Source organism: Acetobacterium bakii (assembly GCF_001263355.1).
GTDB classification, from domain to species: domain Bacteria; phylum Bacillota; class Clostridia; order Eubacteriales; family Eubacteriaceae; genus Acetobacterium; species Acetobacterium bakii.
Window position 1 is genome coordinate 1 of the sequence record NZ_LGYO01000001.1, and the last position, 57,671, is coordinate 57,671.

A 57,671-nucleotide genomic window follows, 5' to 3' on the forward strand; every position below is an offset into this window, starting at 1 on the left:
AAAACTGACATCAAAGCGAGCATTGTTCGATTCTTTTGAATTTCGCTATTGTTAAAATAATGCAATCTAATGCAAGGAGCAGCACCCATGGCTAAGAAAAAAAGTATATTTGTGTGTCAGAACTGCGGACATGAGTCGCCTAAATGGATGGGAAAATGTTCGGAATGTGGCGAATGGAATACCATGGTGGAGGAAGTTGACTTTTCGAAAGCGGCGGGCAAAGAAAATACCCGGGAACGAGGCGTTTATTCGAAACCGAAACCTTTGTCTGAGATCAGCTATATCGGCGATAAGCGTTATCCGACTATGAATGAAGAGCTGGATCGGGTTCTGGGCGGCGGCATTGTTCCCGGCGGGATGATTCTGCTGGGCGGGGATCCGGGAATCGGGAAATCCACGCTGCTGCTGCAAACCACCGAAGCTCTGGGCAATCAGGGCCATAAGATATTGTATATTTCCGGGGAAGAATCCGAACAGCAATTAAAAATGCGGGGAGAGCGGATGCAGGTCAAGTCCGAAAACATCTACTTTCTTTCGGAAATTAATATTCCTTATATTTTAGGTATTATTCTGGAAGAACGGCCGGATATTGTGATCATCGATTCCATCCAAACCATGTACAGCCCGGATATTACGTCTGCACCGGGAAGTGTGAGCCAGATTCGGGAAAATACCGGGGCGCTGATGCAGATTGCCAAAAAAGACAATATTTCCATGATTCTGGTTGGTCATGTGACCAAGGACGGCAGCATTGCTGGACCTCGGGTACTCGAACATATGGTGGATACGGTGCTGTACTTTGAAGGTGAAAAATATCACACCTACCGCATCCTGCGGGGGGTCAAGAACCGTTTTGGCTCCACCAATGAAATCGGCATCTTTGAAATGACTGAAAATGGTCTCCAAACCGTGGTGAACCCATCGGAAATGATGCTGGACAGCCGCCCGCAAAATACCTGTGGATCGGTTGTGGTGCCCTGCATGGAAGGGACGCGCCCATTACTCATCGAGCTTCAGGGTCTGGTTTCCGCGTCGGGTTTTGGAAATCCACGGCGGATGTCCACGGGCATGGATTACAACCGGATGGTTCTGCTTATGGCGATTATGGAAAAACGTCTGGGGATCCAGATGCAAACCGTCGATGCATACATTAATGTCGTCGGCGGCATTAAAATTGATGAACCGGCGTTGGATCTTGGAGTTGTGGCGGTGCTTTATTCGAGCCTTAGGGATTTTCAGATTCCCGGGGATTTAATGATCCTGGGCGAGGTTGGTCTGACCGGCGAGGTCCGCAATATCCAGCACATCGACAAACGTCTGATGGAAGGTTTGAAGCTGGGCTTTAAACGCTGTATTATTCCCAAAGGAAACCAGAAAGGCATCAGCCTTAAAGGCATGGAGATTATACCGGTGGATAATATCAGGTCGGCTCTGGATATTCTTAATTAGAGAAGAACTTGATGTTATTCTTAACAAAATAAAATTATCCTTTCAATTTCCATGAAAAATGTGTATAATGAACGTATCCCAAAGTGTTCGTTTTTACTTTGTTTTTGAACCTACATCAATACTCAGGGAGTCTGATTGTTCAGACGCAGATGTTAGGCCGCGTTTTACCAGTGGAAAACAAAAACCGATGACAAGACACCCACCTAGCTTTCGCTAGGGCGTCAAAAATGAAGTACGGCACATTGGGATAGCACCTCAGGGTGCTTTTTTTATTGTATTATTATATTTTTTTGGTACAATAGATAAGGTATGCAATTGCCTAAAATAAGATTTAAATATAAGGAGCGCTTATGTACGAATATATGATCGGGAGCCTGGAGGAACAGGCCTTGGATTATGTGGTCATTGATTTGCATCATATGGGATACAAGGTCAAAGTTTCGGCGAATACCCTTAATGAGTTGCCGAGCCTTCACAGTGAGGTTAAGCTTTTCCTTCATCAGGTCATTAAGGATGATGAAGTGGCGCTTTATGGGTTTGCAACAACGGACGAGCGAGAAATTTTTCGGACGATTATCGGGATCTCCGGCATCGGGCCCAAGGCGGGGATTGGATTGTTATCCCAGTTCAGCCGGGATGAGCTGATTACGCATATTATCAGCGACGATGCAAAAAGCATTACCAGAGCGCCGGGAATCGGCATAAAAACCGCCAATCGCATTATTTTGGAGCTGCGGGATCGTTATAAGGATTACGCCCCCCTGAATCTGCCCATCGGCGGAGCCAAAGCGCTGAGCAGTATCGCCAGTGAGGCTGTCAATGGACTGGTGGGACTGGGGTACAGTATTTCCGAGGCTTCGGAAATGGTGGCCCGGGCGTATCTGCCTGACAGCAGTCTGGAAGATTTAATTACCGGCGCGCTGAGATCGCAAAATCCATTGAAGGGACGGTAATTAAATGAAAGACCGGATTATTACTTCTGATTTTACAGAGGTCGATATTGAAATTGAAAAAACCCTAAGACCTCAAGGGTTACAGGAATATATTGGCCAGGAACGGGTCAAAAAACAAATGGGAATCTTTATTAAAGCCGCCCAGAAACGGGAGGAGTCCCTGGATCATGTGCTGCTTTACGGACCACCGGGTCTGGGCAAAACAACCCTGGCGAATATTATTGCCCGGGAAATGGGGGTGGGGATTAAAACCACTTCCGGTCCGGCCATTGAAAAAGCCGGCGATCTGGCCGCCATTCTCACCAACTTAAAGGAAGGGGATATCCTTTTTATTGATGAGATTCATCGCCTGCAACGAACGGTTGAAGAGGTGCTTTATCCGGCCATGGAGGATTATGCCCTGGATATTATTATTGGCAAAGGACCAGGGGCAAGGTCCATTCGTCTGGAGCTTCCCCACTTCACCCTGATTGGCGCCACCACCAGGGTCGGGCTGCTGACGTCGCCGCTGCGGGATCGTTTTGGGGTGATTCAGCGGCTGGAGCTTTATAATCCGGTGGAATTAGCTACCATTATCCGCAGGTCCTCTGGCATTATCGGGGTTGAAATGGATGATGAGGGGGCGGTTGAACTGGCCGTTCGCTCCCGGGGCACGCCACGAATCGCCAATCGTCTGTTAAAGCGGGTACGAGATTATTGCGAAATTGAAGGCCAGGGCATCATTGATCTAAAAATCACCAAAGAAGCTCTTGATCTTTTTGAAGTGGATGCGGTGGGACTGGATCAGATTGACCGAACCATGCTGATTACCATTATTGAGAAATTTGACGGTGGACCGGTGGGCCTGGATACCCTCGCGGCGGCCATTGGCGAAGAAAAGAACACCATTGAAGAGGTCTACGAGCCTTATCTGATCCAACTGGGCTTTCTGTCTAAAACCCCCCGAGGTCGGATGGTTACCAGTCGCGGGTACGTCCATTTGGGACTGGAAATTTTATTAAAAAAAGAAGCTGACCCAGATCAGATTAAAATAAATTTTTATAGCAACGAGGAAGAAACCAATGAATAAGACTGATTTTCACTTTGACCTTCCCGAGGATCGCATTGCTCAATGCCCTCTGGAAAAACGAGATGATTCCCGATTAATGGTCCTTAATCGAAACAAAAACACCATTGAAGACCGCCATTTTTCTGATATTACCGATTATCTGCGCCCGGGCGATTTGCTGGTTATGAACAACACCAAGGTACTGCCCGGTCGTCTTTTCGGACACCGGGAAGATACCGGCGGCAAGGTGGAAATTCTGCTTTTAAGGCACTTGTCAAAAACCGATTGGGAGATCATGGTTAAGCCCGGCAAGCGGGCCCGGGTGGGCGCCCGAATTGTTTTCAGTGCTGACCTTAAAGGGGAAATCACCGGCACTAGAGAAGGCGGTCTGCGGGCCATCAGCTTTGAGTATACCGGAATTTTCGAAGAAATCATCCATGAGATCGGCTTAATGCCGGTGCCGCCGTATATCCATGAAACGCTCAAAGACAATAACCGCTATCAAACCGTCTATGCCAAACACGAAGGCTCGTCGGCGGCACCCACGGCGGGGTTGCACTTCACACCGGATCTGATTGAAAAAATTGAGGCCATGGGTGTGGAAACCGCCGAGGTGACCCTTCATGTGGGGATTGGTACCTTTCGGCCGGTAAAATGCGATGTGATTGAGGACCATCACATGCATGAAGAGTACTATGAAATTTCCGAGGCAACCGCTAAAGCCATTAAGCGCACCAAAGCCAATGGCGGCCGGGTCATTGCCGTGGGAACCACCTCGGTGCGAACCCTGGAAAGCAATGCCAGGCTCCATGGCGGCGAGATCAAGGCTTACGCCGGGGTTACGGATATTTTTATTTACCCGGGTTATACTTGGGCTGTGGTGGATGCCTTAATAACCAATTTTCATTTGCCAGAGTCAACCTTGCTGATGCTGGTGTCCGCTTTTTATAATCGGGAAGCCGTGATGGGCGCCTACGAAACTGCCATTGACTGGGGCTATCGTTTCTTCAGCTTCGGTGACGCGATGTATATTGAATAACATACTAAAACAAAGTTTAATTTAGGAGAAAAGAATGAGTGAATTTCGCTACGAATTGATCAAAGAATGCAAAGATACCGGGGCCCGGCTGGGTAAGATTCATACTAAGCGCGGGGTTATCAATACGCCGATTTTTATGCCGGTGGGAACCCAGGCAACGGTGAAATCCCTGACTTCTGAGGATTTGGTTGCCATGGATGCCAACATTATACTGGGCAATACCTATCATCTGTATTTGCGTCCCGGTCAGGAAATTATGGAAAAGGCCGGGGGACTCCATAAATTTATGAATTGGGATCGGCCGATTCTAACGGACAGCGGTGGATTTCAGGTATTTTCTTTAAATGACTTAAGAAAAATCACCGAAGCGGGTGTTGAATTTATTTCACATATTGATGGATCGAAACATTTTATGACCCCGGAAAAAGCCATTGATATGCAAAACTCCATCGGTGCGGACATTATTATGTGTTTTGATGAATGCGCTCCGGCCGGGGCGGATTACGATTACACCAAGAAATCATTGGAAATGACTACCCGCTGGGCAAAACGTTGTAAGGATGCCCATAAACGCCCTGAGGATCAGGCCTTGTTCGGGATTGTTCAGGGCGGTATGTATGAAGACCTGCGGGCCCAAAGTGTTAAAGAGTTAACCGAAATTGATTTCCCCGGTTATTCCATCGGGGGACTCAGCGTTGGCGAGCCTAAGGATGTGATGTATCGGATGTTGGATGTCACGGTGCCCTTATTGCCCAAGGATAAACCCCGGTATTTAATGGGGGTGGGATCTTTGGATGCTCTTTTTGAAGGGGTTATCCGGGGGGTTGATATGTTTGACTGCGTACTGCAAAGCCGAATTGCCAGAAACGGCACCGCCTTCACCAGCCATGGGAAAGTTGTTATCCGTAATGCAACCTACAAAGAAGATTTTACGCCAGTGGATTCTGAGTGCGATTGTTTCGTTTGTCGAAACTATACCCGGGCTTACATCCGACATTTAATCAAATGCAATGAAATTTTAGGCGCAAGGTTATTGACATATCATAACTTATACTTTACACTTGTAACGATGAAGAGAATTCGGGAAGCCATTATGAATGATAACTTACTGGCTTACAAAGAATCTTTTTTTGAAAAATATGGCATTGCTAAATAAAAATTAAGGAGAATGTGAATGTTTGGAATTGATTTTACTTTGATTCTTCCATTGATTTTAGTGCTTGTATTCTTTTATTTCTTTATTCTTAGACCACAAAACAAACAAAAGAAAGAAATTCAAGAAATGCGTTCGGGCATGAAACCAGGGGACGAAATCATCACTATTGGTGGTTTTTATGGAATTATTTATGCTATTGGTGAGGAAAATGTTACAATCGAATTATTGCCGGATTACAATAAGGCTTTAATTGCAAAATCAGCCATTTCCAAGGTTGTGCAATCCGCGGATGCTGTTGCAGCTGAAGAGGATGTTTTTGAAGAATTGGATGAAGAGATCATTGACGACAGCAAAGTTGTTGATGCTGAATATGAAGAAATCGACGAAGCTGATGATTCCATCAGTTCAAAAGAAAAGAAATAAGAATCTCGTTTTAGAAGGGAGTGAACAATTTGAAGCACATTAAAGTAATTAAAGAGGGAACCCTTACCGATGTAAAAAACAAAGGCTGTGGGGAATGTCAAACTTCTTGTCAGTCAGCTTGTAAGACTTCCTGTACCGTCGGAAATCAAAAATGCAAACAAACCACCGAAAAATAAAACGCAAAAGCATGAGGGGCTGTCTCAAATGAGACGGCCTCTTTTTATGATTATGTGATAGCAGAGGTTTGGTGAGCTTCACTGTTGGTTTATATAAAACAATTTTTCCACTCTACGGCGGACACTCTGCGAGATGTTCGCCTCGACGTTACAAAATTGATTATATAAACCCACAGTGAAGCACTTCAGGCTTGTTTATTATTTGCAATTGCTAATCATTTTATGATAAAAAAGGAGAAATAATGTTACATAAATATCAGCTTAACGGACTTAATATAGTTTTGGATGTGGACACCAGCACGGTGCTGACGGTTGATGATTTGACCTATGGGCTGTTGGATATCTGTGAAAATAAATCGAGTGAGGAAATTCTTGTGCGGTTTGGAGGGGAATATCCCGCCGCTGACATTTTGGAAAGCCTGGAAGAGATTAAAGTGCTTAAAGCCCGGGGACTATTGTTCACCGAGGTGAAATATGTGCGGGAAAACTATGCCAATGAGGATCTAATCAAGGCTATCTGCCTCCATGTTGCCCATGACTGCAATCTCAAATGTGAGTATTGTTTTGCGGCCCAGGGGGATTTTGACGGTGAAAAGCTGTTGATGCCTTTGGAAATCGGAAAAAAAGCCATTGATTTTATTATTGAACAATCAAAAAATCGCAAGAACCTGGAGCTGGATTTTTTTGGCGGTGAGCCGCTGATGAATCTGGATGTGGTTAAAGCACTGGTGACTTACGGAAATGAAGCTGCCGCGAAAAACAACAAGATTTTTAAGTTCACCATGACCACCAACGGTGTTTTGCTGAATCCGGAAACCATGGAGTATCTCAATGAAACTATGGATAATATTGTGCTGAGCCTGGATGGTCGTAAAGAAGTCAATGATAAAATGCGAAAAACCGTCAATGACAAGGGTTCCTATGATGTGATCATCGACAATATTAAAAAAATGGCCACCATGCGCGGGGATAAGGATCATTATATCCGGGGGACTTATACCAGCAATAATCTTGACTTTGCCAAAGATGTTCAGTTTTTAGCAGAGGAAGGGTTTAAGAGTATTTCGGTTGAGCCGGTGGTTGCGGATGCATCCATGGATTACGCCCTTACGGAAGCGGACCTTCCGATTATTTTAAAAGAGTATGACGATTTAGCGTTAACCTATTTAAAACGTCATGAAGAGGGTCTTGATTACAATTTTTTTCACTTCAATGTGGATCTGGATCACGGCCCCTGTGTTTACAAACGACTTTCCGGCTGCGGTGCGGGAAAAGATTACGTGGCGGTGACTCCGGAAGGTGATATTTATCCCTGCCACCAATTTGTCGGCAAAGAGGAATTCAAAATGGGCGATGTGTTCCATGGCATTACCAACGGCAATATCAAAAAAATCTTTGATGCGGGAAATCTGCTTGAAAAAGAAAAATGCCAGGAATGCTGGGCAAAATATTTCTGTGGCGGCGGCTGTCATGCCAATGCCTTTAACTTCAACGGAACGATTATGGAACCCCATCATGTCAGCTGTGAAATTGAGCGGCGACGGGTGGAAAATGCCATTATGATCTCCATCATGGAAGAAAACTAAAAGATAATCAAAACAATTGGCAAAGCAATCATCCACAAGAGATTGTTTTGACAATTGTTGCAATTTATGGTACATTAAGACATAATATTTTCTGAAATATTCATCATTATTCAATCTACTTTATTTTCACATTCTGTTTTAGACATCTTTAATCTAAATTCAAATAAGAATAAAAAATATCCACGGAGGCAGGAATTGGACAAAAAATCATTGGAGAATTCAACCGTTGTTGAATTGCGTAAACAAGCGGAAACACTGGGAATTGAAAAAATCAGTCGTTTAAAAAAAGAGGAACTGATCGAAGCTATTGAAGAAAAACAAAAGGTCGAAAGCCCGGAAAGTGCTAAGCCTCTTGAAGCAAAATCCCTGGAACGAAAAACGGTTTCAGCCACTCATCAGCAGACGGGATCTGGCGGCGGCGAAAACGGACGGTCACCCTATTATAAAATTAAAGATTCTATGGAGAATGTGGTGGTTGTGGAAGGAATTCTGGAAGTGCTTCCCGGAGGATTTGGCTTTGTAAAAAACAAAGATATGAATTCCACTGAGGAGTTTGTCTATATTTCAGGTTCTCAAATTCAAAAATTCAAATTGGAAACCGGCGATGTGCTCAGCGGCAAGGTACGGCCACCTAAAACAGGGGAAAAATATTCGGCCATGCTTTTTCTGGAAAAGGTCAACGGCACCAAAACAGCGGATATTATCCAAAAAATCAACAGCATGCTCTATGTGGATGATAAAAAGGATCTGGAACGCTTTAAAACCTCCCAGGAAGGTATTCTGGATGTAAATCCTGATGGCTTTGGGTTTTTGCGAACGAATCATTATCTGTCCGGGGACAATGATATTTATGTGGCAGCTAACCAGATCCGCCGGTTTAATCTGCGGACCGGCGATAAAATCGTAGGCAAGATCAAACTATCCAGCGAAAGCGAAAAGTTTGATGCGCTGCTTTATGTTGAAACTGTGAATGGGGATATTCCGGAAAAAATAGCCAATCGTCCGAAATTCGAACGGTTGACACCTATTTTCCCGGTGGAACGAATTACTCTGGAAACCAGTCGGGACGTAATTTCGACCCGGATGATCGATATCTTCTCGCCGGTGGGAAAAGGCCAGCGGGGTATGATTGTGGCTCCGCCAAAAGCCGGGAAGACTATTCTGCTGAAGGAAATTGCCACCGGGATTACCGAGAATCATCCGGAAATTGAATTGATCATCCTGCTGGTAGACGAACGTCCGGAAGAAGTTACGGATATGAAACGTTCCATTGATGCAGATATTGTTTATTCCACCTTTGATCAGCCACCTGAAAATCATATTAAGGTGGCGGAAATTGTGCTTGAGCGCGGCAAACGCCTGGTAGAACAGGGGAAGGATGTGGTGATTCTGGTGGATAGTCTCACCCGTCTTACCCGGGGCAACAACCTGGTGGTGGCGCCGTCAGGGCGGACACTGTCCGGCGGCCTTGATCCCGAAGCCCTTTATTTCCCCAAGAAATTTTTTGGTTCAGCCCGAAAAATTGAAGAAGGTGGCAGTCTGACTATTTTAGCAACGGCGCTGGTTGATACCGGAAGCCGCATGGATGATATGATTTTTGAAGAATTCAAGGGTACCGGCAACATGGAACTGCATCTCGAACGTGAACTGGCCGAACGGCGGATTTATCCTGCCATTAATCTTAACCGTTCAGGAACACGTCGGGAGGAGATGCTGCTCACACCTCAGGAATTAAAGGTGAGTTTCGATATCCGTAAGTTGTACAAGGGAACTACGGTTTCAGATCTCACCGATAAGATTATCTCGATTCTGGAACGGACAAAAGACAACAAGGAATTTTTGAAAAAATTTATTGATAAATATAATGCACAAAATATTTGATCTTTTAAGAAATCTTTGATATAATAGCTCAGTTGATAAAATAACAAAGCCCTATAAAATAAAGAAGAAGCGAGGTGAATTCGATGAAAGAAGGCATTCATCCTAATTACAAAAAATCAATAGTTAAATGTGCATGTGGAAATACTTTTGAAACTGGTTCAGTTAAACCTGAATTAAAAGTAGAAATTTGTTCCGCCTGTCATCCATTTTTTACAGGAAAACAAAAACTTATTGATACCGGTGGTCGTGTTGATCGATTTAACAAAAGATTCAATAAAAGCGATTCAGAAGAATAACAAAAAAAGTCGGTTCTTGCAACCGGCTTTTTTCTTGCGCGAAAGCAACGAGCCCGGTGAGTGCAGACACTTATTTGGCTATCCCTCGGGAAGTAGTCAGAAAGTTGAATCGCAGTTTGATGCTTTAAATTTGGGGAAATAATTGTTTCAACAAACAATTAGGATATAAAATAAACTATTAAATATCGGGGTAAACCTATGGATGTAAAGGAAATTTTAGATTTTGGGACAACTATTCTGAAAAAGGCTGGCGTTGAAAATCCCAGACTGGAAGCGGAAATACTGCTAAGTTATATTTTGGATTGCGATCGCGTTTATTTTTATGCGCATCCCCAGGAAAAGGTGGATCAGCTTCAAAAAGAGGCCTATTTAAAGGGGCTTGTACGACGGTGTGAAAATGAACCGATGGCATATATTTTCGGTAAAAAGGAATTTATGGGAATGAGCTTTGAAGTGAGTCCTGATGTTCTCATTCCCCGGCCGGATACCGAGCCCATGGTGGAATATCTGATTCAACGGCTGACGAATGATTACCCAAAGGGTGCCAAGATCTTTGATCTCTGTACCGGCAGTGGGGCCATTGGCATCGCTCTGAAAAAATTTTATCCCCAGGGTGAGATTGCCCTGGGGGATATTTCAACAGAAGCGCTAAGGGTTGCCGGGGCTAATGCAAAGCAACTGGTTAAAGGGGCGGTCACCCTTTATCAGGGAGATTTATTTGCGGCACTGCCAAAGGATGAAAAATTCGATGTCATTGTGTCAAATCCTCCTTATATAAAAAGGATGGATATGCAGGCTCTGGCACCGGATATTTTAAACTATGAGCCCCATTTAGCACTGGATGGCGGTAGTTCGGGACTGGATTTTTACGAGCGGATCATTGCTGAAGCCAGGGATTATCTCAAAACGCCAGGGATTTTAGCCCTGGAAATCGGGGATGACCAGGAAGTGTCGGTTATTGATCTGCTGGTAAAACATGGCTATGCCAATATCGAAAAGCATTATGATCTTGGCAGTCATGTACGATGTCTTGTTGGAGAACATATAGAAAAGAAATCATAATTCATAAATACTGATGACGCATAAAGAAAATTGTGATAAAATAGAAAAATAAATATTTATAGATAGAAAACAAACCCATAGCGGAGGTATAATATGGTATCAGCAGGTGATTTCAAAAAAGGTGTAACCTTTGAAATGGATGGCAATGTATTTAGCATTATCGAATTTCAACATGTTAAGCCAGGAAAAGGCGCAGCCTTTGTACGTACCAAGATTAGAAATGTAAGATCGGGAGCTGTGGTTGAAAAAACATTCAACCCTACAGAAAGATATCCCAAAGCCCAGGTTGAAACCAGAGAAATGCAATATCTCTATGAAGATGGCGGTCTGTACTATTTTATGGATGGGGAAACCTTTGAGCAAATACCTTTAAATTTCGAACAGGTTGAAGAAGCATTGAAATATTTGAAAGAAAATGATAATGCCACCGTTCGTTCATTAAAAGGCATTGCATTTTCAGTGGTTGCACCAAATTTTGTTGAATTGGAAATTGTTAAAACAGATCCAGGATTTAAAGGCGATACCGCTACCGGCGCCAATAAACCTGCAACTGTGGAAACAGGTGCTGTCATTACTGTTCCTCTCTTTGTTGAACAGGGTGATGTCATTAGAATTGACACACGTACCGGAGAGTACATGGAAAGGGTATAAAAATGAAATATATTAATGAAAAAGTATTTTACACCAAGGGGCTTATGGATGGTTTGGATTTGGACAAAGGTTCAAATGAAGGCAAGATTTTAGTCCAGGTATTGGATATCCTTGAAGACATTGTAGATGCCTTAGATGGCTTAACCGAAGCTCAGGAAGAACTGGAAGCCTATGTTGAAATGGTTGATGACGATCTGACTGATTTAGAAGAATTCATTCTCGATGAAGACGGTCTTTTAGAAGACGATGATGAAGAATTTGAATTCGACGATGAAGATTTTTACGAAGTTGTCTGCCCGGAATGTGGGAATGTCTATATTACTGAGTTTGATGCTTTTGAAAAGAATGCTGTTATCTGTCCTGAATGTGGGGAACCGTTTCGTCTGGAAGAAGAAATCTCCTGCTGTGGCGAAGACGGTTGTGACTGCCATCAGGAAGTATAATGATTTATGGTAGAATAAAATGAAAAAAGAAACCAGAAACAGCCAGTATCCGGAGATTTCGGATGAAATGGTCTACTCTATTGTTAGCTTAGCGGCAACAGGAGTTGATGGTGTTGAACGGATGTCATTGAGAATAACCGATGAGATCATCGAGAAATTTTCGATAACGCCCACTGTAAAGGGCGTAAAGATCAGCCATGAGCCCGAAGGGCTTTTGGTTGGGGTTTACTTAATTACCGCAGCCGGAGTTGATATTGTCAAAGTTTCTAAAGAAGTCCAGGCAAAAATCAAAGAATCGGTTGAATCCATGACAGGCCTGGAAATTGCCGCGGTTAATGTAAGAATCGAAGGTTCAGGTATTTAAGGACTCTTTCAAAAAAATTACAGGACAGGGGCTGTTGCAAAATAAAAAAGAACCGCATGATGGTTTTTTTGAATCTAGCTAAGCACCCGTTTATGCAAGGCTTTCATGAATGTCTTGCATACGGATGCTTAATCAGAGTTTTGTAACAGTCTCTTTTTGAAGTTTTGAATAAAGACATTTTTTCTAATTAACTTCATGAAATATACACGAAAAAAGAAGGAGAACGCATGAGTCGAAAAAAAGAAAGGGAAAGTGCCCTGAAGGGTGTGTTCCAATTAGACTTTCATAATGAATCCGGGGATTTTAAAGAAAGCGTTGCTTATTTTTTAGAAGATAGTGAACTGGATCTTGGTTACGGGAAAACCTTGATTGAAACCACTGAGGAACATCTTTCAGAAATTGATGACATTTTAAATGATTACTTAAAGAGTACCTGGAAAATTGATCGCATCCCCAAGATAGAAAAATCAATCCTGCGGCTGGCCATCTGTGAGCTTATGTTTATGGAAGAAAAGACCCCATTTGAGGTTGTCATCAATGAAGCCATTGAGCTTACCAAATTGTATGGGGATGAGGATGGTAAAAATTACGTCAATGGTATTCTAAATAAGATTGTCAAGGATGGACTCAATGAGTGCCCTTAGTCTGGGAATTGATACCAGTAATTACACCACTTCGGTTGCCCTGGTGGATCAAAACGAAACAGTTATTTATAACCAGGGTATCCTATTGGAAGTGAAGTCCGGAGAAAGAGGGCTTCGCCAATCGGATGCTCTTTTTCAGCATGTCAATAATTTGCCCCTTCTTTTAAAAGACCTGCCCCGAGGCCGGGAAATTGAAGTTGTATGTTTTTCGGACCGACCACGGCCATTACCTGATTCTTATATGCCTGTTTTCCGAGCCGGGAAATCCCTTGGCCAATCTCTGGCCGGCGTTTTAGATGCCGATTTAGTGACGGTCAGCCACCAGGAAAATCATCTTCGGGCCGCCATTTTCGGAAGTGGTTCGCCAGTCCTTAAGGATCCTTTTTGTGCGGTTCATTTCTCCGGGGGAACTTCTGAAATCCTTTTGGCAACTAGGGAAGGCATCGGTTTTCGCTGCGAAATCATGGCCAAAACACTGGATCTCAACGCCGGTCAACTCATTGATCGGATCGGGGTCCTGCTGGGATGTGCTTTTCCCGCCGGGAAGGCATTGGAAGTGCTGGCGCAAAAAGCCATCGATCATGATCAGGGGAAACACTGTATTATTCCATCGACAATGGATGGTATGAATTTCCATTTTTCCGGTCAGGAAAACCAGGCCAAAGAGTATTTAAATAAAGGGGTGGATCCCAGCGAGGTGGCCTACAGTCTGCTCAAGGCCATTGCTAAAACCCTGTCAAAATCCATCTCCCGCTGCAGAGAAACCCAATCCTTTCAGTCTGTTTTATTTTCCGGAGGAGTGATGTCGAATCAGATTATAAAAAGCATTCTCCTCAAGGAACTGGGAAGATCCGGATTAGCCCTTCATTTTTCACCAGGTATTTATGCCCGGGATAATGCCCTGGGCAATGCCTTGCTGGGAATGGATCATTATAAAATTACAGGAGGCAGTCTCCATGAAAAATCCTAGAATCTTAAGTGTTACCGAGGTAAATCAGTTTCTTAAAACTTTATTGGAAAGCAACAGTCTTTTAAAAAATCTGGTGATCCAGGGAGAATTGTCCAATGTTAAACGGGCGGCTTCGGGACATCTTTATTTTTCGTTAAAGGATCCAGCCAGCAAAATTGACTGTGTAATGTTTAAAAACGCGGCCATGGGTATTAAATTTGTACCAAAAGAGGGGCTGAAGGTCACCCTTCGGGGCAGCCTTGGGGTTTACCCGCCCAGCGGTCAATACCAGATTACGGTACGTTCCATGGAACCCCAGGGACAGGGGGATTTGTATCAGGCCTATCTGGCCTTAAAAGGTGACCTTGAGAAGAAGGGCTATTTTGATCCCGAGCACAAAAAAAAGCTGCCGGTTACCATCAGCCGGGTGGGCATTGTCACGTCGCCAACCGGTGCGGCGGTTGAGGATATGATTTCCATTATTAAACGAAGAAATCCGATGATGGATATTGTGCTTTATCCCAGTCTGGTCCAGGGTGAGGCGGCAGCGGCCAATATTATTGCCGGGATTAAGGCATTTAATGCTTTAAAGACAGTTGATGTTATTATTATTGGTCGCGGCGGCGGTTCCATTGAAGATCTCTGGGCATTTAATGATGAAAACCTGGCCCGGATAATTTTTGAATCCGAACTGCCCATTGTTTCGGCGGTGGGCCATGAAATTGACTTTACTATCGCCGATTTTGTTGCTGATCTGCGTGCCCCCACTCCCTCTGGCGCGGCAGAGTTGGTGGCAGAGGAAACCAGAAATCTGATCCAGAGTCTGGATCAGGTGAAAAACCGGATGATCCAGGCCATGAAGATCCAGATCAATCAAAATCGGGAAGTCCTCTTTAGGCTCAATAAGGATCTTTTGCGTTTTCACCCCCGGCAGCGAATTGATGAAATACGCATCAGTCTGGATGTTGTCCAGGAAAAGATGCTGCGTTCAATGAAGGTCATGATCAAAGACAACCGGCAACAGCTTAAACACCTGGAAGCCAGGCTTGACGCGGTTAACCCCACCAATGTTCTTAAGCGCGGGTATGTACTGGTGACTGACGGCAAGGGCATACCCATTGGAACTGTTAAGGACCTTGCGCCTGACCAATCCCTGAGCCTACGCTTTAAGGATGGTTTGGTTTCGGTACGAATTGAATCGATAAAGGAGAATTAAAATGGCAGTAAAAAAATTAAAGGCAAAATTAAGTCGACTGGAAGAAATTGCTTTGATTCTCGAAGGTGAAAATCAGGAAATTGAAGCATCCATTAAGTTGTTTGAAGAGGGCATGAAACTCGTTAAAGAATGTACCGGAGATTTGGATTCCCTGGAAGGAAAAATTCTTGTTCTGATTGATGGTGAGGAAAAAGATTTTGAAGGGAGAATTAGCTAGTGTTAGATTTTGAATCAGCATTGAAGGAGAAGGTAAAGCGAATCAACGAGAATCTGGAGGCGGCCTTCCAACAAACCCCGGATATTCCCCCGGTGATTTTGGAATCCATGAAATATAGCCTTCAGGCCGGCGGTAAGCGGCTGCGACCGATGCTGATGATTGAAACCTGTCGATCCCTGGACGGGGATGTGGCGGTGGTGATGCCACTGGCTCTGGCTATCGAAATGATTCACACCTACTCGCTGATTCATGATGATTTGCCAGCCATGGATAATGATGATTTAAGACGGGGAAAACCCACCAATCATAAGGTTTATGGTGATGCCATTGCCATACTGGCCGGCGATGGACTGCTTAACTATGCCATGGAAACCATGCTTCAGGGTGCGGAAGGTCTTTATGGTGAAATGTTGATTCGATACATTGATGCCATGAAGACCATTATGAGTGCTTCCGGTATTTCCGGCATGATCGGTGGCCAGGTTGCGGATATGCAAAGCGAAAATCGGGTTATTTCCATGGATGAAATGGATTATATTCATTTGCATAAAACCGGTGCGCTACTGGAAGCCGCGGTGGATTGTGGCTGTATCATTGCAGATGCAGAGCCCGCAACCAGGGGCCGATTAACGACCTATGGTCATCATATCGGTCTGGCTTTTCAGATTGTCGATGACATTCTGGATATTGAAGGTAATGTGGGGGATCTCGGCAAACCCATTGGCAGTGATGAAAAAAATCACAAATCAACCTTTGTGACCTTGTATGGATTGGAGGCTTCTAAAATTCGGGTGACTGAATTGCATTCGGAAGCTTTAGAGATGCTTAAGCCGATTGGGCAAAAAACAAAATTTCTTCAGGAATTGGCAGAGTATATCTGCACCCGGAGAAATTAAAAGGCGTTTTCTTGTTTTGGAAAAACAGCTATGTTATAATAAGAGTATATCAGGTGGTGCAGTATTCTAGTCGGCACTGTCGACCTTCAGGGCGGGCCTAAAAATCCGTCGAAGGGCATATCGATGAAGTCCCTTGTTTTGGCTTTTGACGCCCAGTTGAGGGCTGATTCAGGGGGTTAAGGAGGATGGGGCGATCCGCAATGGCATGCGGGCGTTGACCCTGCCTCCGTGGAGACCCGCATTTGCGGGAGTAACCTGTGAACGTGTTACCGCGAGGAGATACTGCAACAGTGTAGCCTGCCTTGAGTGGCTTAGGTGGATGGATTGACAGTTTCATAAGTTAATTGGGCCCAATGCTTAGAAATATTGCTATTCGAAACCTAATCTGCAAAAGAGGCTAAGGGTCGATTTGTGTTGCCGAGGAAAACTCCTAGGCTGTTCGAAAGAAGTATGATGGGGATTATGGTGTGCACTCAGTGGTAATTCAGTCTTGCATATGGCGACAATGCAAAATGCATAATAAAGGGAAACCGCTGGGACGGCGACGTCCCAGTCGTGCATTGGGAAATCCTGCTGGACCTAAGTCGCAAAGTTTACTTATCGTGCTGCCATCTGCTATAATAAATTATTTGAGGAATTATGATGTTTCATAGTTCCTTTTGTTGTATAATAATGTATAAATAGTCATTGACCCAGGAGTGTTCATGAAAAAAAAATTAACAAAAAAAGAATTAAAAGAGAAGCGTCATCGTCGGTGGGTTGTTAATATTACAATCGCCACTTTTTTTATGACCCTGCTCATCAGTTATATTTCGGATGTTTTATTATCCAATACACCTATTTTTGCTGCATTTATTATTTTGCTGGTTATTATCAGCCTGGGTATCCTTTCGGATATTGTCGGCATTGCCGTAACGGCGGTGAGCATCGAACCATTTAATGCGATGGCATCCAAAAGAATAAAGGGCGCAAAAACATCGGTAGCGCTTGTTAAAGATGCCTCCCGGGTTTCAAACTTCTGTAATGATGTGGTTGGGGATATCTGCAGCATCGTCAGCGGGGTGATCAGCATCACTATTGTGATTCAGCTGGGGAACCATTACCCACTCATGAACGTGGCGTTGATGACACTGATTCTCAGCAGCGTTGTTGCCTGTTTTACCGTTGGGGGAAAAGCGCTGGGAAAAGATGTTGCCATGAAAAACGGCACCAGCATTATTCATGGTTTATCGGTAATCATTGCCAGTGTTAAAATAGCCATTAGAGGCAAAGAATAAAAAAATGAAAACCACAAAAGGAAAAGAGGAAAATTTGAAAGAACGTTTAGATAAATTATTAGTTGCCCAGGGTCACTTTGACACCCGGGAGCGAGCCAAAAAAGCAATTATGGCAGGGCTTATTCAGGTGAATGAGCAGATCAAGGATAAAGCCGGAGACCTTGTGGACACTGAAGCGACGATTCTGATAAAGGGCAGTGATATGCCCTATGTGAGCCGGGGTGGTTTAAAGCTGGAAAAAGGGCTGGCGACATTTTCATTGCCGGTTGCCGGGAATACCTTCATCGATATTGGCTCTTCAACCGGGGGATTTACCGATTGCTTACTGCAAAACGGGGCCAAAAAGGTTTATTCTGTGGATGTTGGCTATGGTCAGCTGGATTGGAAACTGCGCAATGATGAACGGGTGGTTTCCATGGAGCGCACCAATTTTCGCCATCTCACCGGGGACGATTTCCCAGAAATGGTGGATGGCACCGTAATGGATGTGTCTTTTATTTCCATTATAAAATTATTTGACGCCATTCAGGCCGTTATGAAACCCGGGGCCCTGGGTATTTGGCTGATTAAACCGCAGTTTGAAGCCGGCCGTGGGCGGATTGGCAAAAACGGTGTGGTCCGGGAAAAAAAAATCCATGAAGATGTTTTATTACAGGTGCTGACGGCCATTGATCAGCATGGCTTTACGGTGAAGGGTCTGGATTATTCGCCGATACAGGGACCAAAGGGGAATATTGAATTTCTTGTTTTCGTTGAAAATAAACAAACAGATAGCGAATTTGAATGGTCCCAAAAGATTGAAAACGTAGTAAAAATAGCCCATGAAAACTGTCGAAAGAAAAAGGAACCATTAGCCGAATAGGATGTGAATGTGGTGAATTATTACACTAAAGAAGTTGGCATTTACTTTAATATGGAAAAACCGGACAGCCAGGTTTTAGGTAAAAATTGCATTGAGTTTTTGTTGAATCGGGGATTTAAAATTGCTTTGCTTAGAGGCCAAATTCAGTATGAGAATGAATTGGTGAATTATTATTCAAAAGGGGTATTTTTCAGAAAGCCGGATTGCATTCTGGTGCTCGGCGGTGATGGCACCTTATTATCGGTCGCCCGGCAATGCTGTTTTTACCGAGTCCCGATTTTTGGGATCAACCTGGGCAAGCTGGGCTTTTTAACGGAGGGTGAGGCCAATCATTATGAGGAAACCCTGGAGAGTTTCACCAAGGGTGATTATTACATCGAAGAGCGGATGATGCTAAGCTGTACCATTAAGAAAGAGAATGAATGTTCCCGGGAATACGTGGCATTGAATGATGTGCTGGTGAAAAGTCGGGGTTTTCGGATGATGGATATCCAGGCTAACGCCAGTGGATCCACCATTGATACCATCCGGGCAGACGGCCTCATTATTTCAACCCCTACCGGTTCCACCGGGTATTCACTGGCAGCTGGAGGACCGGTGGTGGCGCCGCAAACAGATGTGATGATTCTTAATCCGATCTGCCCTCACCGGCTCCATGACCGTTCATATGTATTGCCCGGGGATGAAGTGATCACATTGGAATTTGGCGACCGGGAAAAAGAAATTATGGTCATCCTGGATGGACAAACCAATGTGGCCATAAAACCCGAGGATGGGGTTCGGGTTGAAAAATCAATTTATTCCACAAGGCTGATTCGGCTCAATAAAATGAGCTATTTTGATCGGTTACGAGTGAAACTGTCCAATGATATAGTATAACGTTAAAATGACTACCGGGGGGAAAAATGAAAATTGCAAGACAATTAAAAATAATCGAAATAATTGAAAGTAAAGTGATTGAAACCCAGGAAGAACTTGCTCAGTCCCTCAAGGATATTGGCTTTGCCGTGACTCAGGCAACGATTTCCAGGGACATCAAGGAGCTCAAGCTAATCAAGGTAATGAGCAACGATGGGATTTCGCATTATGCACCGCTGAAAGATATGAGTGCCATTTACAATGAACGGGTAACTGCGGTTTTTAGAGAATCGGTTCTAACCGTGGATTATGTTGAAAACAATATTGTCTTAAGAACCCTGCCGGCCATGGCCCAGGCTGCGGCTTTGGCCATTGACGGCCTGGAGTGGACGGAAGTGGTGGGTACTATTGCCGGGGATGATACCATCTTTGTTTTAATCCGCAACCGTGACATTGTGCCGGAAATTGTCGGCAAGTTTAAAAAGCTGATGAAATAAGGGAGGCTTCCGATGCTGAGAAATCTCGTTGTCAAAGACTATGCACTGATTGAAAATTTAAGCGTTGATTTTAGCAATGGCCTGAATGTCATAACCGGTGAAACCGGTGCCGGCAAATCCATTGTGATTGATGCTTTGTCAATGGTGCTTGGGAACCGTGGGAATAAAAGCAACATTCGCCAGGGTGAAACTAAAATGATTGTTCAGGGACTCTTCGATATCAGCGATCAATCTGAGATTTTAGAAAGATGTGGTATATTTGGTGTACCCATTGAGGATGGTCAATTAATTTTAACCCGGGAAATGGATAGTCATGGTCGTAATTTATGCCGGGCCAACGGCATCATCATCACGGTCTCGCAGCTTAAAACCCTGGGGAACAGTTTAATGGATATCCATGGCCAGCATGAACATCAATCCCTGTTTCAGCGGGATAATCATCGCCAGCTGCTGGATGCTTTCGGCGGAGAGAAAAGCCAAAAATATCTTAAAGAAATTGCTTCTTACGCCAATGCGCTTAAAAATATTCAAATTCAAATCGATGATTTGGAAGTGAATGAGCGGGAATTGGAACGGGAAAAAGAAACCCTCCAGTTTGAAATCGATGAAATTGAAAAAGCAGGATTGGAAATTGGCGAAGATGAGCGTCTTGAAGGTGAGAAACGGATTCTTGAAAACCGAGAACGGCTTTTTTCAAACATCAATGGGGCCTATGAACTGTTGCGGGGCGAAGGGCCGGAGCAGACCCCGATTATTGATGCGCTGGGGCAGCTTCAGGAAAATATTTCGGAAATTGCTAAAATTGATAATAGTTTTTTGCCAAAGCTGGAATTATTAAATGGTGTATTCAGTGAGATTGAAAGTCTTTCTTTTGAAATCAGAAGCTATCTGGAGGATCTGGAATTTAATCTTGGTGACTTGGATGAAATTGAAGGTCGGCTTGCTCTCATCAGTCGGATGAAACGAAAATACGGCCAGGATATTTCTGAGATTCTGGCTTACGCGGATACTATTAGCGAACGACTGACAAATCTGCTTAACCGTGATGAAAATCTTCAGTCCTATTATGAAGAATTAGAGAAAACCCGGAAAAAGTATTCTGAGATTGGCAGACAGCTTCATGCTCTTCGAGTAAAATCTGGCGGGAACCTAAAAAAATCGTTGGAAAATGAATTGCAGGATCTGGCCATGGAAAAAGCCCAGGTGGAAATTTTAGTAGATTATGATACCCAGCGAATCAGTGCCAAAGGACAGGATATTGTGGAGTTTTTAATTTCGGTTAATCCTGGTCAACTGCCAAAGCCTTTGGGAAAAATTGCTTCGGGTGGTGAAATATCCCGAATTATGCTGAGCATCAAAAGTATTTTTGGGAGTATGGATGCCATTGAAACCATGGTTTTTGATGAGATCGATACCGGAATCAGCGGACGGACGGCTCAGGTGGTAGCCGAGAAAATCCAGGCTTTATCGGCGACCCCGCCAAAAGGCCGACAAATTATCTGTATTACGCATTTACCGCAAATTGCGGCCATGGCAGATCAGCACTTTATGGTGGAAAAACGCACCGGGGAAGCATCGGTTGACGTCAGTTTTGTGCCTTTGGATGAAAAGGGTAAAAAAGAAGAGCTTTCCCGAATGCTGGGCGGAGCAGAGGTTACCCGAAAAACCTGGGAACACGCCCAGGAAATGCTGGAATTGAGCCAAAAAATAAAAAAAGACAAAAAAAGCAAAGAGAACAAAATATTGCCTTAACATTTTAAGGTTTATTGGTTAAAATGGAGATTGTTAAAAATATATTTAAGTAAGGAGAAATAATATGGAACGAAAAGTGCCCATTGGGCTATCAAACAAACATATTCATGTATCACAGGCAGATTTAGAGGTTTTATTTGGAAAAGGTTACCAATTAACTCCAATGAAGGATTTATCACAGCCGGGACAATTTGCAGCTGAAGAAAAGGTTGATGTTGTTGGACCTAAGTCTACCATCAAAGGGATTCGAATTCTGGGACCTGTTCGACCACAGACTCAGTTGGAAGTTTCCATTGGCGATGGTTTTTGTTTAGGCATTAAAGCACCGCTTAGAAATTCAGGCGATATTGCCGATACTCCAGGCGTAAAAGTAGTAGGACCGGTCGGAGAAGTTGAAATTCCGTGTGGAGCCATTGTTGCTGCCCGTCATATTCATATGAGTCCTGAAGAAGGCGCTGCTTTTGGATTAAAGGACAAAGATATTGTTTCAGTTCAATTGGATGGTCCTCGCGGCTTAATCCTAAATAATGTGTTAGTACGTGTTCATCCGGAATTTAAACTGGATATGCATCTTGATGTAGAAGAAGGAAATGCTGCCGGCGCCAGAAACGGCCAAATGGCAACCATCCTCTAATCATGCAAGCACTGGACCCTATAGCCTTTTCTGCATTTGGATTTGATGTGCGGTGGTATGGGATTCTCATCGCTTCCGCATTACTCATCGGATTATTTATCGGTATTAAACGTGCTCCGAAATATGGAATTGACCCGGATCTTGTTCTTGATTTCTTTCTGTATATGACTCCGGCAGTGGTGATCGGTGCACGACTCTACTATGTTATTTTTAATTTTAGCTACTATGCAGCCAATCCAACGGAAATATTAGCCACCTGGCATGGCGGTCTAGCCATTCATGGTGGAATTATTGCCGGGGTAATTGTGGGATATATATTGTGTCGGGTTAAAAAGATTAATTTTCTGAGCTTTACTGATATGATCATTCCTGGTTTGCCCCTTGGGCAGGCCATTGGGCGATGGGGGAATTATTTCAACCAGGAGGCTTATGGGGTTCAAACAGATTTGCCCTGGGCAATTACTGTGAATGATGCGGTTCTGGGAATGATCCGGGTTCATCCCACATTCCTGTATGAATCGATCTGGAACTTTTGTATCTTTGGCTTTCTGTTTTTCTACGAAAGCAAGTTAAAAAAGGTTAATGGCGAATTATTCTTTGTCTACCTTGGCTTATATTCTATTGGCCGATTTTTCATCGAAGGACTAAGAACGGACAGTCTCATGTTTATGGGACTCCGAACAGCTCAGCTTGCCAGTTTAATATTGGTAATCGTCGGCTTCGGCGGACTTGTGCTGCTGCGAAAATATCCGGACCGATTTAAAGCATTACCCTGGAAAAAATAAAAAGACTGCCTTTCGAGGCAGTCTTTTTTTGATAAGCTACCGTACCGGCAATTTCAATCAGTTTTTTTTCCTCTTCTTCTGTTCTTTCTTCCATTTCTTATCCCTGCGGATATCACTGCCTCCGATAGGGAGCAGTACAATAAATAACATTTTTTTGCCAAAATAGGAGAATTATGCCAAAATATAAAAATTTATTTTTATTTATATGAGATTTCAATTAATGCATTGCAATACTACAAAGTTTTCTATTTGCATTTCCTATAATTAACCCAAAAATCTTAGTATAATATGTAAAGGTGTAATCGGATGGATCAATGGAATGGACAACCTTTTTTATTGACATCAATACCGACAAAAAATTGCCCAACATTAAAATTACTTCATTAATGGTTACAGCATTCAGTGTTGTATGGTTTTTTGCACGCAGCATAGTGTTATAGTATCCCTTTATTAACCTGAATTTATGATGAAAGGAAGGATAATTGAATGTTAGCAGGCATTGTGCTGGCAGCGGGTCTTTCTTCTCGAATGGGAGCAGAAAAGATGCTTTTGCCTTTTGGAGAAGGCACTGTTTTAGAGGCCGCAATATCGCGTATTCCAAATGATGTGTTAGACCAGCTTCTTGTGGTTACCCGCCAGGAGATTTGGGATGCAGTTGAGTTACCCCAAATTACATCGTTTATTTTGAATCGATCGCCGGAAAAAGGTCAAGCTGAATCTCTGCAATTGGGCATCGCTTATCTTCGTTCTAATTTTTCATATTGTCAGGGAATTTTGATATTCTTAGGGGATCATCCTCTTACTAATCCCAGATTGATTTGCGATGTTGTTAGGATCTTAGAGGAAAACCCAAAAGCCATCGTTCTGCCAGAATACCATGGTATCATTGGACATCCAGTCGCATTCGGTTCAAAATGGTTTTCTTATCTTGAAAACCAGAATGGCGACATGGGGGGGCGGAGGCTTATTGTAGAATATCCCGAAGCGGTGATCCGTATTCCGGGAGATGAGACCTGTATTATGGACATGGATTCAAAAGCAGACTATAGGAGGATATTGAACTATGCCGAAAAATATCAGTGAATATACTAATCTTGTCATTGTACGGGGCGCCGGAGATATTGCAAGCGGTACCATTTGCCGTTTGTATCAGTGCGGCTTTGCAGTGGCAGCTCTGGAAGCGGAAAAACCCACTGTTATCCGAAGATGGGCGGCTTTTGCATCAGCGGTGACTGAGGGGGAAGTGACGGTGGAAGATCTGACGGCGCTCCGCTGCGACACTGAACAAGAGATTGCAGAGGCGCTTGAGACTGGAAAAATCCCCATCTGCGTGGATCCGGAAGGAATATGGATAAAAAAACTGAATCCCTTTGCAGTGGTGGATGCAATCTTGGCAAAAAAAAATATAGGAACTACCCGTGAGATGGCGCCCATCGTTATTGGATTGGGGCCAGGATTTACTGCAGGGATGGATGTGGATGCTGTTATTGAAACCAATCGCGGGCACGATTTGGGCCGCGTGATTTATAAAGGAGCAGCTGCCGAAAACACTGGTGTTCCTGGAAGTATCGATGGGTATACCCATGAACGGGTTATCCGTGCACCATCAGCAGGAGTTGTCAGGATTGTCAGGGACATTGGAACTGTGGTGAAAGCGGGAGACTGTCTGGCCGTTATTGACGGAAGGGAGGTGATGTCAAAAATCGCCGGTGTGGTTCGGGGAATTATAGCTGATGGCAGCAGTGTTTTTAAGGGAATGAAAATTGCAGATGTGGATCCGAGAGGCAATGCGGGCTATTGTAATACCATTTCAGATAAGGCCAGAAATCTCAGCGGTGGCGTTCTGGAGGCGATTATTCATTACGTGGCAAAATAAATAAAGACAAAATTGACAGGCAAGGGTCAGTCAACTATAATGAATCGAAGACAAAGAGGTCTGACCAGTGGTATCCAAGCATGGACAGCATGTGAAAATAAATGAAAAAATTTGGCAAAATTTTATCAAACTTAATATAATATAAACAAAGGTGTTTGAAGATAAAATATTCTTCAGACACCTTTGTTTTATTTGAAAGGATGTGTGCAGCTGGAGCGATTAGTTGAAGTTCATATTCATGATGTAGGCTTCCATAAAATCGGCGCTATCGGCCAAGTTGACCTGTTTTGTATGGGATTGAATGGATTGGGTGCGCTGGTTTTCATGCTGGTTCAACAGACAAAGCTGGACACCATGTCCTGCACCGTTGCCGATGGAGATGATTTTTTCTTTTGGAATAAGAGGGAGCAGGCCTATGGCCAGAGCGTTTTCAATATCGATGAAATTACCAAAGGCACCAGCTAGGACGAGCGCATCTATATCATCAAGGACTAAGTCACATTCCTTCAAAAGGGTTAGACAGCCGGAATAGATGGAGCTTTTTGCCAACTGAATCTGTCGGATGTCTTTTTGAGAGATGTAAACAGGCACTGTCTCGTTGGAAAAGTAAAAAACCACATCATCGGTCTCCAATAAGGTCAGTTGGGAAAAAAGTTGGCTGTCTGGACGTTTTTTGCGGTATTCATCGGGTGTAAGCAGATACCCTGTTTCGTCAATGATTTCGATGGATCGTAAGATGGCAACTGCGTCAACTATGGCAGATCCGCAAAGGCCGATGGGTTGTGTATCACCTATTACTTTAAAAGAAATGACGTCATTGGCCAGGGTGATTTTTTCGATGGCTCCTTCACTGGCGCGCATGCCGCATTCAATATTGGCACCTTCCAGAGCAGGTCCGCAAGCAGTTGAAGCCGTATAGAATTGCTGGGTGTTACCAACTGCGATCTCACCATTGGTGCCAAGGTCAATCATCAGGTATTTTTTTTCATCCTGGGGTAAAGTCAATAAAACAGCGGTTGTGTCAGCACCGACGAAACCGCCTAATAGCGGTAAAAATTCAATGGTTGAAAAATCGGGAAGATCTAAACCACAGTGAACATTATTAGTGAGAATGCTGTTCTGGGTGATGTTGGAAAAGGGAAAAACACCCAGTGCGATAGGATTAAGTTTGAAAAAAAGGTGCTGCATGGTGCTGTTACCGCAGAGGATGAGTTGATAGAGATGATCTCGTAAATGGGGGTGGTTGACGTAACATTTTTCAAGAAGGCTGTTGATAGTGGAGCGGATACAGTTGTTTTGTTCGGTTAAAGCAGTATCCTGTTCCTGGCAGGACAAGATACGGGTAATGACATCGGCGCCAAAGGTGATTTGCTTGTTTAGGGCTGATTCCGTCTGGATCAATTCACCTGTTTTCAAATCGTATACATAGAGCACGACACTGGTGGTGCCAATGTCAATTGCTCCGCCAAACAGCCAGTCCGTAGTATCGCCTTTTTGGAAATCGATGATCTGACTCTGACGATAAACTGCGGTAAAGCCATCTTTTTCGGTGGTATTGATGATTACAGAAAACTTTTGAAGCAGGGGGGCGTTAGCGTTTTTTAGGTGATCACTATAGGTCTCAGGCATCATGTCTGAATGAAGGAAATGCGTTTTAGAAATAGATGGATTAAAGATAACGTCTTGCGGAGCAAGATGATGGGTAAGGAGTGAAGCCTGGTCAAGAAATTGGGAGGCGTCAAGATAGATCGTCAAATCTTCGGTAATTTCAAACTGGCAGGCCAGTTCATTTCGTTTCAGACCGTTGGATTCAATGGTGACAGAACATTTGCCACAGGTTCCTTTGCCGCCACAGACTAAATCAAGGGGAAATCCAGCTTTAGAAGAGGCATCGGCTAGGGTGCCGCCATTAACACAAATGGACATTTTTTGATTGATAAATGTAAGTTGATACATAGTCACCTCATAATATATTTTATAAATTCAGTCAACAAGACGATGGGGACAATTTATTGAATCACATGTTTTGCAATCATGTTTCGTTGAATGAGATTCAATTTGGGAATCTGCACCAAAGTAATACAACATCGATTTTTCGGGTTCCAGCATATAATTTTCTGTCAAACTTACTTCAAGATTTGTTTCATCTTTCAGATTACGAAGAATGTTTTCCTGGACTTGTAAATCGATATTATTTTCACCTGGTGAATGACGTTTTGTTAACCTTAGTCCCAAATAGTTGATGGTATTTTCGAGTTGCGTGTTCATCTGATTTGATGCATTAAATAGTATTTCATTTGAAATATGGTTTAAGAGGAATCCATCCAGAAATTCATTTTTTTGAATGAGGTCTTCAATGACTTCATTAATTTTATTTGAACACGAACAAAAGCATGAAACAACGTATTTACAGCAATCGATATTCGGAAGATTAAGATGAGTAATGTTTTTCCGGATACTATAACAGGTGGTGATTTTCAGATTTTCTTTGGCAAGTTTAATGAGCTTTGGGAAAACCTGATGGGTATATTTTGTAGCATTTTCATTTTCTTTCAGATGTAGCTGACGAAAAATTCGATCCTTGTCATAAATAAATTCGGTTTGTGTGAATACAACCATATTGAACTCCAATCATTTTTCCTGCAGTTGAGCAGTGATCCGTTTGCGGTACTCTTTTGGGGTTTCACAAAGGAGCTTTTTAAACACTTTTGTGAAATAGCTTTGATCTCCAAAACCGACTTGCAATGCAATATCAGCAAAATTCATGTCCTTATTCTCAAGATAATCAAGACTTTTCTGGATTCGTTTATCATTCAGAAAAGTGGTGAAATTGACGCCTACTTCCTGATTGAAAAGTTTTGATAAATATGTTTTACTGATGCGCAAATGAGAAGCGACGTCATTCAAAGTAATCTTTTCACAATATCCGTCATTGATAAAAACGAGCGCCTGTTTGATGATCTCTGATTGTACACGTACCAGAGAGTGGTACACATTATCAACAAAGTGATTGATAATATGAAAAATCCAATTGAATAGTTCAGTAATGTTATGAATCTGGCTCATGGAGAAGACCTGATTAATGTCAAAACTGAAGATTGTTTTTATCGAAGCACCACTGTCTATGGCTCTTTGAGAAAGGGTTCCAAACAAATCAAGTACTCGGCCTTTAATATTTTCGAAATTTCCGCCTTCAATAATGAGAATTTCGTCATAGTACAATAACAAAATCTCCTGGACTTTTTCTTTGTTGCATTCTTCAACAAAACGGATTAGTTTATGTTCTAACGATGTTAACGTTGAGACATCTTCGAATGATGAAGTGGACTTGTTTTTATATTTTTTAATTTGATCACCAATATAAAGTTGGGTTTGGTATCTGGCATTGAGATGTTCATAATCTTGCCAATTTTTGTAGAAACCAAGCAGCGTGTTAAACAATAATGTTGAAAGACTTTGAATATGACTGGAATTATATATGATCATTTTGGAAATAGCAAGTGATATTTTTGGGAGCAATGCTTGAAAATCGGGATATAATTGGAAGGTTTTATCCAAAAATATTTCGTTGATATTCCCCATGACCAGGGGACCGATAATCACGTTGGCGAAGTATTTGTTATCAATAATGATAGGAATAGCAATATTGATGAAGTTGGAAGGACAGGTAAAAATATAGGGTTCACCTAAATTAGCGGAGAATTGAGCGGAAAAAGAAAGTGTATCTTCACATTTTTTATTCAGATTGCCATAATGATCGCTGAAGATTGAACAAAACTTCAGTTCAGACAAGAATGTCATGATGATTTCGCCGGACGGTTGATAAACCGATACTGGTACGCCAGTACACGTGCAAAAATCGGTTAGAACTTTTCTAAGTTTTTCGATGTGATCTTCCATTGTATGCTCCTTCGTTTAAGAATTAAATTTTCCAATCAATCCCCAAAAATTAAGAAAGAGAGAAATTTATGAGACATGCATATCGTAAAATCCCGTTTTAGGGTAAAATATTTAGTAAATCGTTAAGCTAAATAAGGGATGTTTTATTACAATACATCAATATTTTACCAAAACATGGTTTTTTGTCAAGAAAAAACAGAGGAATCACTTCAGACTTTGGGAGTTTATGAAAACGTAGTGCAATTCTACAAAGACTTGTGTTGCATTTTCTATATTAAACATCATAAGCCTGATATAATTTGTTTATTGGTTCAACAGTCAGGAGGACACAATGTTGCCAACAAAAAAAATATTTCAAAAGATAATTGAAGGAGATGAAGTTTGTACGGTTGAACTATGCCGTGAGTGTTTGTCAAATGGTTATGATGCCATGGAGATTCTGGAAAAGAGTATGATTCCGGCTATGGATCAATGTGGAGTATTATTGACAAATCGGAAGAGTTTTATTCCTCAGGTTTTAATGTCCACACGTGCTATGCAGGCTGGTATAGAAGTCCTAAAACCTTATCTGAGTCAGCAGGAAAATAAGCTGATGATTTCGGAAACGGTTATTATTGGAACGGTCATGGGTGATGTCCATACCATTGGCAAAAATCTTGTTTCAATTATGCTTGAGAGTGTCGGTACCACGGTGATTGATTTGGGTGCGAACATCTCGGGAAAAGAGTTTATCGATGCCATTACAAAATACCAGGCAAGATTTGTGATGATGTCGGCTATGCTCACATCGGCGATGGTAAGTATGCGAAAGATTGTCAAAGAGATTAAAGATCATGAATTTGGTTGGGATGTCGTCATTATCATTGGTGGGGTAATGGTTACCTTAGCATTTGCCAAAGAAATTGGAGTTGAATATGCTGAAAACGCTATCATCGGTATGGAAAAAATATTAAAAATTCATGATTGAAAAAATATAATTAAAATGGTTTAACGACCTTTTGATAGAAAAGATAAAAATAGATTTAAGAGGAGGAACGTATGTCACTATTAAATGAGATCAGCGAAGCTGTGATCGCTGGAAATGTAGAAGGTACAAGAGAAAAAGTTAAACTTGCTGTACAGCAAGAGGTCAATGCATCAAGCATTTTGAATGATGGTTTGATGGTCGGTATTAATGAAATTGGAGTGCGATTTGGTGCCGGTAAAATTTTCGTACCAACGGTTCTAATGGCTGCAAAAGCTATGCATGAAGGTGTAGAGGTGATTAAGCCCTTACTGGAAAGTGATGGTCCAACAACGGTTGGAAAAGCGATTGTCGGTACAGTCAAAGGAGATTTACACGACATTGGCAAGAAGCTGGTTGTTCTGATGATGCGAAGTGTGAACATCGACGTCATTGATATGGGCTCAAACGTTACTGCAGAACAGTTTATTGAGGGAATTAAAGAACACAATCCACAAATTGTTGGATTATCGGCTTTATTAACAACAACAATGAATGAACAAGCACACATTATCAAGGCTTTTGAAGAAGCTGGGGTTCGAGACCAGGTAAAAGTGTTGATTGGCGGAGCTCCAGTTACGCAGGGTTGGGCTAATAAAATTAATGCCGATGGCTTCGCTGCCGATGCTGCAAGTGCTGCTAATTGGGCAAAAGAATACGTCACAAGCTTATAATTTTAGAAATGAAAGGAAACTGATATGGTTGGCAGAATTAAATATAATGTAATGAATGATACTGAATTATCATTTTTAAAGAGTGAAATTGAACGTTTATTGATTGAAAGAGGGATTCATCTGGAGCATGATGAAATGCTGAGTGACTTGGCAGAACTTGGTTGTCAGGTCGACATGGAAACTAAAGATCTCAAATTCACAAAGGAACTCATTGACAAGGCTGTAAAAGCGATTCCAGAGAAATTTACTCTTTATTCTCCTTCGGGAACCAGAGATCTGGACTTTCCAAATCCAGACGGCGGGTTTTATTCCCGTACCAATACCGGGGCACCAAATTACCGTGATATCAAAGGTAATACACACTACACAACATTGGAAGAAGTTGAAGAATGGTATAAATTGACAAATGCCATGGAAAATATTGATTTTGTTACATTACCAAGTACTTCAGGTGAATATGTGCCAGGCGATGCTGTTGATGTTTATACGCTTGAAAAAGCGCTTAAACATTCAGCAAAGCATATATGGATACAGCCCTATGAAAGTGATAATGTTCAGTATCTCATCGATATGTCAGCAGCTGCGGTTGGCGGACTGGAAGAATTGCAGAAAAAACCGATTGTCAGTTTTATCGCCTGTAGTGTTCCCTGTATGACCTATAAGCATATGGATGCGGAAATCCTGTATCGATGTGCAAAATCAGGTATTCCGGTGCAACCCTGTTCATTGCCGACAGCTGGAGCAAACACACCGGTAACCGCTCAAGGCACTGCCTTTATTGCTTGTGCTGAAATTATGGCGATGATCGTTATGCTGGAATTACTCCATCCTGGACTGCCTGTGATTGCTACGCCATTATTGTTCTCAATGGATATGATGACAACCTATACCTTGCAGTCAAACACGGAAATCACGATTGCCCGGTTAATTGCAATGGAATTATTTGAAAATGGTTATAATATCCGCGCGCATTCTTACGGTACTGGAACAGACAGTATGGAAATGGATGCTCAAAATTTCATTGAAAGAACAAATTTAACCGATTCAATGGCAATGTCTGCCGCATCAATTTTAGGTGGGGCCGGACAATTGGAAACCGCAAAGACCATCAGTCCACTACAATTGATTATTGATAATGAAATCTTTGGAATTGCTCAAAGACTCCGCAGAGGTTTAGATGTAAATATTGAAACGATAGACTCTGAAGAAATCTTTGCTTGTCTGGATAAGGACCCGACATTCAGCTACCTGATGAGTCCCCACACAAACCGCCATTTCATGGAACCGCATCGACCGGATATGTTTAACCGCGATGGTGCTGTCAATTGGGAAACTGATGGCTGTAAGTCTTTGACTGATAAAGCGCTGGAAAAATTTCATATTATTATGAATGCAGAAGATACATATGAACTCTCGGCAGATAAAATGGCGGAAGTTAAGAAGGTACTGAAACTGGCCAATGAAGCACTTGTTAAATAGACGCTTATAAATACTTGAAAGTTGCAGAAAGGGAGAAGAAAATATGAGAGTCACAAAAACTGAAAAGATATGGCTTATTGTTGTTACTGTGTTATACATGTTATATAACTTCCCAGGGCTGCCAGCCTATAACGAGTCCGTTCCGATGCTAATACATGCTGCATTAACCTTGATTCCTCTGTGGGCTGCCGTTTATATTGGTATGCATAAAGTTTATAAAGTTTACAGATTACGAGATACAAAAGACGAGAGTAAAGGGGATATAAAATGTTAAGTTCAGCAACAATTTGGATTACTCTTGCAATCTATATGTGTTTTCTTCTGGGTGTTGCTTTTTATGTTACCCAAAAAGAAAAAAAACAGAAAGTAAGCGGCGGTTTATTAAAAGCAAGTGTTGCATGGCCAGTGCTGGTCATGACCTATGTCGCTTCTCTGATGAGTACCTGGGTTTTCTTTGCTGGTCCCGGTGCGTATTACCGAGGTGGTATGGGTTACTGGCTCTCGGAATTAAGCTATATCGCATTATTTCCGATTATCGCCCACTTCACTATGAATAAAGTATGGATGATTAATCAGCAAAGAGGCGGAAATTATGTTACGCCGGCTGATTTTTACTTTGAACGATTTAAAAGTCCGGCACTGCGGACGATTTTAGGATTGATCTTTCTCGCTGCATCTTTTCCATACATATCATCAGTCCTTGTCGCTATTGCTCAAGCAGCGGATTTTGCAACCGGCGGCGCCATTCCGTATCAAACGGCAGTTATTGTTGTCGGTTTGATTATGACTGTATTTGTTTGTATTGGCGGTGTTAAATCAGCGGCTATGGCCGATACCGTCCAGGGATTATTATTCATCGGGTTATTGTGGTTCATCGTGATCGCCTGCCTGATTGTAGGTTTTGGTGGATCCCTGACGACCGCCGTTGATACGCTATGGACGAATACGCCTGCTTTCTTTTCATACCCGGGTCCGGATGGATGGGTGACGAATGCTTCGCGGCTGGGTTATCCTTTATCTTGTGCCATTGGCTGGACGATTATGTTACCACATGTATTTGTTCGGGCAGGGTATTTTGGAGACAATTTAAAATCTCAAAGAAAATTATCGTATATCGCACCTCTGATTCAGGCAGTGGTTTGGACGGGGACAATGCTTATTGGTTTGATTGGTCTTGCTTTAGTCAGCAACTTGACAAAAGGGGATACGGAAATGATCATCCCCTTTATGATCAATAACTTTGTGATCGCCTTTAATCCAACGCTTGCAGCTTTTATGATGGTCGGATTCTTTGTTGGTGCGACTGCTGTTGGCTTATCGACAGCCAATGCATTCCTAACCGTTGCATCAGGGATTGTATCGTCTGACTTATTGAAAAATACATTCCATATTAACGTTCCAGCTGAAAAAGAAAGCTTGGTTAACCGTATTATTATTGCAGTATTGGGGATCGGTTCTTTACTGATTGCAATTAATCCGCCCGAGCTTATTTTCACCATGATTATGTTCTCTATTTCAATTGTTATGCCATTATTTCCAATCCTGGTTTTTGGATTGTATTGGAAGAAAGCCACAAAACAGGCTGCCATCGCATCAACCATTGTTGGAACAATTCTGGTACTCTTAACCTACTTTGCATGGGATCTGGGAGGCACCTGGTATGGCGCCATCGGTCTTTTAGGTGCAACAGTAACGATGGTTGCGGTTAGCCTGTTCACCCAACAGGACGAAGCAGACTCCAAAGAGTTTTATGAGATTTGTACACGGGCGAATAATCGTTTTTATGATGTTCAAGAATAGATTAGCTAAACAAGTCTAAATTAATAAAATGGTTTAAGGATGTGGGTATCTTCTGATTCTCGAAGTGCCCATATTCCTGTAAAAGAGTTTTTTTTCAGTCAGACTCATTACCTGGAAGCAGGTTTTTCTGATTCCACAGCATAATTCAACGCTGATTCAAATCAAAATTCGCTGATTGAATTGGGTATGGCAGCATACGAGTGAATCTGCCTGAACAAAAAATATTTGAGGTTAATATATCATACTAAATGGAGGAATAAAGCAATGGGTAAAGAACTGATTTTTAAGACGATGCGGCATGAAGAAACGGAACGGATGCCATGGGTTCCGTTTGCCGGAATTCATTCTGGCAAACTCGCCGGATATACAGCAGAAGAAATACTGAAAGATGGGCAAAAATTATATGAGTCACTGATGGAAGTGGCTAAGGTCTATGGGCCTGATGGAATGCCGATCATGTTTGATCTGCAGTTGGAGGCTGAAATCATGGGATGCGAACTGCTTTGGGCTGAAGATAATCCGCCCGCGGTTAATACACATCCGAATGAAGGGGATGCAAAAGGAATTCCATGTCGATGCAAGATCCCAACGAAAACATCGGGTCGAATTCCCGTAATGCTGGAAGCAATGACGAAGTTGAAGGCATCTGTTGGTGATGATATTGCCTTATATGGCTTAATCTGCGGCCCGTTTACTTTGGCTTCCCATCTGCGCGGTACCGATATTTTTCTGGATATGCTAATGGATGAAGACTATGTCCGGGAGCTTGTGAACTTCTGTGCTGAAGTGGCTATGAAGATGTGCGATTTTTATATCGAAGCCGGTATGGATGTTATCGCTGTAGTCGATCCGCTTGTCAGCCAGATCGCACCGGAATCCTTTGAATCCATGCTATCTGATGCCTTTACAACAGTCTTTGACTATATTCGAAATAAAGATCGGTTTTCATCATTCTTTGTCTGCGGAAACGCCGCACCACAACTCGATGTTATGTGTAAAACAAATCCTGACAGCATTGCTGTGGATGAAAATGTCGATTTTAAGGCTGGGAAGGAAGTCACCGATCAATACAATATTGCCATCAGCGGTAATGTCCCACTTGCAACTGTTATGCTTCATGGCGAACCGAAGGATAACCTGAAATATGTTGTCGAGCTGTTGGATTCCATCGCGGATAAACGCAATATGATTGTGAGCCCCGGCTGTGATATGCCGTATGATGTACCACTCGAAAACACCATCGCCTGTTCTCAGGCGGTCAAAAACACTGAGCAGGCAAGAGAGCTGATTAAGGGTTATGATGGACCTGATTTGAGTGATATTGAAATTGATATCCCGGACTATGAGAAGCTGGAAAGACCATTTGTCGAGGTGTTCACCTTTGATTCGGTTCAATGTGCAGCCTGTACCTACATGATGGCGGCAGCCCAAAAGGCGAAAGACTATTTTGGCGATAAAATTGATATCATTGAATATAAATACACAGAGCGTGAAAATGTGGTCCGCTGTCAACGAATGGGCATTTCAAATTTACCAACCATGTGCATCAATGGGGAAATAAAACATATTTCAATGATTCCTGACAGCGAGGAATTACGTAAAGAAATTGAAGAATTATTCTAATAACATCACATGTAATTGTGACGCTGCGCAAAGTCGAAAGACAAATATCTGTTTGTTGACAGGTTTTTTAGGCGCCGGAAAGACGACGTTGCTCAAAGAGTTAATGTCGTCTTTTCATAACCGGAAAATAGGGGTTATTGTCAATGATTTCGGCAAAGTGAATATTGATTATCAACTGGTTGAAACAGAAGGCTTGACCATGGCTGAAGTTTCAAATGGTTCGATATTCTGCGCCTGCGTCAAAGATAAATTTGTGGATAGTTTAATTGCGATGGCATCCTATGATCTGGAGTTGCTTTTTATTGAAGCATCAGGCTTGGCCGATCCGTCAAATATTCAACCAATATTGGATGGCATTGCCCGAAAAACGAATGAAAAATATGAATTCACAACATCTTTATGCGTAATCGACGGTGAACATTTTATAAAAATGTCCGGTATCCTACCGGCGCTGAAACGCCAGGTCGAAAATTCTGGGATCATTCTTGTCAATAAGGCGGATTTATTTGATCTGGAAACGAAGGCTGAGCTTATTAGAAAAGTCCACGAATTCAATGCCGGGGCAGAAGTGATTGTCACCACTTATTGCAGATTTGATGTTGGAACATTGTTTGAAACGTCATCGGTTCCGATGAATCCAGACCAGGAAACGTCAAATACACCTGAAACCAGACCAGTAACCATATCCATGGAGGCAATAGAACCTCTGGATTTTAAGTGTGTCAAAGCTTTCTTGAAAGAAACGATTCCATCAACTTACCGATTAAAAGGATTTATACAGACCCATGATGGCGATTTTGAAGTAAGTGCAGTGAATGAACGGATCGAAATCAAAATGACTAGGAAATCATTGACAAAAACCGAGTTAATTGCGATTTCATCCGTCGGCATCACACTTTACAATGTTATTTTGAAAGCTTCAAAAACCTGTCTTGGAGAAAAGATGAAGATTAGTTGATTGGTAAGTGAAGCAGGGAAGACGAGGGAGGAAGACAGACGATGTTTGAAATAGATACAAATCAATGCAAAAAATGCAAAATGTGTGTAAATGAATGTCCGGTAGGAGCCGTTGAAGTTAAAAAGACTGAGAAACAGACCATTATTGTAATTACAAATCAGTGTGTGGAATGTGGCATATGTAAGCGGGTTTGTCAATATGATGCAATTCGCCAGAGTCAGGTAAAAGCTGATGTCGTAATTTGCAGTTCCTGTCCTATTCAATGCAAGGTCCCGGTTGGATTGACGGGGGCATGTACCCGGTATCGGAATGTGGATGGAAAACTGGTTCGAGACCGGGCGCTTGTGGTCGAACCCAGGGCATTACCCAAAGCAGAAGATGCGATTCGGCAGCCGATCATCACGGCCGTCGGCGCCGGCACAAATTATCCCTGCTCAAAACCGGCTCCTCATATCGTGAGTCAGTGCCGGGACGGAGTGGATGTGGTGACGGTGGTCACCGAAGCGCCGCTGAGTTACAGCGGTTTGATCATTAAACTGGATACGAACACTTATATCGGCGAAGAGGGTGATCCGGTTTATCGGGGCAATAAAATCGTTGGTATGGTCAATACGGAAGAGTATGGGTCTAAAATGATTGCCATCGGCGGAGCTAATAAACTCACCAGCGACGCCGGATTTGCAACGGCACGGACGATTGTGGAACTGGCCAACGGTGAAGAAGTTGAGCTGAAAGTGAATCGCAAGACCAGTCTGAAGCTACAGGCAGGGAAAGCGCCTATCATCGATGGTGCAGAGGAAAGCATCATGCGGATTGGTTGCGGCAGCGCTACTGTGGGACTCTTCGCAAAGCTGATGAAGGAAGCGGTGGATGACTGTATTGTCATCGATCATCACGTTATTGGCCTGTGCTCTGAGCATCTGGCCGGTGAAGCGGTGGGCATGATCTGGAGCGGTCTGATTCCTAATGCTGCAAAAAGTTCAAGAGGCCGCTATTTTGGCGAACACGGACAAGGCATTGGCGGGACCACACTGGAAACGCCTCGGGATGCGATTAAAGGTTGTGATATGACGATTGCAAAGCCGGGGATGAAGGTCATGGTTGTGAACACTACCGGCGAAATCTTTGCGCTGTTTACCTTGCAGGGGGATGGCGGTTTTGAGGAGATCCCGATGACAGAGGCAGCTATGGCAGTTGCGCTGGCCATTCAGAATAATTGTCAGCGTTCAAGGACATCGGTTTTGTATACCGGTGGAACGGGAGGAAGTGCCAGAGGTGGCGTCTGCACCCATCCGGTAAAAATAACGGAAGCTGTTCAATCCCAAAAAGCGGTATTGACTATTGGCGGAGCACCAGCCTTTGTGTATCCCGGTGGCGGGATCAACTTTATGGTCGATACTGAAAAAGTAGTCAATAAAGCCTTTACCTGGGTACCGACCCCGGCCACCGTTGCACCGGTGGAGTATACCATGCGAAAATCTGATTATGATGCCATGGGAGGACACATGGATCAGATCAGAGATGTGTCCGAATATAAAAAAAATGAGTGAATACCCTTTTCAGATCCTCAGCGATGGCCGGGTTTTTGTGGATTACGGTCCGGTGACCATGGTGATTATGGCTATAAAAAAAGGCGTGGTTCAAACAAAGCTGTGCTCAGAAGCCGCATTGAACATCCCCGATTTACTGGCAGAAATTTCTGAAAAACGCCATCTTTTATCGCAATATTCAAGAACCATCGATCTCGGGACAATAAGTTCCGGAACCTTAAGTGGCCTACCGCTGGAAATGGTGAAGGCCGTCAAACGGCTTCAGGAACCAACTCTGACACCGATGGCCACGGTGGCAGGAGCTCTTTCTGATGCCCTGGCAGATTGGCTCGATGCTCGGGATGTCGACAAGGTCATTGTTAATAACGGCGGGGATGTCGCCATTCGGCTGAGGGAAAATCAATCTGTAAAAATGGGTATCCTGCCCAATGTGGAGACGGGAAAACTGGAAAAAACCGTTACCATCCGTGTAGAAGATGGTATTGGTGGGGTGTGTACCAGCGGCCTGGGGGGACGCAGCTTCACCCGGGGCATTGCCAATGCAGTGACCGTGTTTGCGAAACGGTGCTGCATCGCAGATGCCTGTGCCACGCATATCGCCAATGCTTCTTATATCAAATCTGAAAATGTTATAACCGATCTGGCCGGGAATCTTTACCCAGATAGTGATATTGATGATCTTGAAGTGGTAACTCAGGTTAAGCAACTGAGCCGGGAAGAAGTAATCCAGAGTCTGGATCAGATTAAAAATGAGAGCTTACATCAGTTTCAATTGGGAAATCTTCAAGCTGTCTATGCAGATGTTGGCGGTGTTGCGCTGCAGTGGGAACCGAATGACATCCAATAATAATTACAAAATACAAAAAAATACAGGACTATTCTGAGATATTTGAATTGAAGCTGCTAATTAGCAATTTAAAATAGCAATAACAAAGGATTTGGGCATTACCCAAATGACTTTTAAAGAAGAGGATAAGAAATGGATAAGAAAAAAGGTTTGCTCATTCGTATGCTGCTGACCATTGGTTTACCGGTTGTGATTATTTTTACCATTGTGGCCAGTATATCACTTTATGTGGTTAACCAGGCCATTACCAAAATAACCGTTAATGAATTATCAGCAAGATCCCAATCAGTTTCCAATGAAATTGAAACTTATTTTACCAGCTATCTGGAAATCGCTTCTCAAATGTCGGTAAACCCGGAAATTCAAAGTATCTTCAATCAAGTAACCCCAGGCACTGGAATGAACGCGACTGCCAATTATCTGGAAGTGAAACAAATTTTGGAGAACGTGGCTGCCAGTGATCCTGAGAATATACGAACAACCTGGATTGCTGATGTGGACTCCAGCCAATTTATACAGTCCGATGGAGTGATCTCCAGTCCAGATTTCGACATCAATTCCCGGCCTTGGTATCAGGAATTGCTTCAGAAAAAAACTGTTTTCATTTCCGAACCTTATGAAGATATTACTACCAATGAAGTTATTGTAACAGTGGTATCACCGGTTTTCGCTTCAAATTCTCAGGAAATAATTGGCACAGCCTGTGTAGATTTTTCAATTGATCGCATTAAAGAAATCATTGCTGAAAATAAAATAGGGGAAACCGGCTTTTTTGTTGTATCAACCAACAATGGTACTGTCTTTGACCATCCTAATGACGAATTTGACAATAAACCTTTGAGCGACACCGATTTATCTGAAAACATTATTGTCGCACTTACCGATAAAACAGCTGGTCCGATTTCCTATATATCGGCTGGTACACAAAGCCAGGGCTATGTCACAGAAATCGGTGATACCGGTTGGGTACTGGCCACTGGACTTCCAATGAAGGAATTCAATCAATCCTATGATTCCATCCAGACTATGATGCTGGTGATCTTTGGCTTGGGACTACTGGTGATTGTGGGGTTGATAGTGGTTTCGACTCAAAGTTTTGTCCGTCCGATCACTCGATTGGCTGATGCAGCCGATCAACTGGCTCTGGGGGATGTCGAGATCGACTTTGACATGGTTGATGATGCCAAAGCTGATGAAATTGGCGAGCTGATCCGATCCTTTGTAAATATGGCCGAAAATATTCGGGATCAGTCCGAAACCGCCCAGAAAATTGCCCATGGCAATTTAAAGGTTGAAATCAAGCCCCGCTCCAAACAAGACGTGCTGGGCAACAGCATGGTTTCCATCAAAGAAGCCATTTCAAGGCTGGTAACGGACACCATCATGCTTTCGGATGCTGCCATTCGCAGTGACTTCACCAAACGGGCCGACGTCACCAGACATACAGGAGACTATGCCGAGGTTATTTCAGGAGTAAACCAGACCTTGGATACGGTGGTAGATAACATGTTCTGGTATGAGGCCATTATCGATGGCATTCCCTTCCCGATCCATGTCACCGACATGGAGATGAAGTGGACCTTTATGAACCGTGCATTTGAAGAACTGATGATAAAAAACGGTGTCATCACTGATCGTGTATCCGCTTGTGGTATGGATTGTTTTAATGCTGGGGCAAACATTTGTCAAACCGCAGGCTGTGGTATCCGACGCCTGGTGGATCAGGATCTGGCTGACTCTTACTTCGAATGGGTTGGTCGAAGTAATAAACAGGATACGGCTTACCTCAAAAATAAAAAAGGTAAAAACATTGGCTTTGTAGAAATCGTAACCGATTTGACGCCTATTATCCGAGTTAGAGATTATACTCATGCTGAAGTTGCCCGATTGGGTGATAACTTGATGCGTCTGGCAGAAGGTAATCTGGAATTTGATATGAACGTAAGTGAAGCCGATGAGCACACTAGTGAGGTTAGTATTCAGTTCGACGAGATAAACAATAGCTTAGGTGAAGTAAAATCATCTATCGGCGACATGATTGATGGAGCCACGACAATCACCAATGCAGTAATTAACGGTAATCTCCAGGCAAGCGCGGACACTAGCAAATTTAAAGGTGCATGGGAAGAACTGGTTGGAGGCATGAATGCCATACTGGAAGAAATCAACAAGCCTCTGGGAGAAATAATGACAGTTATGGGCGCTATTTCGAATGGAAACCTCCAGGTACGGATTATCGGTAACTATAACGGTGATGTGGATGCCCTCAAGCAAACAGTCAACAACACTGCTAAACTTTTGGATGGTGTTGTTAGCGAAATTACTGAAAAAATACAACAATTATCCCAGGGAAATCTGGATATTGAGTATGCAAAGGCATTCCAGGGCGATTTTATAACCATTTCTAATGCAATTAACGTGATCATTGATTCTTTGAACGATGTAATGGGGGATATTAATGTGGCCTCCGAACAGGTTGCCTCGGGCTCAGGTCAGGTATCCGCAGGAAGTCAGTCTCTGGCTCAGGGTTCCACAGAGCAAGCCAGCTCGGTTCAGGAATTAACTGCCTCCATTGCAGAAATTGCCAATCAGACAAAAAACAATGCAGTGGATGCTAATAAAGCAAGGGAATTATCTGATACCGTAAAAGGTCATGCTGCCAAAGGCAATGCTCAAATGTTTCAAATGCAGAAGTCTATGGTGGCCATCAACCAATCATCCAACGACATTTCAAAAATTATCAAAGTAATAGATGATATCGCCTTTCAGACTAATATTCTCGCTCTTAATGCCGCAGTGGAAGCGGCCCGGGCTGGGCAGCATGGCAAAGGATTTGCTGTAGTTGCTGAAGAAGTTCGAAACCTGGCGGCTAGAAGTGCAGATGCTGCCAAAGAAACCACTGTCTTAATTGAAGGCTCCATCGACAAGGTCAAAGAAGGAACAAAAATTGCAGATGATACCGCTGCCGCTTTAAACGATATTGTATCAGGTATTGAAAAAGTCACCAGCCTTATCGGTAATATTGCGGTTGCTTCCAACGAACAGGCATCGGGGATTGCTCAAATTGATACTGGGGTGGAACAGGTGGCTCATGTGGTTCAGCAGAACTCGGCCACTGCCGAAGAAAGTGCTGCTGCCAGTGAAGAGCTCTCTGGTCAGGCTGAGCTGCTTAAACAAATGATTGAGCGATTTAAACTGAAAAAATAAAGCGAAACTTTACATAGATTTATGTAAAAATTCGATGATAGCAATTGCTTGCAGTACTATGTGAATGCTTACAAAATTCAATATAAGGAGTAAAAAAATGGATAAATCAATTAAAATCGGGTTTATTGGCCTGGGCGCCATGGGAAAACCAATGGCAGTCAATTTACTGAAAGAAGGCTATCAGGTTTCCGCTTTTGATGTAAATAGAACAAGCGTTGATGAAATTGTTGCCTTTGGAGCAGTTGGCTGTTCAAACGGTGGAGCAGTTGCGGCGTCTTCAGATGTGATTATTACATCGCTTCCTAATGCCGGTATCGTCGAAACGGTGATGGTCGGCTCGGAAGGGCTTTTCAGCCAATGTAAAGAAGGAACAGTGATTATTGATATGAGCAGTGTATCTCCTTCAAGTACATTGAAAATGGCTGGGATTGCAGAAACTATGGGCATCAAATATGTGGATGCGCCGGTAAGTGGCGGTACTAAGGGTGCTGACGCAGGTACCTTGGCCATTATGGTTGGAGCGGATGAGGCGGTTTTTGAAAAAATCAAACCCGTTTTGGAAGTTATCGGTGGGGATATTTACCATGTGGGCCCTACCGGAACCGGGGATGCAATTAAAATTGTCAACAATCTCATGCTGGGATGCAATATGGCCACTCTGGCGGAGGCGTTAATTCTAGGGGTTAAATGCGGACTGAAAGTTGAAACTATGCAGAAAATCATCAGTAAAAGTTCGGGTCGCAGTTATGCCATGGAGGCCAAACTGGAAAAATTTATTATGAAGGATGATTTCGAAGGCGGATTTGCAATGGATCTGCAATACAAAGATTTGGGCCTGGCTCTGGAAGCAGGGAAGGAAAATAATATCCCATTACCGATGACAGCTTTGGCAACACAGGTTTTTGAAAGTGGACGGGCTTCGGGTCTTGGTCGGGAAGATATGTCTGCCATCATCAAAGTTTGGGAGAAAATTACCAATGTCCGGGTGGCTGGAGGGGAATAATGAGAGCATTTGACTTTTTCACACCAAAAACCATTAACGAAGCAAAAGCCCTTTTAAATCAATATCAGGAATCGGCATCCATATTGGCTGGTGGTACCGATATTGTCATCGAAATGAATGAGGGACATGTCAGGCCTGATGTGGTGATTGATATCAAAAGACTTAAAGAGCTGGAATATATCCGTATTGATGGGGAGCAGATACGGATTGGTGCATTGTCCACATTCGCGATGATTGCCAGTCATCCGGTTATTCAAGAGCGGGTTCGGGTTTTATGTCAGGCGGCAAGTACAGTTGGTTCGCCTCAAATTCGGAATTTGGGAACCATCGGCGGGAATCTGGCTACATCTTCGGTGGCAGGAGACGGTGTCAGTGCTATGATGACGCTGAATGCATCGGTTGTGCTGGACAGTGTGCGCGGTAAGCGGACCGTACCACTGGCCGAATTCCTGGAAGGAAAAGGCGTCAGCAACCGAAATGCGCTGCTGGCCGATGAAATCATGACTGAGATATTTTTCGATTTGCCCGACGACCATACCGCAACAGCTTTTTACAAACTGGCTAAGCGTAAATCTCTGGCTATTTCGGTAATCGGTGCCGGTATTCTGGTGCAGGTGGATGATGCGGGCATCTGTACTAAGGCTTCTTTGAGAGGCGGCTGCTTATCCCGGTATCCATTGCACTTTAAAGAAGCAGAGGCTCATCTATTGGGTGAAAAAATAACTCGGGAACTACTGGAAGAAACTCTTCCGATGCTCCATGACGCCGTCTATGAAAGTGCGAAAAGCCGTCCGTGGTCGGTTTTTTATAAAAAAGAAAGTGTTCAGGGTGTTTACAGGAAACTGTTTGATGCTATTCTTGAACAATTAAATGGTAAATCAAATGAATAAAATTTCAATTTCTTTAAATTTAAACGGCGAAGATCGTGTCATTGACGTTTTTCCCAATCGGCGTGTAGTTGATCTATTAAGAGAAGATTTCAAGTTGACCAGTGTAAAGGAAGGCTGTTCCGAAGGGGAATGCGGTGCCTGCACCGTAATCTTTAACGGTGATGCGGTAACCACCTGCTGTATGCTCGCCGGTCAGGCGGATCAGTCGACGATTATTACTCTGGAAGGTCTTGCCAAAAATGGAGAATTGGATGTTCTGCAGCAGTGCTTCCTCGATGAAGGGGCGGTTCAATGTGGTTACTGCACCCCTGGCATGATTTTGACGGCAAAAGCGCTGCTGATGAAAAATTCATCTCCGACGGAAGAAGAAATAAAAGTCGGGATGTCTGGAAACCTCTGTCGCTGTACCGGCTATGAAAAAATTCATGCCGCTGTAAAAAATGCTGTTGAGATTTATAAACAAAAATTGGAACAGGGGGGAGAATCAATTGGCTAAAGAATATTCGGTGATCGGAAAAAGCAAGGTCAAGGTGGATGGCCTCGAAAAGGTTTTGGGTACTACCAAATTTGCTTCGGATTACAGCCTTCCAGATATGCTTTATGGGAGGGTATTCAGAAGCACGGTTCCCCATGCTACTGTTAAAAAACTCTATCTTGAGAAAGCAAGGGCATTGGATGGAGTGGAAGCCGTCCTCGATTATCACGACATTCCAGGAAAGAATCGCTTTGGCATCATTATCAAAGATGAACCTTGTCTTGTGGATGACAAAATCAGACGCTATGGAGATGCCCTGGCAGTCGTGGCTGCAAAGAGTCCGGAAATTCTGGAGGAGGCACTGGCTCTGATTGAGGTAGATTATGATGAAATCGAACCTATTTTCACCTTTGAACGGGCTCTGGAAGCGGATGCCCCAATTATTCATGGGACAACCAATATTCATCAGGTGAAACACCTGGAATGTGGGAATGTGGATGAGGCTTTCAAAAAATGTGACATTATTATCGAAAATGTCTATTCGACTCATCGCCTCAGCCACATGTTCATTGAGCCCGATGCCGGTATTGCCTATTACGACGATGATGGGTTGATGACTGTTGTGGCATCTACTCAGAATCCCCACTATGACCGCAATGAAGTGGCCAGTCTTTTGGGGCTGCCCTACAATCAGGTGAGGGTGATTCAGGCGGCTACCGGCGGTGCTTTTGGTGGAAAGCTGGATATCTCGGTTCAGTGCCATTGTGCGCTGCTGACCTATCATACCAGGAAACCAGTGAAAATGGTGCGTTCTCGAAGTGAATCAACCATGGTTTCTGCAAAACGTCATCCCATGACCATTGAAGCAAAAACAGGAGCTACCCGCGACGGCATGCTGATGGCAATGGAAGTGAAGATATGCAGTGACACCGGGGCCTATGCGTCTTATGGACCAGCGGTGATCACTAGAGCAATGGTCCATTGTACCGGTCCTTATAGCATTCCGAATGTTCGGGCAGATGCAACGTTTGTTTATACCAATAATCCCATGAGTGGCGCATTCCGTGGATTTGGGGTGCCCCAGGTAGCCGTTTGTCATGAAGGTCAGATGAATGCATTGGCAAGAAAAATTGGCATGGATCCGGTGGAAATCCGAATCAGGAATGCACATCAGATTGGCAGTAAATTAACGACAGGTCAGATTCTTGAAAACAGCGTGGGGTTCATCGAAACACTGGAAAAAGCCCGGGAAAAGGCAGCGGAAGTGCTTTCATGAGATGTGAAATTATTAACTGCGAAAAAAAGTGTTCGGATATAAAAATGCTTGAGATAAGCAGTCAGCAGGAGGTGATGTGTTTTGAAAAAAAGAGGTAAGGGTGTCGGAAGTATGTGGTACGGGATCGGTAACACCGGTCTTCCCAATCCGGCAGCAGCTTTCGTGGAAGTGCTTGGCGACGGAACAGCAAATCTGATGTTTGGAGCGGCAGATATTGGTCAGGGCAGCGGAACAGCTATGGCTCAGCTGGCGGCAGAGGCACTGGGAATCACCTATGAAAAGGTTCGTGTAACCTGGGGCGATACCCGGGTAACGCCGGATGGCGGCGCCACATCGGCGTCCCGTCAGACACTGATTACAGGCAATGCAGTCTTAAAGGCCTGTGAACAGGCAAAAGGGACATTGGCCGACGTGGCAGCGGCGTATCTGGGGTGTCAACCCGAGGAATTGGATTTTAGCAACAATATGGTAACAAAAGATGGGGACGCAACTGTCACGATGACTTATCATACCCTAATGGCCGAAATGAAGACTGCCGGAAAAATGGCGGTTGGCGCCGGGTATTACAACCCGACAACGACCACCCTTGACCCCGAAGACATGTCCGGTATTCCTTATGAAGTTTATTCTTATGCCACCACCATCTGTGAAGTGGAAGTGGACACGGAAACCGGCGAAGTGGATGTTTTAAAGGTTGTATCAGCCCATGATGTGGGTCAAACCATCAACCAGTCCATGGTTGAAGGACAGATCGAAGGTGGGGTTGTGATGGGACAAGGTTTTGTACTGATGGAAGAAATTGAAGTTTCTGATAAAGATGGATCCATTAAAAATCCAATTTTTTCAAAATATATTATTCCGTCCAATCTGGACGTGCCTGAGATATACCCGATTCTGGTGGAAAGTGAAGGGGGTCCGGGTCCATTTGGCGCAAAGGGCGTGGGTGAGCCGGCCCTGATTCCAATTATTCCGGCGATTGTAGCGGCCATTGAAGATGCTTTAGATGTGCGGTTCACTAAATTGCCGATTTTCCCAAAGGATATTGTGGCCGCGGTCAAAGAAAAAGAAACGGATGCGGACAATGGCGTACTAAATTAAAGTAGATTCCAGGTGTAAACCTGAATATAGAATATGGAGGAAGAAATCAATGAGTAAAATAGTTATTAAAAATATTGGGAAGATTGTAACAGGTGATATCAACAAACCAGTTTTCCAGGCGGATACCATCGTCGTTGAAGACAATTTGATCACTGCAATTGGCGGAAGCGAATTGTTGGCGGATCTCGAAGCGGCAACGATTATTGATGCTAACGGAACCACCGTAACTCCTGGGTTGTTTGACACTCACGTCCATGTCAGTGGCGGCGAGTTTGCGCCAAGACAGAAAACCATGGATTTTATCAGCAGTGCGCTGCATGGCGGTGTCACGACCATGATCTCCGCCGGAGAAGCCCATTTTCCCGGGCGTCCCAAAGATCCGGCGGGAGCCAAAGCGCTGGCGATTGCCATCAGCAAGTCCTATTACAATGCTCCGCCATCCGGCGTTAAAGTTCATGGTGGGGCTGTGATTCTGGAAAAAGGCCTGACGGAAGAAGATTTTATTGAAATGAAAGCCCAGGGTGTCTGGCTTGTGGGCGAAGTGGGACTGGGAAGCATAAAGAAACCGGAAGATGCGGCACCGATGGTCGAATGGGCTCATAAGTATGGTTTTAAAGTCCAGATGCACACGGGCGGTACTTCTATTCCGGGAAGTTCAACGGTAACAGCAGATGATGTAATTAAGACAAAACCGGATGTTGTCTCTCATATTAATGGTGGACCCACCGCCATTTCCGCAGCAGAAGCAGACCGCATCATGGATGAAACCGACTTTGCCATGGAGATTGTTCAGTGCGGTAATCCGAAAATAGCCAACTACGTGGCAAAACGGGCCCAAAAAAAAGGACAGTTGGACCGTTTAATCTTTGGCAATGACGCACCTTCCGGAACCGGCCTGATTGCTTTGGGGATCTTACGAAATATGTGTCAGATTTCTTCCCTGGCAGAAATCGCTCCGGAAATTGTCGTCTGCATGGCAACTGGTAACTCGGCAAAGGTTTATGAATTGAACACCGGGATGGTGGCAGTCGGCAAAGAAGCCGATCTGGTTATCATGGATGCGCCAATGGGTTCGGTGGCTGATGATGCCATGGGCGCCATTGCCGCAGGGGATATTCCCGGTATCAGTATGGTACTGATCAATGGCAAAATTGTTGTCAACGTCAGCCGCAACACACCGCCGGCAAAAAGACCGGCAAAAAATATTTAAAAATATAATTACCTAAAAATCTAATTATTGAAGGAGAATAAAAATGGCCATAAAACCAAAAATCAGAAAGATTGTAACGACCATCGATGAAGTACGTTTTGAAGGATTCAAGGAATTGGAAGAACCCATCACAACCGTTTCCGTGGCGGCTGTCATTAAAAATCCCTTTGCCGGAAAATACATAGAAGATTTGGATGAACTCAGTGAAGTGGGAGAATGGTTGGGCGAGCATTTAAGCAAAATAGCAGCAAAGCACCTGGATGGAAAAATCGAAACCTACGGAAAAGGCGCTATCATCGGGCTGGATGGCGAGCTTGAACACGGTGCGGCTATCCTTCATCCTAAATTGGGAAAACCCATGCGTGACGCCATTGGCGGCGGAAAGTCGATTATCCCTTCCGCCAAAAAATCCGGTCCTGCCGGAACGGCGCTGGATGTGCCTCTGCATTATGTCGATGCCGCTTTTGTTCGGACCCATTATAATGCAATGGAAATCCGTCTGCACGATGCACCAAAATGCGATGAAATCGTCATTGCCCTGGTTTTTAGCAATGGCGGTCGTCCTCATCCGCGAATCGGCGGACTTACCATAGCTGAAGCAAAATGCGAAGATGGTCTTCGCTAGATTTTAGTAAAAGCAGGATCAATCTTACTCCCCCGGTTTGCACCGGGAGAGTAAGATTGATCCGGGTGATGTCGGAATCAGTTGAATAAAAAGACGCTGTTACCTGGAATGAAATTAGTAGAATTGAGGAAATTATGCAGGAAAAAACGAAACGTATTATCAAAGAGGATATTGAGTCCGTTCGGGCTTTCAGCGATTGTTTTGGGGTTGAAATGCCTGATCTGGACGAAAACGGTGAAGTGGTTGGTCTGCCGGCACCATATCCCCGGGAAGTCGCGGGTACCATCCGAAGCGGCTACCGTATTTATGAGCTGTCCCAAAAGGCTAAAGAAAGAGGCTGGCCCATACAAAACCCGATATTGGGCCGAAATTCTGCCGAAGAAACCTATGCAGAGAGCCTGAATATGTACGCCTATGCTGATAAAATTGACGAAACTCTTTTTCATTTCGTCCATGCCGAAGCAACACGTCATATTGATCCTTTAAAAGGAAGAGAATTGATCAATATGTCACGTGGCAAAGGCGGAATCACCCCCATAGGGGAGCGGGAATTCATTGCCATGGGCGGCGGCTCCAAACACCCAGTCCGGATCAATGCCACCGGCGATACCCCCCATTTATCCATTATCAATGCGCTGATTGCAGGCTTTGACGGCACGGATATCGGCCCGGTGATTCATGTTCATTTTGGCGGTCGGGGCATTCACGACTACAAAACCAAGGTGGTCAATGGCTATAAAGCTATTCAAATTTGTGCAGAAAATAATATTTTTGTGCAATTGGATTCCCATAAGCACCTTAATAATATCGGCGGCACCGACGGTATGGCCCTGGCCATGTGTCTGCTCTCGGAAGGTCTGGCTGTTCATGCCGAGCTGCCCTGGGAATTATCGGCCATTCAGATGAATGTGGCAGGGATCAACATCTATGCGGATCTGGCAGTAATGGGGGCTTTCAGAGAAGCCTGTCAGAGCAAATCCATCATTGTTGTACCTGAAACCTTCCAGAACCCGCCTCAGAATCTTGTGGCTGAAGCTGCCCATTTTTCAAGAATGGCGGTAACCGCAAAATTGGGAGGAGCCGATTTTTACCGGCCAAAGGCAGCCGAATCGGTAGGAATTCCAACCGGTGATTCCATGGGACAGTCGATCTGGGGAACCGAGGATGTGTTTAAAAATATCTATAATCCTAATATCCAGTCACCCGTTATTGATGCTCGAAAAGCGGAAATCATCAACGAATCCCTGGCTGTACTGGAAGCAGCATTGAAGGTTAAAGACCTGACGCTGGATAAAATAAATGATGCTTTCTGGCGGCAATGGTCCGACACTGAACTCATCGAACTGATTGTGGCGGCCGGCAAAAGTGGGGTGCTAGACAGTCAGCGAGCCGCAGGCTGGGATTTAAAACGCCATGTTGTCGTCAATCGCGATAAAGATGGCATCACTCGTTACGTGAAAGGCTATACCCCATTGGGTGTGGATGCCTCCCGTTGTGCCCAAAGCAAAGAAGACGTGAAGGTTCATGAGAAAAAAGCACCGACCCGTAAAGAGAAAATTGTTTTGGCCACCGTGGGAGCAGATGCCCACGTCAATGGGATTAATGTTATCAAAGAGGCTTTTCAGGAAGCAGGTTATGATGTTGTCTATCTGAGAGGGATGAATCTGCCGGAAAGCGTGGCAGAAGTAGCGGCGGAAGTCAATGCGGATGCGGTTGGCGTCAGCAACTTGCTGGGTCTGGGCATGGCCCTGTTTCCACGGGTCAGCAAACGTTTGGAAGAACTGGGACTGCGGGATAAAATGGTCGTCTGCGCCGGCGGACGGATAGCTGAAAAAGAAGAAGAACATCGTTTTTATGAAGACAAGATCAAAAACGAAGGCAGTGGGTTTATGAGCATCGACGGTTTCTTCGGACCGGACAGTTCACCTGAGAAATGCGTCAGAATGATCGGAGATATGATTGATAAGAAGAAATAAGATATAAATAGAAAATTAAGAGATATGATAAGGAGATAAAATGAGTGATCAGTTTCGGATACCATGTGTCATTATGAGAGCAGGAACAAGTAAAGGGATTTTTCTGAAAGAGAATGATTTACCAGCCGATCAGGTTATGAGAGACAAAATCATCCTTCGAATTTTTGGAAGCCCGGATGTCCGCCAGATCGACGGATTGGCTGGGGCCGATCCATTAACCAGCAAGCTGGCAATTATTGGCCCGCCAACCCATCCGGAAGCGGATGTGGATTATACGTTTGCTCAAGTCAGTATTGGTGATACGACGGTGGATTATAATGGAAACTGCGGGAATATTTCGTCTGGCGTGGGACCTTTCGCCATTGATGAGTCTTTTGTAAAAGCTGTTGAGCCGAAAACAAAAGTATGCATTCACAATACCAATACCGGCAAGTTATTGTATGCTGAAGTTCAGGTTGAAGACGGAAAAGCAAAGGTTAGCGGGGACTTTAAAATTGATGGCGTTCCGGGAACCAATGCCGCCGAACTGATGGATTTTACAGGAACCGCTGGAGCGGCCACAGGCAAGGTGCTTCCTACTGGAAATGTAATGGATACAATAGAAACCAGTAAAGGCGCTTTAAAGGTTTCCATCGTTGATGTTGCCAACCCCTGCGTTTTCATCCATGCAGCCGATATAAAGATGAAAGGAACTGAAACCCCGGGTGAAATTGACGGCAATTCAGAGCTTCTGGATTATTTGGAAGAAATTCGGTCCAAATGCTGCGCCATGATTGGTATGGCAAAAGATGCGAAAGAAGCTTCTGAAAAATCACCGGCATTTCCAATGATCGCATTTGTGAGTGAACCGGCAGACTATATTGACTTTACTTCTGGCAATACCATCAAGGCAAATGAAGTGGATCTTGTCTCACGACTGATGTATATGCAGGTGCTGCATAAAACCTACGCCGGCACCGCAACCGCCTGCACCGGTTCTGCTGCAAAAATCGCAGGAACCATTGTCAATCAGGTGCTCAGAAAAACAGAATCCGATACGGTCAGAATCGGCCACCCGGCAGGAGTCATTCCAGTTGTCTCTAAGGTAAAAGGTCAGACTGTGGAGAAAGTGGCACTGGTCCGCACTGCCAGACGCATCATGGAAGGTTATGTTTTTGTTGAAAAAGCAAAACTTCGATAATAATGTACAGATGATGAAAGCAAATACGATTGTTTTTGATATCGGCAGTACCTATACAAAAGCAGTGGCTTACCATTTGATCCCAGGTCGGCTGACCTATCTGGGAGTTGGTCAGGCGGCTACGACTTTGGAAGATGTGGCAATCGGGGCTCAACAGGCAGAAGAAAAGATCAGACATCAGGGAATAGCATTTGTCCAAATGGTAAACCGGTATAGCTCCTGTAGTGCAGCCGGCGGGCTGCGCATGGTTGCCATGGGTTATATGCCTCAGGTGACAGCTAAAGCAGCCAAAGAAGTTGCGATGACAGCCGGGGCAAGGGTAATGGAGGTCATTTCAGTTGATGAACCGCCGGAATATCGGGAAGAAGTACTTCACGAAATAAAACCGGATATCATCCTGCTGGCTGGCGGAACCGATAACGGCGATGAAACCTCGGCTCTGGAGAATGCAAAAATTATCTGCAAGGTTAAAACCAAAGCCATGGTTATTATTGCATGCAATCGCAATGCTCAGAAAAAAGCTGCAAGATTATTGGATGAAGCAGGGATTTCAAACATTCGGGTGCCAAACATCATTCCAACGATTCATGAGCTTAATACAAAAGAGGCCCGGGAAGCCATCCATGGCCAGTTTATCAATCAGATTGTGAATGCCCGGGGAGTAAAGAAATTTTGCGAAACTTTGAATAGCAAAGAAGTTATACCAACACCCGGCGCTATTTTATTTGCCAGTGAATTACTGGCCAAGGGTCTGTATGGCACAGAAGGGATCGGCAGTCTGATGCTCATCGATATTGGTGGTGCGACAACCGATGTCCATTCTGCCATTCCCGAATTAGAGGAACTCAAACTGGAGGAAAGGGGATTGGTAATCAATAATGAAAAGCAATTTTCTTACCGGACCGTGGAAGGCAATTTAGGGATGCGCGTCAGCGCAAACGGCGTGCTTCAAGCGGTGGGCGTTCAAACCCTGCTAAGTTTAATGGATCAATCGCTTGTGGAAGCGGGAGAAGAGATCATTGACTACATTGAAAAAGTAGAAGATATGACGACCTATATCCCACAGAATGAAAAAGAAAAAAACATTGATCACGCCATAGCAATTTGTGCCATTCATCTTGCCATTCATCGACATGCTGGCATATATGCCAAAGGAGATGATGCAATAATGGGTGTAATGGCTGGAACGGCGATGGGTCGGGATTTGAGACATATAAAAAACATTGTTTGTGCGGGCGGTATTATGGTAAATGCCACAGATGAGGAAAAAGCAAAAATCATAGAAGGTGCTTTTGAAAATCCAGGCAATTCATTGCTGCCCATTGATCACCCGCGGGTGGTCTTTGATGAGCACTATCTGATGTTCTCACTGGGCGTGCTCAGCAAATGGTTTCCCGATGAAGTATTGGATTTTATGTTGAAAGATTGGAACATTTATTAAAAAATAAAAAAACAGGAGATAAATAAAATGAATCAAACTGCAAAAATGAGAGAATTATTAAAAATAAAGAAAATGGTAGTTGCACCAGGAGCTCATGATGCGATGACGGCAAAAATTATTGGCCGGTTGGGATTTGACGCGGTTTATATGACCGGATACGGACAATCTGCCAGTCATCTGGGTCAGCCGGATGTGGGACTGATGACAATGAGTGAAATGGTGGCCCGAGCTGCCAACATCGTGGAGGCGGCCGGGGTACCTGTGATTGCTGATGCGGATACCGGTTTCGGTAATGCCGTTAACGTCATGCGCACCGTCCGTGAATATGAAAAAGCCGGTGTTGCCGTGATCCAATTGGAAGATCAGGTAATGCCCAAAAAATGCGGTCATATGATCGGCCGTGAAATCATCCCCATGGATGAAATGGTGGGCAAAATCAAAGCGGCAGTGGATACCCGGATGAATCCGGATTTTATGATTATGGCAAGAACCGATGCCCGCACGATCATGGGAATTGAAGAAGCCATCAAACGCGGTCAGGCCTATAAAGAAGCTGGTGCGGATATTGTCTTCATTGAATCACCAGAAAGCATTGAAGAAATGAAAATGATCAATTCGCAGATTGAAGGATATACCCTGGCAAATATGGTGGAAGGCGGAAGAACACCTTTATTAAAAAATAAAGAACTGGAAGCCATCGGTTACAACCTGACCATTTATCCCACAGCTTCAATTTATGTAGCGATGAAAGCCATGGTTGACTTATGGACTGCATTAAAAAATGATGACACCACCGCAAATGTGATGGATAAGATGGTTACCTTTGCTGAATTCAATGATTTAATTGGTTTGGATGCGATTCGAGAAATCGAAAGGAATTACGCAACAGGAAGAAAATAGATCAGGGGGATGACCATGTTAGAGTTAAGACAAAAAATCAGTGAGATGCAGCCCCTGACTATTGGGGAAGTGGTTGCACTGGCGACTGAATATCAAGCCAGGGTGGTTGACGTGGTTCTGCTGGAAACTGAAATACAGACCGAACTGGCGAGAGAAGAGATTCTCACAAAGGTGATGGAAGAGTACGATCATAATATTCGAGCGCTGGAAATTGGATTGAAAGACGGTGAGAGCATCCTTTTGGGAACCGTTGCTTCTCAATTAAACAAGATTGAAGGGCCGAAATGCTTTGCCGATAAAATGCTGGATGATGCCTTGTTGTTCACCCTGGCAGCCCAGGTTGGCAATCATTGCATCGGGCTCAGACCCTGTGCCGGAACCGGGGATTCCTGTCCGTATGCCGGATTTATCAAAGCCATGCAGGTCAATGGCTATGAGGCAAAGACCGTAGCAGAGATTGCTGCGTTGATATTGAAAATAGGCAGTATTTTCCGTGTGGGAAAGGTCACAACCGGATGCAACATGGAAGGTTTCGGTGCCGGAGCTGCCTGTATTGCGGCAGCTACCGCGGTTCTGGAAGGCGGAACACCAGAACAGATGGAAAAAGCCATGGTTCTGGCAATGTCACCGACGATTGGTGTTCCCTGTACACCCCGGGTGCTGGTACCAGCACTCTGTACAACCCATGTGGGCGGCGCCATCCTCATCGGGATGTATGCCGGAAAAATGTGTACGAAAGTTGAAATGACGGTCAATGTTCCATTTGACGTCATGATCGCTATGGCCAGCCAGGTTCATGTGGAGTCAGGAAAGTATCTTGTGCCAACGGTGGTTGAATATATGGAACCCTTCTTTAAACGTAAAGCTGCAGTTGAATCATTGGTGGCCGAAGAAGTTAAAAAAGCAGAGGCCAAACAAATGACGGAAACGCTGGCCAAGGCTAATCGTTTGGCCAAAGAAATGGCCAGTGATACAAAGTCCGTTTTAAATACCTATGGCGATGCCGTGGTGGGGGGAAGCAGCCAGGCAGTTGGATCACCGACTAATGCCGCTCGTATTGCCAATAAGCTGGCCAAGGGGACCATTAAAAAAGTCACCATTGAGCTATATCCAGAATTGTTTAAACGGCGCTCCATCAATATTCCGGGGATCTTAATGGGCGCAGTGTTCGGCGCATCCACCTCGGATTATGAGATGTATAATCAGGCTATTGATAAGGTGAAGGAACTGGGGATTGCTGTTGAGATCATCGAGGGTACCGAGCATGCCATCCAGAAAATCACCATTGAAACCGATGAGATGACGGGTTCGGTGGATACCCTGAATCGCGGCGGCGGACGGCTGGTGCTGCGGGAAGCAGTGCCATCAACCGCTGAAGCCATAAAAATAGCTGACAAACTGGGCATTCAGCTGGTCGAGTAAAGCCAAAATGCGCGGATGCGTTTTAGGATTATAAAACGTGATAAATCATAAAATACAAAAAATATTGAAACCTGATTGAGCTTATACAGAAAGGATAACCCTGTATAAGCTTTCAGGTTATCTGAAACAATAATAGCGAGGAGTAAAGAATGGGTAGAACAATTGCTGAAAAAATATTTGATGCGCATCGGGTGGATGAACCATTTCCGGACACCCATGTTTTAAAACTGGATCGGGTTTTCTGTCATGAAATCACCACACCGATTGCAATCACAGATTTGATGGATCGAGGCATGGATCGGGTATTTGACCCCACAAAAATAAAGGCAGTGATCGATCATGTCACACCGGCTAAGGATTCAAAAACGGCTGAACAAGAGAAAATTTTAAGGGACTGGGCAAGAAGGCATGATATCAAAGATTTTTTTGATGTGGGCAGAAATGGTGTCTGTCATGCCATTTTTCCAGAAAAAGGATTTGTCCGGCCAGGGTATACCATTATCATGGGGGATTCTCACACCTGTACTCACGGAGCTTTTGGCGCTTTCGCAGCAGGTACGGGAACGACCGATCTGGAAGTGGGGATTCTAAAAGGTGTCTGTGCCTTTCATTTCCCGAAAACCCTCAAGATAGTGATTAAAGGGGAATTAAAGCCGGGGGTATTTGCCAAAGACTTGATTCTTTTCATTATTAAAGCGTTAACAGTCAATGGTGCTACCAACATGGTTATTGAGTTTACCGGTACGGCGGTGGATGTTATGTCTATGGAATCCCGAATGACCCTCTGCAACATGGCCATTGAAGCAGGGGGAACCTGTGGGATCTGTTATCCCGATATGACCACTGTCGATTATTTATGGGATCATATTAAAGACGAATTTTCAAGTAAAGAGGAAGCTCGTAAAGAATATTCCAAATGGGTTTCCGATGAAGATGCAGAATATGAACAGATCTGCGAATTTGATATTTCAGACATGGAACCTTTGGTGACATTCGACTATAAACCCGATCAGGTGAAAACAGTTGCGGAAATGAAAGATACAAAAGTCGATCAGGTTTACATTGGCAGTTGTACCAATGGTCGTATTGAAGACTTGCGAATTGCTGCCAGTATCCTGAAAGGTAAAAAAATCAGCAATGACATCCGGGCCATTGTGAGCCCTGCTTCACCAGCTGTTTATTCCCTGGCGCTGAAAGAAGGGCTGATTGAAATTTTCCACGAAGCCGGTTTTTGTGTCACCAATCCTACCTGCGGCGCCTGTCTGGGCATGAGCAACGGGGTGTTGGCGGATGGAGAAGTCTGTGCATCCACCACCAATCGAAATTTCAATGGCAGAATGGGCAAGGGCGGTACGGTGCATTTGATGAGTCCGGCAACGGCAGCAGCAACCGCAATTGCCGGAACGATTACGAATTCCAATTTATTTGAAGTATTGGCGGGTGAATAGAGATGAAGACATTTAGCGGAAAAGTATTATTTTTGGATCGCAGCGATATCAATACTGACGAAATTATTCCGGCAAAATACCTGACAGAAATCACCAAAGAAGCGCTCAAGCCGTATCTGCTGGAAGATTTATTCCTTGAAGGATTCAGTACCAAAGATCTTGAAAATAAAGCAGTTATCGTAACGCGAGAAAATTTCGGTTGCGGCTCATCCCGGGAGCATGCACCATGGGCATTGCAAGTCAATGAGATCAATGTGGTCATTGCGGAAAATTTTGCGCGAATCTTCAGACAGAATATGTACAATTGCGGGATGTTTGCCATTGAGCTGTCCAAAGAAACCATTGATTATTTATTTAAAACCTATGGGGGCAAAGATATTGCAATGAGTATCGATGTGGATGAAAGTAAAATCATGATTCAAGCGGATGAAAAATCTGAGACCCTTGAGTTCAAAGTTGGTGAATTTGATAAAACCCTTGTAAAAGAGGGTGGCTGGGTTGGTTACGCGGATAAGAATTATTAATTAGAGGGAAAGATCGGTTCGAAAATACTGGGAAAGTACCTACTAAAATGATTTCAAACCGTTCCATTAAATCAAAGGAGGTCAGTTTGATATTTATGAGAGATAATAAAACGTCACAATCGGCAATTGAGTATGATGTCAATGTAACAAAAACTATTCCTAAGTATCAACT

General features: G+C 43.8%; 55 protein-coding genes and 1 other RNA gene (1 of these 56 running past the window's edge). 53 read left to right on the forward strand and 3 right to left on the reverse strand.

Going from position 1 to position 57,671, the window contains the following annotated elements:
• Positions 1 to 87 precede the first annotated feature (87 nt).
• From radA to yqeB, 29 genes are all read left to right on the forward strand, one after another.
• Positions 88 to 1,449: a DNA repair protein RadA gene (gene radA, locus AKG39_RS00005; protein ID WP_050738305.1), complete on the forward strand. Its 1,362-nt coding sequence runs from the start codon at positions 88 to 90 to the stop codon at positions 1,447 to 1,449.
• Positions 1,450 to 1,521: 72 nt separating this feature from the next.
• Positions 1,522 to 1,702: non-coding RNA, 6S RNA (ssrS, locus tag AKG39_RS19220), on the forward strand.
• A 97-nt stretch (positions 1,703 to 1,799) separates the two neighbouring features.
• Positions 1,800 to 2,402, forward strand: a complete 603-nt coding sequence (gene ruvA / locus AKG39_RS00010) for a Holliday junction branch migration protein RuvA (protein WP_050738306.1) — start codon at positions 1,800 to 1,802, stop codon at positions 2,400 to 2,402.
• A 4-nt stretch (positions 2,403 to 2,406) separates the two neighbouring features.
• The gene (gene ruvB / locus AKG39_RS00015) at positions 2,407 to 3,471 is read left to right on the forward strand and encodes a Holliday junction branch migration DNA helicase RuvB (RefSeq protein ID WP_050738307.1); all 1,065 of its coding nucleotides are present in this window, start codon (positions 2,407 to 2,409) and stop codon (positions 3,469 to 3,471) included.
• A complete protein-coding gene (gene queA, locus AKG39_RS00020) occupies positions 3,464 to 4,489 on the forward strand; it encodes a tRNA preQ1(34) S-adenosylmethionine ribosyltransferase-isomerase QueA (RefSeq protein ID WP_050738308.1) in 1,026 nt (341 codons plus the stop codon). The genes ruvB and queA overlap by 8 nt, the downstream gene beginning before the upstream one ends.
• 34 nt (positions 4,490 to 4,523) lie before the next feature.
• Positions 4,524 to 5,645 (forward strand): tRNA guanosine(34) transglycosylase Tgt, encoded by a 1,122-nt coding sequence (gene tgt, locus AKG39_RS00025; RefSeq protein WP_050738309.1) that lies wholly within the window; start codon positions 4,524 to 4,526, stop codon positions 5,643 to 5,645.
• A gap of 18 nt (positions 5,646 to 5,663) precedes the next feature.
• Positions 5,664 to 6,068 carry a preprotein translocase subunit YajC gene (gene yajC / locus AKG39_RS00030; RefSeq protein WP_242852520.1) on the forward strand — a complete coding sequence of 135 codons (405 nt, stop codon included), beginning with the start codon at positions 5,664 to 5,666 and terminating at the stop codon, positions 6,066 to 6,068.
• Between the two features lie 29 nt (positions 6,069 to 6,097).
• Entirely contained in the window at positions 6,098 to 6,244 is a 147-nt protein-coding gene (gene scfA, locus AKG39_RS19225) for a six-cysteine ranthipeptide SCIFF (RefSeq protein ID WP_083439330.1), read from the forward strand.
• A gap of 242 nt (positions 6,245 to 6,486) precedes the next feature.
• Entirely contained in the window at positions 6,487 to 7,830 is a 1,344-nt protein-coding gene (gene scfB / locus AKG39_RS00035; RefSeq protein WP_050738310.1) for a thioether cross-link-forming SCIFF peptide maturase, read from the forward strand.
• Between the two features lie 195 nt (positions 7,831 to 8,025).
• The gene (rho, locus tag AKG39_RS00040) at positions 8,026 to 9,711 is read left to right on the forward strand and encodes a transcription termination factor Rho (protein ID WP_050738311.1); all 1,686 of its coding nucleotides are present in this window, start codon (positions 8,026 to 8,028) and stop codon (positions 9,709 to 9,711) included.
• Between the two features lie 83 nt (positions 9,712 to 9,794).
• The gene (gene rpmE, locus AKG39_RS00045; protein ID WP_050738312.1) at positions 9,795 to 10,007 is read left to right on the forward strand and encodes a 50S ribosomal protein L31; all 213 of its coding nucleotides are present in this window, start codon (positions 9,795 to 9,797) and stop codon (positions 10,005 to 10,007) included.
• Between the two features lie 198 nt (positions 10,008 to 10,205).
• Positions 10,206 to 11,069, forward strand: a complete 864-nt coding sequence (prmC, locus tag AKG39_RS00050) for a peptide chain release factor N(5)-glutamine methyltransferase (protein WP_050738313.1) — start codon at positions 10,206 to 10,208, stop codon at positions 11,067 to 11,069.
• A gap of 93 nt (positions 11,070 to 11,162) precedes the next feature.
• Positions 11,163 to 11,720, forward strand: coding sequence for an elongation factor P (gene efp, locus AKG39_RS00055; RefSeq protein WP_050738314.1), 558 nt, complete (start codon positions 11,163 to 11,165; stop codon positions 11,718 to 11,720).
• Between the two features lie 2 nt (positions 11,721 to 11,722).
• A complete protein-coding gene (locus AKG39_RS00060) occupies positions 11,723 to 12,163 on the forward strand; it encodes a CD1247 N-terminal domain-containing protein (protein ID WP_050738315.1) in 441 nt (146 codons plus the stop codon).
• A 19-nt stretch (positions 12,164 to 12,182) separates the two neighbouring features.
• Positions 12,183 to 12,527, forward strand: coding sequence for an Asp23/Gls24 family envelope stress response protein (locus AKG39_RS00065; RefSeq protein WP_050738316.1), 345 nt, complete (start codon positions 12,183 to 12,185; stop codon positions 12,525 to 12,527).
• A 227-nt stretch (positions 12,528 to 12,754) separates the two neighbouring features.
• On the forward strand, positions 12,755 to 13,171 hold the full coding sequence (nusB, locus tag AKG39_RS00070; RefSeq protein WP_050738317.1) for a transcription antitermination factor NusB: 417 nt from the start codon (positions 12,755 to 12,757) through the stop codon (positions 13,169 to 13,171).
• The gene (locus tag AKG39_RS00075; RefSeq protein ID WP_050738318.1) at positions 13,158 to 14,141 is read left to right on the forward strand and encodes a Kae1-like domain-containing protein; all 984 of its coding nucleotides are present in this window, start codon (positions 13,158 to 13,160) and stop codon (positions 14,139 to 14,141) included. The genes nusB and AKG39_RS00075 overlap by 14 nt, the downstream gene beginning before the upstream one ends.
• The gene (xseA, locus tag AKG39_RS00080) at positions 14,128 to 15,336 is read left to right on the forward strand and encodes an exodeoxyribonuclease VII large subunit (RefSeq protein ID WP_050738319.1); all 1,209 of its coding nucleotides are present in this window, start codon (positions 14,128 to 14,130) and stop codon (positions 15,334 to 15,336) included. Before AKG39_RS00075 ends, xseA begins: the two co-directional genes overlap by 14 nt.
• Before the next feature lies 1 nt (position 15,337).
• Positions 15,338 to 15,553 (forward strand): exodeoxyribonuclease VII small subunit, encoded by a 216-nt coding sequence (gene xseB / locus AKG39_RS00085; protein WP_050738320.1) that lies wholly within the window; start codon positions 15,338 to 15,340, stop codon positions 15,551 to 15,553.
• The gene (locus AKG39_RS00090) at positions 15,553 to 16,449 is read left to right on the forward strand and encodes a polyprenyl synthetase family protein (protein WP_050738321.1); all 897 of its coding nucleotides are present in this window, start codon (positions 15,553 to 15,555) and stop codon (positions 16,447 to 16,449) included. The genes xseB and AKG39_RS00090 overlap by 1 nt, the downstream gene beginning before the upstream one ends.
• Positions 16,450 to 17,153: 704 nt before the next feature.
• Entirely contained in the window at positions 17,154 to 17,726 is a 573-nt protein-coding gene (locus AKG39_RS00095; RefSeq protein ID WP_050738322.1) for a hypothetical protein, read from the forward strand.
• Between the two features lie 4 nt (positions 17,727 to 17,730).
• Positions 17,731 to 18,588: a TlyA family RNA methyltransferase gene (locus AKG39_RS00100; protein ID WP_050738323.1), complete on the forward strand. Its 858-nt coding sequence runs from the start codon at positions 17,731 to 17,733 to the stop codon at positions 18,586 to 18,588.
• A gap of 12 nt (positions 18,589 to 18,600) precedes the next feature.
• Entirely contained in the window at positions 18,601 to 19,467 is an 867-nt protein-coding gene (locus AKG39_RS00105) for an NAD(+)/NADH kinase (protein WP_242852521.1), read from the forward strand.
• A gap of 26 nt (positions 19,468 to 19,493) precedes the next feature.
• Positions 19,494 to 19,943, forward strand: coding sequence for an arginine repressor (locus tag AKG39_RS00110; RefSeq protein WP_050738324.1), 450 nt, complete (start codon positions 19,494 to 19,496; stop codon positions 19,941 to 19,943).
• Between the two features lie 12 nt (positions 19,944 to 19,955).
• Positions 19,956 to 21,695: a DNA repair protein RecN gene (gene recN / locus AKG39_RS00115; protein WP_050738325.1), complete on the forward strand. Its 1,740-nt coding sequence runs from the start codon at positions 19,956 to 19,958 to the stop codon at positions 21,693 to 21,695.
• Between the two features lie 64 nt (positions 21,696 to 21,759).
• Complete coding sequence (gene pduL / locus AKG39_RS00120) at positions 21,760 to 22,329, forward strand: phosphate propanoyltransferase (RefSeq protein WP_050738326.1); 570 nt, start codon at positions 21,760 to 21,762, stop codon at positions 22,327 to 22,329.
• Between the two features lie 2 nt (positions 22,330 to 22,331).
• Complete coding sequence (gene lgt, locus AKG39_RS00125) at positions 22,332 to 23,114, forward strand: prolipoprotein diacylglyceryl transferase (protein WP_050738327.1); 783 nt, start codon at positions 22,332 to 22,334, stop codon at positions 23,112 to 23,114.
• Positions 23,115 to 23,600: 486 nt separating this feature from the next.
• The gene (locus AKG39_RS00135; RefSeq protein ID WP_050738329.1) at positions 23,601 to 24,197 is read left to right on the forward strand and encodes a nucleotidyltransferase family protein; all 597 of its coding nucleotides are present in this window, start codon (positions 23,601 to 23,603) and stop codon (positions 24,195 to 24,197) included.
• The gene (gene yqeB, locus AKG39_RS00140; protein WP_050738330.1) at positions 24,178 to 24,990 is read left to right on the forward strand and encodes a selenium-dependent molybdenum cofactor biosynthesis protein YqeB; all 813 of its coding nucleotides are present in this window, start codon (positions 24,178 to 24,180) and stop codon (positions 24,988 to 24,990) included. Before AKG39_RS00135 ends, yqeB begins: the two co-directional genes overlap by 20 nt.
• 219 nt (positions 24,991 to 25,209) lie before the next feature.
• Here the strand turns inward: yqeB and AKG39_RS00145 are convergent, their stop codons facing one another.
• The 3 genes from AKG39_RS00145 to AKG39_RS00155 are packed head-to-tail and all read right to left on the reverse strand — an operon-like array spanning position 25,210 to position 28,890.
• Positions 25,210 to 26,946 (reverse strand): ASKHA domain-containing protein, encoded by a 1,737-nt coding sequence (locus AKG39_RS00145; protein ID WP_083439332.1) that lies wholly within the window; start codon positions 26,944 to 26,946, stop codon positions 25,210 to 25,212.
• 27 nt (positions 26,947 to 26,973) lie between these two features.
• Complete coding sequence (locus tag AKG39_RS00150) at positions 26,974 to 27,609, reverse strand: hypothetical protein (protein ID WP_050738331.1); 636 nt, start codon at positions 27,607 to 27,609, stop codon at positions 26,974 to 26,976.
• A 12-nt stretch (positions 27,610 to 27,621) separates the two neighbouring features.
• Complete coding sequence (locus AKG39_RS00155) at positions 27,622 to 28,890, reverse strand: PocR ligand-binding domain-containing protein (RefSeq protein ID WP_050738332.1); 1,269 nt, start codon at positions 28,888 to 28,890, stop codon at positions 27,622 to 27,624.
• Between the two features lie 331 nt (positions 28,891 to 29,221).
• Between AKG39_RS00155 and AKG39_RS00160 the strand changes: the two genes are divergently transcribed.
• The 24 genes from AKG39_RS00160 to AKG39_RS00280 all read left to right on the forward strand — a co-directional run.
• A complete protein-coding gene (locus AKG39_RS00160) occupies positions 29,222 to 29,857 on the forward strand; it encodes a cobalamin B12-binding domain-containing protein (RefSeq protein ID WP_050738333.1) in 636 nt (211 codons plus the stop codon).
• 71 nt (positions 29,858 to 29,928) lie between these two features.
• Entirely contained in the window at positions 29,929 to 30,567 is a 639-nt protein-coding gene (locus AKG39_RS00165) for a corrinoid protein (protein WP_050738334.1), read from the forward strand.
• 24 nt (positions 30,568 to 30,591) lie between these two features.
• The gene (locus AKG39_RS00170; protein WP_050738335.1) at positions 30,592 to 32,046 is read left to right on the forward strand and encodes a trimethylamine methyltransferase family protein; all 1,455 of its coding nucleotides are present in this window, start codon (positions 30,592 to 30,594) and stop codon (positions 32,044 to 32,046) included.
• Between the two features lie 267 nt (positions 32,047 to 32,313).
• The gene (locus tag AKG39_RS00180) at positions 32,314 to 33,846 is read left to right on the forward strand and encodes a sodium:solute symporter family protein (RefSeq protein WP_050738337.1); all 1,533 of its coding nucleotides are present in this window, start codon (positions 32,314 to 32,316) and stop codon (positions 33,844 to 33,846) included.
• A 264-nt stretch (positions 33,847 to 34,110) separates the two neighbouring features.
• Positions 34,111 to 35,469: a uroporphyrinogen decarboxylase family protein gene (locus AKG39_RS00185; RefSeq protein ID WP_050738338.1), complete on the forward strand. Its 1,359-nt coding sequence runs from the start codon at positions 34,111 to 34,113 to the stop codon at positions 35,467 to 35,469.
• A 55-nt stretch (positions 35,470 to 35,524) separates the two neighbouring features.
• A complete protein-coding gene (locus AKG39_RS00190; protein WP_160316119.1) occupies positions 35,525 to 36,427 on the forward strand; it encodes a GTP-binding protein in 903 nt (300 codons plus the stop codon).
• Between the two features lie 41 nt (positions 36,428 to 36,468).
• Positions 36,469 to 37,977: a 4Fe-4S binding protein gene (locus AKG39_RS00195; protein ID WP_050738340.1), complete on the forward strand. Its 1,509-nt coding sequence runs from the start codon at positions 36,469 to 36,471 to the stop codon at positions 37,975 to 37,977.
• On the forward strand, positions 37,970 to 38,824 hold the full coding sequence (locus tag AKG39_RS00200) for a UPF0280 family protein (protein ID WP_050738362.1): 855 nt from the start codon (positions 37,970 to 37,972) through the stop codon (positions 38,822 to 38,824). Before AKG39_RS00195 ends, AKG39_RS00200 begins: the two co-directional genes overlap by 8 nt.
• Before the next feature lie 132 nt (positions 38,825 to 38,956).
• A complete protein-coding gene (locus AKG39_RS00205; RefSeq protein ID WP_050738341.1) occupies positions 38,957 to 42,031 on the forward strand; it encodes a methyl-accepting chemotaxis protein in 3,075 nt (1,024 codons plus the stop codon).
• A gap of 97 nt (positions 42,032 to 42,128) precedes the next feature.
• Positions 42,129 to 43,034, forward strand: coding sequence for an NAD(P)-dependent oxidoreductase (locus tag AKG39_RS00210; RefSeq protein WP_242852522.1), 906 nt, complete (start codon positions 42,129 to 42,131; stop codon positions 43,032 to 43,034).
• The gene (locus AKG39_RS00215; protein ID WP_050738342.1) at positions 43,034 to 43,924 is read left to right on the forward strand and encodes an FAD binding domain-containing protein; all 891 of its coding nucleotides are present in this window, start codon (positions 43,034 to 43,036) and stop codon (positions 43,922 to 43,924) included. Before AKG39_RS00210 ends, AKG39_RS00215 begins: the two co-directional genes overlap by 1 nt.
• Positions 43,917 to 44,420: a (2Fe-2S)-binding protein gene (locus AKG39_RS20225; protein ID WP_050738364.1), complete on the forward strand. Its 504-nt coding sequence runs from the start codon at positions 43,917 to 43,919 to the stop codon at positions 44,418 to 44,420. The genes AKG39_RS00215 and AKG39_RS20225 overlap by 8 nt, the downstream gene beginning before the upstream one ends.
• On the forward strand, positions 44,413 to 45,675 hold the full coding sequence (locus AKG39_RS20775) for a xanthine dehydrogenase family protein molybdopterin-binding subunit (RefSeq protein ID WP_341406594.1): 1,263 nt from the start codon (positions 44,413 to 44,415) through the stop codon (positions 45,673 to 45,675). Before AKG39_RS20225 ends, AKG39_RS20775 begins: the two co-directional genes overlap by 8 nt.
• A gap of 81 nt (positions 45,676 to 45,756) precedes the next feature.
• On the forward strand, positions 45,757 to 46,773 hold the full coding sequence (locus tag AKG39_RS20780; protein WP_050738344.1) for a xanthine dehydrogenase family protein molybdopterin-binding subunit: 1,017 nt from the start codon (positions 45,757 to 45,759) through the stop codon (positions 46,771 to 46,773).
• Positions 46,774 to 46,822: 49 nt separating this feature from the next.
• Positions 46,823 to 47,983: an amidohydrolase family protein gene (locus tag AKG39_RS00235; RefSeq protein WP_050738345.1), complete on the forward strand. Its 1,161-nt coding sequence runs from the start codon at positions 46,823 to 46,825 to the stop codon at positions 47,981 to 47,983.
• A 43-nt stretch (positions 47,984 to 48,026) separates the two neighbouring features.
• Positions 48,027 to 48,608 carry an amino acid synthesis family protein gene (locus AKG39_RS00240; RefSeq protein ID WP_050738346.1) on the forward strand — a complete coding sequence of 194 codons (582 nt, stop codon included), beginning with the start codon at positions 48,027 to 48,029 and terminating at the stop codon, positions 48,606 to 48,608.
• Positions 48,609 to 48,742: 134 nt separating this feature from the next.
• Complete coding sequence (locus AKG39_RS00245) at positions 48,743 to 50,584, forward strand: cobalamin-dependent protein (RefSeq protein WP_050738347.1); 1,842 nt, start codon at positions 48,743 to 48,745, stop codon at positions 50,582 to 50,584.
• 40 nt (positions 50,585 to 50,624) lie between these two features.
• Positions 50,625 to 51,764: a 2-methylaconitate cis-trans isomerase PrpF family protein gene (locus tag AKG39_RS00250; RefSeq protein WP_050738348.1), complete on the forward strand. Its 1,140-nt coding sequence runs from the start codon at positions 50,625 to 50,627 to the stop codon at positions 51,762 to 51,764.
• Complete coding sequence (locus AKG39_RS00255) at positions 51,739 to 53,205, forward strand: glutamate mutase L (RefSeq protein WP_242852523.1); 1,467 nt, start codon at positions 51,739 to 51,741, stop codon at positions 53,203 to 53,205. Before AKG39_RS00250 ends, AKG39_RS00255 begins: the two co-directional genes overlap by 26 nt.
• Before the next feature lie 27 nt (positions 53,206 to 53,232).
• On the forward strand, positions 53,233 to 54,105 hold the full coding sequence (locus AKG39_RS00260; protein WP_050738349.1) for an isocitrate lyase/PEP mutase family protein: 873 nt from the start codon (positions 53,233 to 53,235) through the stop codon (positions 54,103 to 54,105).
• 15 nt (positions 54,106 to 54,120) lie between these two features.
• Positions 54,121 to 55,527: a serine dehydratase alpha family protein gene (locus AKG39_RS00265; protein ID WP_201780225.1), complete on the forward strand. Its 1,407-nt coding sequence runs from the start codon at positions 54,121 to 54,123 to the stop codon at positions 55,525 to 55,527.
• Between the two features lie 149 nt (positions 55,528 to 55,676).
• Positions 55,677 to 56,975, forward strand: coding sequence for a 3-isopropylmalate dehydratase large subunit (locus AKG39_RS00270; protein WP_050738351.1), 1,299 nt, complete (start codon positions 55,677 to 55,679; stop codon positions 56,973 to 56,975).
• A 2-nt stretch (positions 56,976 to 56,977) separates the two neighbouring features.
• Positions 56,978 to 57,499: a 3-isopropylmalate dehydratase small subunit gene (locus AKG39_RS00275; RefSeq protein WP_050738352.1), complete on the forward strand. Its 522-nt coding sequence runs from the start codon at positions 56,978 to 56,980 to the stop codon at positions 57,497 to 57,499.
• A gap of 95 nt (positions 57,500 to 57,594) precedes the next feature.
• Positions 57,595 to 57,671, forward strand: partial view of a class I SAM-dependent methyltransferase gene (locus AKG39_RS00280; RefSeq protein ID WP_160316120.1) — the start only. 592 nt of this gene lie beyond the right edge of the window; the window shows 77 of its 669 coding nt (coding positions 1-77); the start codon lies at positions 57,595 to 57,597; the stop codon falls past the right edge of the window.

Coding starts and splice junctions, on each gene's coding strand:
- radA (WP_050738305.1), top strand. CDS start 88: ATGGCTAAGAAAAAAAGTATATTTGTGTGTCAGAACTGCGGACATGAG.
- ruvA (WP_050738306.1), top strand. CDS start 1,800: ATGTACGAATATATGATCGGGAGCCTGGAGGAACAGGCCTTGGATTAT.
- ruvB (WP_050738307.1), top strand. CDS start 2,407: ATGAAAGACCGGATTATTACTTCTGATTTTACAGAGGTCGATATTGAA.
- queA (WP_050738308.1), top strand. CDS start 3,464: ATGAATAAGACTGATTTTCACTTTGACCTTCCCGAGGATCGCATTGCT.
- tgt (WP_050738309.1), top strand. CDS start 4,524: ATGAGTGAATTTCGCTACGAATTGATCAAAGAATGCAAAGATACCGGG.
- yajC (WP_242852520.1), top strand. CDS start 5,664: ATGTTTGGAATTGATTTTACTTTGATTCTTCCATTGATTTTAGTGCTT.
- scfB (WP_050738310.1), top strand. CDS start 6,487: ATGTTACATAAATATCAGCTTAACGGACTTAATATAGTTTTGGATGTG.
- rpmE (WP_050738312.1), top strand. CDS start 9,795: ATGAAAGAAGGCATTCATCCTAATTACAAAAAATCAATAGTTAAATGT.
- prmC (WP_050738313.1), top strand. CDS start 10,206: ATGGATGTAAAGGAAATTTTAGATTTTGGGACAACTATTCTGAAAAAG.
- efp (WP_050738314.1), top strand. CDS start 11,163: ATGGTATCAGCAGGTGATTTCAAAAAAGGTGTAACCTTTGAAATGGAT.
- AKG39_RS00060 (WP_050738315.1), top strand. CDS start 11,723: ATGAAATATATTAATGAAAAAGTATTTTACACCAAGGGGCTTATGGAT.
- AKG39_RS00065 (WP_050738316.1), top strand. CDS start 12,183: ATGAAAAAAGAAACCAGAAACAGCCAGTATCCGGAGATTTCGGATGAA.
- nusB (WP_050738317.1), top strand. CDS start 12,755: ATGAGTCGAAAAAAAGAAAGGGAAAGTGCCCTGAAGGGTGTGTTCCAA.
- AKG39_RS00075 (WP_050738318.1), top strand. CDS start 13,158: ATGAGTGCCCTTAGTCTGGGAATTGATACCAGTAATTACACCACTTCG.
- xseA (WP_050738319.1), top strand. CDS start 14,128: ATGAAAAATCCTAGAATCTTAAGTGTTACCGAGGTAAATCAGTTTCTT.
- xseB (WP_050738320.1), top strand. CDS start 15,338: ATGGCAGTAAAAAAATTAAAGGCAAAATTAAGTCGACTGGAAGAAATT.
- AKG39_RS00095 (WP_050738322.1), top strand. CDS start 17,154: ATGAAAAAAAAATTAACAAAAAAAGAATTAAAAGAGAAGCGTCATCGT.
- AKG39_RS00100 (WP_050738323.1), top strand. CDS start 17,731: ATGAAAACCACAAAAGGAAAAGAGGAAAATTTGAAAGAACGTTTAGAT.
- AKG39_RS00110 (WP_050738324.1), top strand. CDS start 19,494: ATGAAAATTGCAAGACAATTAAAAATAATCGAAATAATTGAAAGTAAA.
- recN (WP_050738325.1), top strand. CDS start 19,956: ATGCTGAGAAATCTCGTTGTCAAAGACTATGCACTGATTGAAAATTTA.
- pduL (WP_050738326.1), top strand. CDS start 21,760: ATGGAACGAAAAGTGCCCATTGGGCTATCAAACAAACATATTCATGTA.
- lgt (WP_050738327.1), top strand. CDS start 22,332: ATGCAAGCACTGGACCCTATAGCCTTTTCTGCATTTGGATTTGATGTG.
- AKG39_RS00135 (WP_050738329.1), top strand. CDS start 23,601: ATGTTAGCAGGCATTGTGCTGGCAGCGGGTCTTTCTTCTCGAATGGGA.
- yqeB (WP_050738330.1), top strand. CDS start 24,178: ATGCCGAAAAATATCAGTGAATATACTAATCTTGTCATTGTACGGGGC.
- AKG39_RS00145 (WP_083439332.1), bottom strand. CDS start 26,946: ATGTATCAACTTACATTTATCAATCAAAAAATGTCCATTTGTGTTAAT.
- AKG39_RS00150 (WP_050738331.1), bottom strand. CDS start 27,609: ATGGTTGTATTCACACAAACCGAATTTATTTATGACAAGGATCGAATT.
- AKG39_RS00155 (WP_050738332.1), bottom strand. CDS start 28,890: ATGGAAGATCACATCGAAAAACTTAGAAAAGTTCTAACCGATTTTTGC.
- AKG39_RS00160 (WP_050738333.1), top strand. CDS start 29,222: ATGTTGCCAACAAAAAAAATATTTCAAAAGATAATTGAAGGAGATGAA.
- AKG39_RS00165 (WP_050738334.1), top strand. CDS start 29,929: ATGTCACTATTAAATGAGATCAGCGAAGCTGTGATCGCTGGAAATGTA.
- AKG39_RS00170 (WP_050738335.1), top strand. CDS start 30,592: ATGGTTGGCAGAATTAAATATAATGTAATGAATGATACTGAATTATCA.
- AKG39_RS00180 (WP_050738337.1), top strand. CDS start 32,314: ATGTTAAGTTCAGCAACAATTTGGATTACTCTTGCAATCTATATGTGT.
- AKG39_RS00185 (WP_050738338.1), top strand. CDS start 34,111: ATGGGTAAAGAACTGATTTTTAAGACGATGCGGCATGAAGAAACGGAA.
- AKG39_RS00195 (WP_050738340.1), top strand. CDS start 36,469: ATGTTTGAAATAGATACAAATCAATGCAAAAAATGCAAAATGTGTGTA.
- AKG39_RS00200 (WP_050738362.1), top strand. CDS start 37,970: ATGAGTGAATACCCTTTTCAGATCCTCAGCGATGGCCGGGTTTTTGTG.
- AKG39_RS00205 (WP_050738341.1), top strand. CDS start 38,957: ATGGATAAGAAAAAAGGTTTGCTCATTCGTATGCTGCTGACCATTGGT.
- AKG39_RS00210 (WP_242852522.1), top strand. CDS start 42,129: ATGGATAAATCAATTAAAATCGGGTTTATTGGCCTGGGCGCCATGGGA.
- AKG39_RS00215 (WP_050738342.1), top strand. CDS start 43,034: ATGAGAGCATTTGACTTTTTCACACCAAAAACCATTAACGAAGCAAAA.
- AKG39_RS20225 (WP_050738364.1), top strand. CDS start 43,917: ATGAATAAAATTTCAATTTCTTTAAATTTAAACGGCGAAGATCGTGTC.
- AKG39_RS00235 (WP_050738345.1), top strand. CDS start 46,823: ATGAGTAAAATAGTTATTAAAAATATTGGGAAGATTGTAACAGGTGAT.
- AKG39_RS00240 (WP_050738346.1), top strand. CDS start 48,027: ATGGCCATAAAACCAAAAATCAGAAAGATTGTAACGACCATCGATGAA.
- AKG39_RS00245 (WP_050738347.1), top strand. CDS start 48,743: ATGCAGGAAAAAACGAAACGTATTATCAAAGAGGATATTGAGTCCGTT.
- AKG39_RS00250 (WP_050738348.1), top strand. CDS start 50,625: ATGAGTGATCAGTTTCGGATACCATGTGTCATTATGAGAGCAGGAACA.
- AKG39_RS00260 (WP_050738349.1), top strand. CDS start 53,233: ATGAATCAAACTGCAAAAATGAGAGAATTATTAAAAATAAAGAAAATG.
- AKG39_RS00265 (WP_201780225.1), top strand. CDS start 54,121: ATGTTAGAGTTAAGACAAAAAATCAGTGAGATGCAGCCCCTGACTATT.
- AKG39_RS00270 (WP_050738351.1), top strand. CDS start 55,677: ATGGGTAGAACAATTGCTGAAAAAATATTTGATGCGCATCGGGTGGAT.
- AKG39_RS00275 (WP_050738352.1), top strand. CDS start 56,978: ATGAAGACATTTAGCGGAAAAGTATTATTTTTGGATCGCAGCGATATC.